Genomic DNA, 50,304 nt, shown 5'->3' with positions numbered 1-50,304 from the left:
GAACAAGGCTTAAAAGAATTTTCTAAATTAAGCGAGGAAAAAATCATTAGCGGCCGACAGGCCTTTAACTTATACCAGACTTACGGCTTTCCTTTTGAAATGACCGAGGAGCTGGCTTTGGAAAAAGGCCAAACCGTTGATCAGGCCGGCTTCGCCGATGAGTTAAAACAGCACCAAGACCTTTCGCGCACGGCTTCGGCCGGCATGTTTAAAGGCGGGTTGGCCGATTCAAGCGAAGCCACGATTAAATATCATACCACCGCCCACTTATTGCTCGCGGCTTTAAGAAAAGTTTTAGGCAACCAGGTTATCCAAAAAGGCAGTAATATCACCTCCGAACGCTTGCGCTTTGATTTTACGCATCAGGAAAAAATGACTGCTGAAGAAAAAGCCAAAGTTGAGGCCATGGTCAACCAAGCCATTAAGCAGGATTTAAAAGTAACTTGCGAAGAAATGACGCTTGATCAAGCTAGGGCCCAAGGCGCTCATGGAATATTTGACGCGAAATACGGCGAAAAAGTCAGAATTTATACGATCGGCGATGAAAAATTATATTTTTCCAAAGAAATCTGCGGCGGCCCGCATGTTAAGCAAACCGGAGGCTTAGGCAATTTTAAGATAAAAAAAGAAGAAAGCTCATCGGCCGGAGTAAGAAGAATTAAAGCTATTTTAGAATAAAATCATTTGCGTATTAAGAAATTCCGCCTGCTAGCGGAACTCCTCGCAATGACAGAAAATCGCTAATTTTAGAATAAAAATAGCAATTATTTAATAATATCGGCTTTTTCCGTATTTACTCTTGACAACTACTTAAATAAAACATATAATTATTTTACAGTAAATTATTAAGGTTTTGGCATCTCGCGTCAGGCGAGTAATTTTTTGCCAAACCTATTTTTGTTTTAAAATCGCAATTAATGCCAGAACAAAACACAACAATCAGCTCCAAGGATTTTATTGAAATGGTCGGCGAAGTCGTAGAATTGATGCCGGCCGCCAGCTTTAAGGTCATGTTGGAAAATGGCCATGAAATTTTAACGCATCTTTCCGGCAAAATGAGAATGAATAAAATCAGGCTCTTACCCGGAGATAAAGTCAGAATTCAAATCAGCCCTTACGATTTAACCAAGGGCAGAATAACTTACAGATTATAAAAAATAATGCGAATATTATTTTCGCATTTTTAAAACTTTAAAAACTTTTTTAGAAAAAGTTTTTAATATTTTCAAAAAATATAACGTATCAAGTAAAAATTTAATAGCGAGTAAAACTCTACGGCCATTAAATTTTTACTTGATGATAAAATATGAAAGTCAGAAGCAGCGTAAAAAAAATTTGCAAGGATTGTAAAATAATCAGGCGCAACGGCCGAGTTTGCGTTATTTGTAAAACTCCAAAACATAAGCAAAGGCAAGGCTAATTTAAAATTTTCAATTATCAATTTTCAATTTTCAAAAATTTATGGCTCTAAGAATCGCGGGCGTAAACATCCCGAATGAAAAAAGAATAGAAATCGCTTTAACCTATATTTACGGCATCGGTAAACCGAAATCCCAAGGCATTTTAAAGCTGGCTAAAATTGATCCCAGCATCAGAGTTAAAAATTTAACCGACGAGCAGGGCAATAAATTAAGAGATTTGATTGAAAAGCATAATAAAGTTGAAGGCGACTTAAAGCGCGATGTTTTCGCCAATATAAAAAGATTAAAAGAAATAGGCAGCTACCGCGGTTCCAGGCATGCCAAAGGCTTGCCCTGCCGCGGCCAGCGCACTAAAACCAATAACCGAACCGTCCGCGGCAACGTCAGAAAAACCGCGACCTCGGGCAAAAAGCCGTCGGCGCAAAAAACATAAACCTTTAAATTTTAGCTTGATAAAGCAATATGACAGAAGAAAAAAAACAAGATATAAAAGTTCCTGCCCCGGCCGCGGAGCCGGTAAAAGAAGAGGAAAAAATACAATCCATAACCGAGATGGATGAACCGGTCGCTCCAGCCGGCAATCCTTTGAATATGGTTGAAGAATTGCCCGAAGAAATCAGAAAAAAACTGGAAAAAAGCAAAGAAGACAGAAAAGTCCTTAAGAAAAAAGGGCGCAAAAAGAAAGTAGACAAAAAAGTTCCGGTCGGCGTCGCCCATGTTAAGGCGACTTACAATAACACCATCGTGGCTTTAACCGATTTAAGCGGCAACGTGATTTCCTGGGCTTCGGCCGGCATGGCCGGTTTTAAAGGGCCGAAAAAATCCACTCCTTACGCCGCCCAGATAATTACCAGGATCGCGGTGGAAAGAGCCAAAGAATTCGGCTTAACCGAAGTAAACGTCATAGTAAAAGGCGTGGGCACGGGCCGCGAATCGGCTATCAGAGCTTTAAACGCCAATGGCTTGATTATAACTTCAATTAAAGATATTACGCCTATACCGCATAACGGTTGCCGGCCTAAAAAACCAAGAAGAGTCTAAAATAAATAATTATGTCAAAATATCTAGGACCAAAATGCAAATTATGCCGCCGAGAAGGGGATAAATTAATGCTAAAAGGGGAGAGATGCTTTACGGCTAAATGCGCGATAGTTAAAAGAAACTATCCGCCGGGCCTGCATGGCCCGAAAGGCCGAGCCAGACAGAGCGGCTACAACATGCAGTTACGAGAAAAACAGAAAGCCAAAAGAATTTATAATTTGATGGAAAAACAATTCAAATTAAGTTTTTTAAGGGCCATTAAGCAAAAAGGCGAGGCTGGCGAAAATTTAATGAAAATATTGGAAACCAGGCTTGATAATGTTATTTACCGCTTAGGCTTCGCCCCGTCAAGGGCCCAGGCCAGAGTTCTAGCCAACCACGGCCATTTCCGAGTTAATGATAAAAAAGTTAATATTCCGTCATTTAACGTCAAAACCGGCGATATTATAAAGGTTAGGCAGTCAAGCCGAAAAAATAAGCACTTCGCTAATTTATCGGAAAAACTTAAAAAAATAGAAACCCCGAGCTGGCTTAATCTTGAGATTAAAGATTTAAGCGCCAAAGTTTTGCATCAGCCGGCTAAAGAAGATTTTGAATCAAAAATCAACAGCCAGATGATCGTTGAGTTCTATTCTAAATAACCCGCGAATTTACAAACAATTATTATAAATAAACAAGAATTATATGGAAAAAATAGCTTTGCCGCAAAAAATAGAATTTGTTAAAGGTTCAAGCGCGAACAACAAGCAAATTATCATTGAGCCATGCTACCCGGGCTATGGCGCTACTATCGGCAATGCTTTAAGAAGGGTATTATTGTCTTCTTTGCCCGGAGCCGCCCCTATCGGCGTAAAAATTAAAGGCGCTGACCATGAATTTATGTCTTTACCCCATGTTAAAGAAGATGTTTTAGAGCTTATTTTGAATTTAAAGAAACTGCGCTTAAAAGTTTTCACTGACGAGGTTGTGAAGCTTGAGCTTGATGCCCGCGGCGAGAAAGAAGTTAAAGCTTCTGATATAAAAAAGAACAGCTTGGTGGAAATAGCCAATCCTGACTTGGTTTTAGGCCATGTTACCGATATGGCAGGGAGCCTAAGCATGGAAATTTCCGTTTCTCGAGGGTCGGGTTATATAACGGTTGAAAGCCGTGAAAGCGCTAAAAATGAAATCGGCTACATTGAAATGGATTCTATTTTTTCTCCGGTAATGTCGGTCGGCGTCAACATTGAAAACGTCCGCATCGGCAAAATGACCAACTGGGATAAACTGATTTTGGATTTAACCACCGACGGCACGATAACTCCGGAAGACGCCTTTAATAAATCCGTGGATATTTTAATAAATCAATTTAACGCTTTAATCGGAAAAACCGTTAAAGAAGAGGCCGAAGAAATAAAAACTGAAGCCGCGGAAACTAAAGAAGCGGAAAAGAAAGAAGGAATACCGGAAGAAGCCGGCGAAGACAAAAAAACTAAAAAACGCGGCCGGCCGAAAAAAAGTTAAATAATATTTTTATATGAGACATAGAGTAAAAGGGAAAAAACTAGACAGAACCAAAGCGCCCAGGGTTGCGATGCTGAAAAATTTAGCGTCCAGCATTATTATTTATGAAAAAGTTAAGACTACCGAGGCTAAAGCCAAAACGGTAAAACCGCTTTTGGAAAAAATCATTACCGCGTCAATCAAGGGCGATTTGGCCAGCCGCCGGGAATTAATCAGATTATTGCCCCAGCCGATGGCCGTAAAAAAAGCCATGGAAATTTTAGCGGTTAAATACAAAGGCAGACAAGGCGGTTATTTAAGGATCATTAAGCTGGGCAAAAGAGCCGGCGATAGCGCGGAGATGGTGCAAATTGAATTGGTTTAAAAAAATATTTAAAAAAATATACTGCATTAAATAATATGGAAAGAAAAATTTATAAAATTGACGCTGAAGGCAAAGCGGCCGGCCGATTGGCTACGGAAATAGCCTTAATCTTGCGCGGTAAAAATAAGGCCGAATATCTGCCTCATTTAGATATGGGCGGCATAGTTCAGGTTATAAACATAGCCAAGCTTAAATTCAGCGGCAAAAAGATTGAACAAAAAAAATATTATAAATATTCCGGTTATCCGGGCGGCTTAAAAACCAAAAAAATAGCCGACTTGAAGCCGGCCGACATTTTAAAAAGGGCGGTTAGAGACATGCTGCCGCCGACCAAGCATAGAGTAAATATGCTAAAAAGATTAATTATAAATTAATATGACCGAAACAGAAGCTATAAAATTTAAAGGCAGATATACGGTCGGTTTAGGCCGCCGAAAAACTTCAACCGCCCGGGTTAGAGTCTATAAAGGTAGCGAGGGTTTATTTGTTATTAACGGCGTTGAGGCTAAAAAATATTTCCCGGAAGAAGAATTATTTTTAATTATCAGCCAGCCCCTGAAATTAGCCGGTTTGGCTAAAGATTTTAACATATCGGTTAATCTCGCCGGCGGCGGTAAAAAAGGCCAAGCCGAAGCCGTACGGCACGGCATCGCCCGCGCCCTACTCGCGATCAATCCGGAATTAAGGGCATCGTTTAAGGTAAAAGGCTGGATTATGCGCGACGCGCGCAAGAAAGAAAGAAAGAAACCGGGCCTAAAGAAAGCCAGGCGCGCTCCGCAATGGGCTAAACGTTAAGGCATGTCATTCCCGCGTAGGCGGGAATCCAGAATTTATAATATACAAATATCAAATATACAATAAAACCTTGTTTAAAAAACGGGGTTTTATTTTTATTAAAAATAAGCTATAATATTAACATATTTTATGGCCGAAAAAATTACTAATATCGCCAAGAATACGTCTTACTTCACCTTGGCTTTAATACTGCAAAAAATAATTTCTTTCACTTATTTTGTTTTAATCGCCCGCGCCATCGGCCCGGCCGATTTAGGCAAATATTACTTTGCCATTTCTTTCACTTCCATCTTCGGAATTTTTATTGATATCGGCCAATCCAGCGTCCTGACGCGCGAAGTGGCCAAGCGCCCGGACAATGCCGAGAAATTCTTCAGCTCGGTTTTTTTAATTAAGCTGCCTTTGGCTCTACTAGCTATGCTGGCGGCTTTCAGCCTAATAAATTTTTCGGCTTATCCCGAGATAACCCGCCAGCTGGTTTATCTTTCCATGTTTTGCATGGCCCTAGATTCTTTTACTTTAACCTTTTTCGCGGTTAGCCGCGGTTTCCATAACTTAAAATACGAAAGCATCTCTTCGGTTATCTTCCAGCTAATCGTTCTGGCCGTAATTTTAACCGTCTTAAAATTCAATCTGGGGCTTGTCTGGCTGATGATGTCCTTGGTTTTAGCCAGCCTGTATAATTTAATTTTTTCATTTTATATTTTAAAAACCAGATGGAAGCTTAAAATTAATTGGCGGCCGGATAAAATTTTAATTAAAAGCATCTTAATGATTTCCCTGCCTTTCGCGGTTTACGCTATTTTCCAGCGGCTTTACATGTATCTTGATTCGGTCATGCTCTCGCTTCTCTCGGGCGACCATCAAGTAGGCATCTACCAAATTCCTTTTAAAATTATTTTCGCTTTACAGTTTCTGCCCATGGCTTTCGTGGCTTCGCTTTTCCCCGCCTTAAGCCATTATTGGCATAATAACCGCGAACAGCTGGCCATTACTTTTGAGCGCGCCATGAATTATTTAATAATCATTTCTTTGCCGGTTTCCGTCGGCGGAATAATTTTAGCCGATAAAATAATGATAATTTTTAAAAGCGGCTTTAACGACGCGATTTTACCATTGCAAATTACCATGGGCGCGGTCGTTTTTATGTTTTTAAACTTTCCGGCCGGATCGCTTTTAAACGCCTGCGACCGGCAAAAAACCAATACTATCAATATGGGCATTGTCTTAACGGCGAGCGTTATTTTAAATTTAATTTTAATACCCCGCTTAGAGGCGGCCGGCGCCAGTTTAACCGCCTTGCTGACTAATTTACTGATGTTTATTTTGAGCATGTGGATAGTTCCGCGAATCACTAAATATGATTATAAAAAAATAATCGCCATATCAGTAAAGTCGCTTTTGGCCGTAGCGGTCATGGGCGCGGTCGGCTATTATTTAAAAAATCAAGTCAATCTTATTTTAACCGTTATCTTAGCCGGCTTAAGCTACTTTATCGCTTTATATATCTTTAAAGGCTTTAAAAAGGAAGACGTGATAAGCATTTATCAATCTTTCAGTAAAAAATCATAAAGACGTCCGACGTCCCGGGGACGTCGGACGTCCAGGCAATCTAAAATGAAAACTCTATTATTTACATTAGAATATCCGCCGTTTCATGGCGGCGTGGCCAATTATTACGGTAATCTGGTAAAATACTGGCCCTCCTTCGCTAAAGCTTCCACCGACGCTAAAGCTTTGGCGGACAAGTCGGAGGGCAAGCCCAAGCCGGACGAAATTTCCGTGCTTGATAACAAGGATGGGCGCTTGATTAATAATAAACTGCCGCTGTTAAAATGGCTGCCGGCTTATTTCGCTTTGCGGCGGGAAATAAAACAAGAAAAAATCGAGCATATTTTAGTCGGCCAAATTTTGCCCTTAGGCGCGGCCGCGTTGATTTGCGCCAAATTTTTTAAAATAAAATATTCGGTATTTTTACACGGCATGGATTTAACTTACGCCTTGAAGAAACCCAGAAAAAAATGGCTGGCTAAAAAAATTTTATCTAATACCCATAAAATAATTTGCTTAAACGGCTACACGGCGAATTTAACCAAACAATTTTTCCCGTTAAGCGCGGATAAAATAGCCGTCGTTAACCCGGCGATTGAGCCGGCGCGGCCGGCGGCGCCGGAAAAAATTTCTGCTTTAAAAAAACAATATAATTTAACCGATAAAATAATTTTATTATCGGTCGGCAGGCTGGTAAAACGCAAAGGTTTTGATAAAGTCATAGAAGCTCTGCCGGAAGCGCTAAGACAAGCGCCGAATTTAATTTATATTATTTTAGGCGGCGGAGCCGAATTAAAAAATTTAAAATTTCAAATTTCAAATTTGGGATTGGAAAAACAAGTTATAATAATAAATCAAGCTACGGACAAGGAGCGCGATAATTGGTATAATGCCAGCGACATCTTTATTATGCCTAGCCGAAATATTAACGGCGATTTTGAGGGCTTTGGCCTAGTTTATCTGGAAGCTAATCTGGCCGGCAAGCCGGTAATAGCCGGCAAAAGCGGCGGAGTCGGCGACGCCGTAATAGCCGGCTTAAACGGCCTCTTAGTTGATCCCGAAGATACGGAGCAAATCGCTTCGGCTATCATTAAATTAGCCCGGGATCCCGGACTGCGAAAAAAATTAGGCGAGCAGGGGAGAGAGCGAGCGATCAAAGAATTTAATTGGGAAAAACAGATTAAAAAAATATATAAAGCAATAACATTCTCTCACTGTCATTGCGAGAAGCGCAGCGACGAAGCAATCTCTGGTTAAATCCCACGTATGTGAGATTGCCGCGCTCCCTGCGGTCGCTCGCAATGACAAATAACAATATGATAAGCATTATTATCCCGGTTTATAATCAGGCCGAACATCTGGCTAATTGCTTAGCCGGCATTAAAAAACAAACTTACGGTAATTATGAAATTATCGTGGTTGACGACGGCTCAACGGATAATATAATTAAAGTGATTGAAAAATTCAAGCAAATTTTCGGCTTGAAATTATCTTACACCGAGCAGGAAAACAGGGGAGCGGCCGCGGCCAGGAATAAAGGCGCTAAATTAGCCGGCGGAGAATATATAATTTTTTGCGACGCCGACGCTGTCATGAAGCCGTTTATGCTTGAAGTGATGCTGAAAACTTTAAAAAATAACCTAAGCGCCAGCTTCTGCTATTCGTCTTTTATCTGGGGCCGTAAAAAATTCAAGCTTTGGCCGTTTGACGCCGAGAAGCTTAAAGAGATGCCTTACATCACTACAACTTCATTAATCAAGCGCGAGCATTTTCCCGGCTTTGACGAAGCTATAAAAAAATTCCAAGACTGGGATCTTTGGCTGACTATGCTGGAACAGGGCCATACGGGAGTTTTCGCCGACCAAATTCTTTTTAAGCTTGCCTTAGGCGGCACGCAGACTATGAGCGGCTGGCTGCCGTCCTGCGCTTATAAACTATTTCCCTGGCTGCCCCGGGTTAAAAAATACAATCAAGCCATGGCCATAATCAAGCAAAAGCATAACCTATAATAAAAAATCCTCCAATTTTTAAAATAAACCGGAGGATAAATAAACAATTTAAGAGCCATTTAAATTGGCTCGCCACAGTCAGCGCATACCATGATTTTCTGATTATTTTGTGGATCTTGAGAACAAAAAATATCAGTTATTAAGCATGATTCGCTAATAACATAGAAATTACAGCCGCATGCTGCGCAAGGCTCAGGCATAATTTTTTTTGAAGATCGCTCTGCCTGAGATTCAAATTCAGCCATGAGTTCTATCCGTCTTATGAAATTTTCACACGCAGTGTCAATAATCGATTCTATAATACTTTTTCTTTTTTCCATTAGCCCCTCCTTCTGTTTGGGTAAAAATTTTTAGATGAATTTAAATAAAATAAATTATATAATTAGCCTATTAGCCAAGAAATAATAACTACGATTGAAAAGAGCCGCCATATCCTCATAAATTACCCTCCTTATTTCCATCGGTTATTTAAAATAACTTTAACTAATATTAAACAGAATGTCAATAAATGGTATTTTAAATAAAAATTTACGGTTAATTTTTTTACTGATAATCTTAGCCGAAATATTATCATTTTTAGGCTATTATTATCCGGCGGTTAATTTTACCGCGTTTTTTATTATAATAGCTCTGGTTTTAATCTTATCATTATACCGGCTGGAATATGGCTTATATATATTATTAGCCGAACTGTTAATCAGCTCTTTCGGTTATTTATTCTATTTTGAAACCGGCGGTTTTAAAATTTCCATCCGCATCGCGCTCTGGCTGATTGTTATGTCGGTTTGGCTGGCCGGAACCGTAATTAAATCGGTAAAAACAAAAAAGCTGGAATTAAATTTTTTCCGTTCGCCTTATTTATTTTATTTTTCAGCTTTATTTATTTTCATCGCTCTAGGCGCAGTAAGCGGCTTTTTAAAAAATAATTCGTTAAACAATATCTTTTTTGATTTTAACAATTGGCTGTATTTTTTATTGGTTTTTCCGGTATTTTCCCTTTTGCGATCTGACGATAATTTAAACATTGTTAAGCAAATATTTTTAGCGTCCATAAGCTGGCTTAGCGTAAAAACGATTATTTTAGCTTATATTTTTTCCCATAGTTTTAATTTTTTTATTCCGGATCTTTACCTTTGGGTGCGCCGCAGCGGAGTCGGGGAGATAACCCAAGTCGTTCCCGGGTTCAACCGGATATTTATGCAATCGCATATTTTTGTTTTAATCGGCTTTTTTATTCTGCTGTTTTATTTATTGAAAAATTTAGCGGAAAAACATACCGCCTTAAATAAACAAAGTCTTAAATTAATCGGCTTGGCCTCTTTATTATTATCAATCATCATAGTCAGTTTTTCGCGAAGCTTTTGGCTGGGGCTAGCGGCCGGCGGCTTATCCGTTTGGCTGGCCATGATTTTTAAATTAAAAACCAAGTTAAAAGAATTTATCGTTTTTAACCTGCTGGCTCTAGCTGTTATAATTTTAAGCCTGGCCTTAACTTTTTTTATTATAAAATTTCCTTACCCGGCGCCGGCCGGAGATTTTAACGCCACGAATTTATTAAGCGACCGAGCCACGCAAATTACTGATGAGGCCGGCGCTTCTTCAAGGTGGCAGCTTTTGCCGCCGTTATGGCAGAAAATTAAAGCCGCGCCGATTTTAGGCCAAGGCTTTGGCGCCACGGTAACTTATATCAGCAGCGATCCCCGCGTTTTAAGCGCTAATTTAAAAGGTGAATACACGACTTATGCTTTTGAATGGGGCTGGCTTGATGTTTGGCTGAAATTGGGAATTTTCGGCTTATTGGCTTATTTAGCTTTATTTGCCAAGCTTATTTTTGACGGCTTTAAAATAGGCTCATATTATTCCTTGTCATTAGCCGCCGGCTTAATAGTCGTCTTGGCGGTTAATATCTTCAGCCCGTACGTTAACCATCCTTTAGGCATCGGCTGCCTAATCATCGCCGCGGTTATGCTGGAAAATTTAAAATTAAAAAATAATTTTTAGCGCGAACAACGCTCTTGCGCAAATTTTAAACTTCCTGTATATTGTAGATTATATAATTTTACTTCTAATTTAATAAACATTATGCCCGACCAAATCATTTCCCAAGAAGGCTATGATAAATTAAAGAAAGAGCTTGACGAAAGGCTTGGCCCTAAAAGGCTGGAAATCGCCGGCCGGATTGAAACGGCTAAAGAACTTGGAGATTTAAGCGAAAACGCCGAATATGCCGAAGCTAAAGATGAGCAAGCTTTTAACGACGGGCGGATCGGCGAGCTGATGGCTTTATTAAAAAACGTTACCATCGTGCAGAATAACGGCGATAAGCATAAGGTCGGCATGGGCTCAAAAGTAACCGCCTTAAGCGAAGGCAAAACCAAAGAGTTTGCTATCGTCAGCTTTAACGAAGCTAACCCAGGCGAAGGCAAAATTTCCAATGAATCGCCTTTGGGCGTAGCTTTGCTCGGAAAAAAGAAGGGTGAAAAAATAACGGTTAACACGCCTCGGGGCAATGTAATTTATGAAATTTTAAAAGTTGAATAAATATCAGCGGTATTCTAAAAATAAGCTTTGTGAGAAGCTTATTTTTTATTTGGCTTTTATTTTGACTTTTAGGTTAAATTAGGGTAAAATATCAACATTAATTTATAAGTTAATTCGTATGATAAAAACAAGCGAGCGCGAGGACCGGCTTAAAAAATTAGCGGAATTAAAAAAATTAGGCGTCAACCCTTACCCGGCCAAAGCGGAAAAGAATATCTTTGTGAATAACGTTCTGGCTGATTTTGAAAAATTGCAATCAGGCGAAGTTGAATTGAAATTAGCCGGCCGGCTAAGAAGCCTGCGCGCCCACGGCAATCTTACTTTCGCCCATCTGGAAGACGGTAGCGGTAAAATCCAGCTGGCTTTTTCTAAAAAAGAAATTGGCGACTCGAGCTATAAAATATTTTCAAAATACGTTGACATCGGCGATTTCGCGCAAATCTCCGGCACGGCCTTTTTAACCCATAACGGTGAAAAAAGCGTTATGGTTAAAGATTGGCGGCTCTTAGCCAAAGCCGTCCGGCCCCTGCCGGAAAAATGGCACGGTTTATCGGACGAAGAAGAGCTATTGAGAAAACGCTATTTGGATATTTTATTTAACAGCGAGGTAAAAGACATATTTATAAAACGCGCGAAATTTTGGCAGTCTATCCGGGATTTTTTAATTAAGAAAAATTTTTTGGAAGTTGAAACTCCGGTCCTGGAGAATACCGCCGGCGGCGCCGACGCCAGGCCTTTTTTAACTCATCATAACGCTTTGGATATGAATGTTTATCTGCGTATTTGCGCCGGCGAATTATGGCAAAAACGGCTGATGATCGCGGGTTTTGAAAAAACTTTTGAGATTGGGCGAGTTTTTCGCAATGAAGGCATGGACGCCGAGCATCTGCAGGATTACACGCATATGGAATTTTATTGGGCCTACGCCGATTATGAAGCCGGCATGAAACTGGTTGAAGAGCTGTTTAAATACGCGGCCGAGGAAACTTTCGGCGCGCTTAAATTTAAAATTAAAAATTTTGCAGTTGATTTGGGGAAAACCTGGGAGCGCTATGATTACCGCGAAACCGTAAAAAAATATACGGGCGTTGATATTTTAGCTACGGATATAAAACAGATTGAAAAAAAACTAAAAGAACTGGGCGTGGAATATGATAAAAAAGGCTTTAATAAAACTCGCGCCATTGATAATTTATGGAAATATTGCCGTAAGCAAATCACCGGCCCGGGCTTTTTAACCGGCGTGCCGATTGAAGTCTCGCCTTTGGCTAAGCGCGATGAGAAACATCCGGAATTAAGCCAGAGATTTCAGGTGATTATCGCCGGCTCGGAACTAGGCAACGGCTATAGCGAGCTTAATGATCCTTTAGACCAGGTTGAAAGATTTAAAGAGCAGGCTAAATTAAGGGAAGCAGGGGACGAAGAAGCCCAGATGTTTGATGCTGAATTTGTGGAAGCTTTAGAATACGGCATGCCGCCGGCTTGCGGCTTTGGCATGTCGGAGCGCGTCTTTGCTTTTTTAATGGACAGATCCATGAGAGAATGCCAAATTTTCCCGCTGATGCGGCCGAAATAATAATGTCATCCCGAATGCCGCTTCAGCGGCAGAGGGATCTCGGCAAAGCGCGATAAAATGATAATATAATTTAAAGATGAAAGAATATACTTACTATATTTATATTTTAACTAACATCAATAATAAACGATTTTATATCGGAGTTACCAATAATCTATTGAACCGCTGCTATGAACATAAAAATAAAAAATTTCCAAAAAGTTTTACCGCGAAGTACAATATCAATAAATTAGTTTATTATGAAATATTTAATGATATTAGCTACGCCATCTCCAGAGAAAAAGAATTAAAAGGCTGGCGCAGAGAAAAGAAAATAAACTTAATAAAAAGTAACAACTTAATATTTAAAGACTTAATAATAGATTTTTTATAATTTACATTATTGCATTTAACGAGATCCCTCGTCGCTCATCTGCCGATTGGCAGATGCGCTCACTCGGGATGACAATAAAAATGAAAATTGTTATGATTTTCGGCACATTTGATATTTTGCATCCCGGGCATATCAACTTTATAAAACAGGCTAAAAAATATGGCGATTGTCTAATCGTTGTTATTGCCCGCAACAGCACGGTTTTAAAGGTTAAAGGCAAATTGCCCGAGCATAGCGAAAAACAGCGCCTAGAGGCGATTAAAGGCCTAAAATTGGCGTCTAAAGCGGTATTAGGCAGTCTAACCGATAAATACAGCGCCATTAAAAAATACCGGCCGAATATAATCTGCCTGGGCTATGACCAAACTAATTTTGTTGACCGGCTTAAAAACGAATTAAAAAGATTAAAATTAAAAACTAAAATTGTAAGATTAAGGCCTTTTATGCCGCATAAATACAAAACATCTATTATTTTAAAAAACTAATATGAGAATAACTCTTTGCGGCAGCGTTAGCTTCGCGAAAAATTTCGTAATTCGTAATTATTAATTTTTAATTGATTTATATGCTAAACATAAAATTCATCAGGGAGAACGTTGATTTAATAAAAACCAACTGCAAAAACCGGCTAGCCAAAGTTGATATCGGCGAATTAATAAAAGCCGACGAGGAGCGCCGCGCCCTGGAAGCCGAGATTGACGAGCTTAGGGCGAAAAGAAATACGGTTTCCAAAACTAAGCCCACGGCCGAAGAAATATCCGCGATGAAAAAATTGGGCGAAACCGTAAAAAGCCTGGAAGAAAAATATAATTCAGTTTATGCCGGATATAAAAAATTGCTTTTTCAGGTTCCGAATTTAACCCATCCCGAGGTGCGGGTAAGCGCTAATGAAGACGACAATCCGATATTAAAAACTTACGGTAAGCCGCCTAAATTTAAATTCACGCCGCTTGACCATGTTCAGCTGGCGGAAAATCTGGATTTAATTGACTTTGACCGCGCGGCTAAAGTCAGCGCCGCGAAATTTTATTACCTAAAAAACCAGGCGGTTTTATTGGAATTCGCTTTAATCCAATACGCTTTAGAAACCGTTATCAAGCATAAATTCACGCCGTTTATAACTCCGGACATGGCCAAGCAAGAAGTTTTAGAAGGCTTGGGCTTTAATCCGAGAGGCGAAGCAACGCAAATATATAATATTGAGCAAACCGATCCCTCGGCTAAACTCGGGACAGGCCTTAGCTTAATCGGCACGGCGGAAATAACCATGGGCGGCTACCATATGAATGAAATTATTGACGAAAAAGATTTGCCGAAAAAATACGTGGCCGTCTCCCATTGTTTTCGCACCGAAGCCGGCAGCTATTCAAAATTTTCCAAAGGCATTTTCCGCGTCCACCAATTTACTAAAATAGAAATGTTCCAATATACTTTGCCGGAAAACAGCGAAGCGGCCCATCAGGAAATGCTGAATATTGAAATAGAAATATTTAAAGGCCTGGGCCTGCCGTTCAGGGTTATTGACCACTCAACGGCCGACTTGGGCGGGCCGTCATACCGGACTTACGATTTAGAAGCTTGGCTGCCGGGCAAACCCAATAAAAACGGCACGGCCGGCGATTGGGCAGAAATTACTTCAACCTCTAACTGCACGGATTACCAGGCCAGAGGCTTAAACATCAAATATAAAGACCTAGCCGGCGAAAAGCATTTCGTGCATATGCTTAACGGCACGGCCATAGCGGTCAGCCGCGCCTTAATCGCCATTATGGAAAATTATCAGCGAGCCGACGGCTCAATAGAAATTCCCAAAGTTCTGCGCAAGTATCTGCCGGGAAAAATTAAATTGATAAAAAGCAAAAAGGCGGCTTAACCAATAACCATGTTCAACCGAGTTAAAAATTTGCAATTAAGCGTTATTAAGCAGATGGAAATCCGGGCGGCTAAATACCCGGACGTTATTTCCTTAGCCCAAGGCATTCCCAGTTTTGATACTCCGGCCTGCATTAAACGGCGCGTGGAAAGAGCTTTGCGCGCCGGCGCCGTGGCTAAATATTCATTATCGCCCGGCCTGCCGGAACTTAGGGAAATGATAGAAATTTCTTTGGCTAAAGAAAACATGTTTTATGACTGGCAGAAAGAAATCATAGTAACGGCCGGATCAATTGAGGGCCTAACCGCGGCCGTTTTAGCCGTCAGCGACCCGGGCGACGAAATAATTCTGCCTACGCCGACTTATGTCTCGTACAAAGAAGTAATAAATTTAGCCGGCTGTACGCCGATTTTCGTGCCTTTAAACGAGGACCAAGGCTGGTCTTTTGAATTGGCTGAATTTGAGCAGGCCATCACGCCGAAAACCAAAGCCATCTTATTCTGCAACCCGAATAACCCGACCGGAACGATTTATGGCCGGGAGCAATTAACCGGTTTGGCCGAATTGGCGAAAAAACACAACCTTTTTATAATCAGCGACGAGGTTTATAAAGATTTTATTTATGGCGGTTCGGGAAAAATATTTTCCCTGGCCGAACTGCCGGAAATAAGAGAGCGCGTTATCAGGGTTTTCAGTTTTTCCAAATCCCACGCCATGACCGGCTGGCGCATCGGCTTTATCCATAGCGACGAATCGGTTATTAAAGAAATTTTAAAAGTGCATGACTGCCTGGTAACCTGCGCGCCGGTAATTTCCCAATACGCGGCCATGGGAGCTTTGGAAATGGGGGAGGGCGATGTAATTAATTTTAAAAAACAATATGACCGCCGCCGAGATTTAATTTGCTCAAGGCTTGATCGGCTTAATAAATACTTGCGCTACATAAAGCCTAACAGCGCTTATTTTGTTTTCCCTAAAATATTGAATAACAGCGATTCTCTGGCTTTGGCTTTAGAACTTTTGGATAAAGTCCAGGTCGCGGTTGTGCCCGGCATAGCCTTCGGGCCTAACGGCGAAGGGCATATCCGGTTAAGCTTCGGCCGGACCGAGGCGCATATCAATACGGCTTTTGACCGGCTGGAAAAATTTTTTAGCTTATGAACCCCGTTAGAAATTAATTTATATTAACGGGCCATAATTAATCTTACCTATATAACTCTATGAATGATATTTCTAACGGGGTGAAAATAATTTTCAAGCAAATCTTAAAATACTATTTGAAATTTATTACCAAAATAGTTTTATTGATTCATCGGCCGCTGATTATCAGCGTCACCGGCAGCACCAATGAATTTTTCGTTAAAAGCGAAATTAAGCGCCGACTGGAACAAGCCGGATATGACGTTAGATCAAATCCTAAAAATTTCAATACCGAAATCGGACTGCCGCTAGCCATTCTGAATTTATCCAGCGGCTATAATTCTTATAAAAATTGGCTGCCGATTATTTGGCGGGCTTTTATATCGTTATTTAAGCCAACTTTCCCTAAAATTTTAGTATTAGGCCTGGGCATAGACAAGCGCGGCGACATGAAATATTTAATGTCATTAGTTAAGCCGAAAATCGCCATTGTCACCGATATTACCCAGCGCTATATTGAAAGTTTTTCCGATATGGACGACCTAGTAGGGGAGTATAAGCATTTTGTTGAGTCAATTAACGAAAACGGTTATTTAATTTTAAATTACGACAACCGGCGGATTAAAAAACTTTCCGGATTTACAAAAGCCAAAGTTATTTTTTTCGGTTTAGAAAAAAACACGCCTAGCCTTAATAATCATTGGCTGGGCGAGATAACGGAAAAAACCTCAAGCGGGCAAACCGTAGCGGTTACCGACGGCAATGAAACAAAAAATTATTCAATAAACCGCTTCGGCGAGCACCACGCTTACGCCCTGCTGATCGGCTTAATAGTCAAAAAAATTATAATAAATTTAAAATAATTATGTTATTCAGGAGGAATAGCCTTAAAAAAATAAATCGGTTCGGCTCAAATAGAAGAAAATACGTTTATTCGGCCAAAGCTTATAAAAATCCTTTTTTTCAAAATAAAAGAACCGCGGATATAAAGCCGGGCTGGCTGAAAAATAAAAGCAAGCTGGCTATTTTCGCCGCCGCTATTATAATTTTAATCCTAGTTTGGCTGTTATTTTTTTCAACTCTGTTTAAAATCCAAAAAATAGAAGTCAACGGCGTTCGTGAAAGCCTAACCGGCGAGATAGAATCAATCGCTTGGGATCTCGCGCGGGACAGGTTGGCGGGAAAAAATAATCTATTGCTTTATAATAAAAGCGATTTGATAAAAATTTTAAACGAAAAATATTATTTAGACGATTTAACCGTTAAAAGAAAATTATTTCATACTTTAACCATAAATTTGCGCGAAAAACAACAAGCCGCGGTTTGGCGCGAAGATGAGCAATACTATTATCTGGACGGCGACGGCAACGTCATAAACCAAACCGATCCTTTAAATATTAACGACGGAAGCTACCCTTTAATAGAAAACCTGACCGCCGTTAAGATAGACGGGCGGCAAGCCAATATAAATAAAGAGGCGATAGGCTATATCCTGAATTTGTTTAATGAATTCAAGGAGAAAAAACATAATTTCGCGATTGAAAGATTTATTGTTGATAAAGACATTAACACCGTTAAAATGGCGATTTTATCCGGGCCAAAAGTTTATTTTAACATAAAAGCGCCCGTAGCCGAGCAAGCGGCCAAACTTGATTTAATCATTAGAGAAAAATTAAAAAACGATTTTAAAGCCGCTAGGGAGTATATTGATTTAAGATACGCCAATAATGTTTACCTGAAATAATATTTTGCGACACATAACTAATTACATAATATTAAAAAATGTTATATACTGGTAGCAAGCAGGCAGGCGAGATTATATAACAGCATAATTTCAGAAAAAATAACCCGGCTATTGAAAAAAATTAAATTTATGTTAATAAACCTATTAAAATTTAAACCTAAAAAGGTACATAGGTACCAGGCGGGCATTTAAATTTTAATGCGCCAATAAGCTTATGGAAGGAATTTTTAAAACATTGTTTATTTTAGGGGTAATAGTATTTTGTTTTTTGATTGTCGGCTTATTTTTACTTTTATTGAAATTCATATTATTATTTTACCCGCAAATCAGCCTGTTCGGCATGTTAATTCAATAGGCCGGGCATAAACTCAAGCAAATAGATTATATCAAAGGTTAGTCTGGCGTCGCATAAGTTATATTGTGCGACGCTATTATATTAGAAAAGTATAGCCGTTATAGTAATTCCCCCTTTAAATAACTACCGCTGTAAGCGACTAATTTTTTATTGTCATTCCCGCGCAGGTTTACCAGTCCGCTAGGCGGGCGGGAATCTAGGTTAAGCCCGTAGAAATTTAGATTTATTGAAATGACTATAAAGTAATACGCGCATACCGCTTTAAAAATAAATGCCTATATCCCCTATTCAAGGAAAAATACTCCCCCAGCGTTTTGTCTTTTTTCAACTTCTTAATATTTCTCGTTACCTGCCGATAAAATATCGGGTAATGAATTCTGGTTATTATCCGCCCCCTGAACCGCGAGCGGTAAGGCGGTTTTTGATGATGCGCGGCTTCATGGGCTAGCGTCCTTAAAATTGAAGAAATTTTTTTTGGCTTTCTGAACTTCGGCGTAAAAATATCAATCGTAATCAGGCCGGTTTTTAAATTCGTCCGGCCGATAACAAAACCACGCTTGGTATTAACGTGGTCGTCTTGGCGGCGCATGGGCCTGAATTTAAGCTTGGTAATGCCAATTATTTTTAAAGCGCAGTCGCAAGCTGTTTGGACTTTTTTATAATGTTCTATTAAATCCATATCAATTTTTACGGCAGATATTCCAAAGGATTAACCGGAATTCCGTTTAAGCGGACTTCAAAATGCAGATGCGGCCCGGTGGTTAACGAGCCGGCTCCGTTAGTGCCCGGCATGCCGCCCGAAAGGCCGATCGCCTGCCCCTGGACTACGTATTCATCGGCTTGGACATAGATTTTTGACACATGCCCGTAAACCGTAGCCAGCCCGTTGCCATGCACTATCATAATATAGCTATAGCCTTTACCCGCGTTTTTAGCTATGGCCACGTAGCCTGAAGCCGCGGCCCTTAAGGCGCTGCCTTGACCGGCCCTGATATCTATGGCCGGATGCTCAAAAATATAGCGGAACGGATAGTCCGGATCATGGAAAGTCGCCATAACCATATTTTTCGTCACCGGCCAGATAAAACCCGCGTCATTGAATTCCAAGGCTTGGCCGGAAATTTTAGATAATTTTGCCCTGACGGTTTTTTCCAGGCTGACGATATCGGACTCAGCCCGCTGTTGTTCTTGTTTAGCTAATGCCAATAACCTTTGGTATTCTCTTTCCGAAGATTTAGTCTGGTCTAAAACATACGCCTTGTTTTGCTGCTCCGTAGCCAGGCCGCTTTTTCTGTTTTCCAGCTCTACCTTCAAGCCGGATAATTCCCGCTTTTTTCCGTTCAAATCTTTCTGCTGGGCTTCCAAATCTTTTTTGTATTGCTTTAAAGTTTCCAAACTCTGGCCGATTTCTTTATTTATATCTTCCAAATATTTAACCTGGCTGACAAAATCATTCAAAGTGCCGTTCAGAAGCAATATTTCCAAAGTTGATTTATCGTCTTGCTTTTGCATCAATCTAACGACTGACGCGATATGCTCTTTTTGATTTAAAATCTGCTCATCTTTAGCCTTAATTTCCAGGTTGACTTTGTCTATCTCTAAATTCGTCCGGTCAATCTCGGTCTGCGCGCTTTCAATATCCAAAGCGGCTTTAGCCAAACGGTTTTCTAAAATCGCCAGCTGGTTATTCAGGCTGGCTTTTTCGCTCTGTTTTTTCTTAATCAGCGCTTCATAGACCGCCTGCTGATCCTGGATTTTTTTAATCCTGTCTTTTTTTTCCTGAATATCTTTGTTTATCTGCCTGACTTCTTCGTTTTGCCCGGCTTCAGCCTGGCCATAGCTAAAATCAGGCGCGGTTAAAAACAGGCCTAAAAATAATATAGGTATGATTAACTTAATAATTTTTTTTACCCTGTTAGAAGTTCCCATAGAAACTGCAATTATAATTTGCCCTGCCAGATATCTTGTTTATTTAAGACTTCTAACAGGGTGAATAATTTAATTATAACATTTTTTAAACAATAAAAAAAGGAGCCGGATTTTATCCAAGCCCCTTAACTACATAGATTATCTTATTTAAAAAACAATTGCTTTACAGTATAGCCCAACAGCAAGCCAGAATATGATATTACCATACTATCAAGTACCACTACGAATGGCCAGCGGCAATAAAAAGATGGCCAGTGGCAATAAAAAGAAAAGAAAGAAATAAATAACATTATTATTCCTGATGTCAATATTACAACGAAAAACATAAAAATCGCATATTCTCCTATCCGCCCCGGGTTATTAACATTTTTCCTTTCGGTTATCAGAATAAATACAAAAACTAACATTATAAAAATAAAAGCTTCCCATAAATTCATCATGTCCTCCTTTCGATTGTCTTTCCAAAGGCCCACGCTATTAACATTCCAGCTACCACCGCGAAAAATATATCCGCCGGCATGGTAGCCACTTTGCTTCCTGGCCCTAAAAATAATAAATTCATGAAGGCAAAAAAGAAAATAAATAATCCAAATATTGCACACGTTAGAGAGAGCGTTTCAGAAGAAAATCCTCTGCCCATCAAGTAAATGCCAAAAAAAATTGAAAATAAAAAGAACAAATACTCCTCGTAATTCATGTCATCCCCCTTCCCCTTTCGGGATTTTTTTATTTATTTTTATTAATTTTATCTAAACTTTCTTTTTTGCCTAGAATCGCGGCGATGGCGAAAGGCGGCGGGCTGAATTTTTGGCCGGAAAGCGCTACGCGCAAAGGCCAGAGATAATCGCCGTTTTTAGCGCCTTTGTCTTTAATGTAATCAAGCAGAGTTTTTTCAATCGTTTCTTTCAACCAGTCGGCTTCGGGAATTTTTTCAAGCAAAGCGGCCAGCTCTTTAAGGTTCGCTTTCGCCTGCTTAAGAGTTAAATTTTTCCAGATCAGCATTTCTTCCGGATATTCAAGATTATCCAAAAAAAAGAACTTTGTCAACTCCCCTATCTCGGATAATTTCTTAAGCCTTTCCTGCTCCAGCCCGATAACTTTTTCCATAAAATCATTGGCTTGTTTTCTTGTATCGCGAGTTAATTTCAAATTTTCGCCCATAAACGGCAGGCATAATTTAGTTAATTTTTCCAATGACATCCGCCTGATATAATAACCGTTGAAATAGTCTAATTTTTCTATGTCAAAAACCGCCGGGCTGATCCCCATATCTTTGTAATCAAAATATTCAATCATTTCATCCAAATTTAAAATTTCATCGGTTTTTTCTTTTGGCGCTTTAGCCGACGCCGAAGGATGCCAGCCCTGCAAGACGCAAAAATTCAATAGAGCTTCGGGCAGATAGCCTTTAGAGCGGTAATCCTCAACCGCTACGTCGCCCTGGCGCTTGCTTAATTTACCGCCTTCTTTATTTAAAGTTAAGGTTAGGTGAATAAATTTCGGCGCTGGCCAGCCGAAGGCGTTATATAATAAAATATTTTTGGGGAAACTGGAAAGCCATTCATCGCCTCTTAAGACATGGCTGATGGCCATAAGATGATCATCAACTACACTAGCGAATTGATAAGTCGGCATGCCGTCTGATTTTATTAAAACTTGGTCTTCCAGATCGCGGGCCGCGAATTTTATATCGCCGCGCAGTTCATCATGGACAATAATTTCTCCGCCCACAGGCATTTTTTGCCTGATAACGAATTTTTCTCCGGCTTTAATTTTTTTCTCAACTTCTTCTTTGGCGAGCTCGCGGCAGGCGCGGTCATAGCGCGGCGGTTTTTTTTCCGCCTGCTGGCGCTCGCGCATCTCGGTTAATCTTTCAGAAGTGCAAAAACAATAATAAGCCTCGCCCTTTTTTAAAAGCGCTTCAATATGCTCTTTATAAATTTCCAGCCTTTGCGATTGGGTATATGGCCCGAATCCGCCGCCAACATGCGGCCCTTCGTCAAATTTTATGCCCACCCAGTCTAAAATATCAATTAAGCCTTTAACCGCGCCTTGAACTTCCCTTTTTTGGTCCGTGTCCTCAATCCTTAAAATCAATTCACCGTTTAAAGTTTTCGCTATCAGATAATTAAACAAAACCGGCCTTAAGCTGCCGATATGCAGGAAACCGGTCGGCGATGGAGCGAAACGAACTCTGATATTGCTCATAAATATTATTATCATCTCTAGCCTGACCTTTTTGTCATCTCGACGACCACAGGGAGGAGAGATCTATAATAGGTTAATACTTAAACTAATATATCAATTATTTTTTAAACTACCTACATAATCTTTAATTTCTTTTTCGGAAATATCATATTCTGAAAATAACTTATCGCTTAAATCATTCATCATTTTATTTTTTGATTTTATCAAATTAATCTTTTTTTCGCGACGCCATTTTTTTATTTCTTTTTCTCTGGAAATGGCATCGTTAACATATTGGTGTTGTTCGTAATAAAGTAAATCTGTTAACTTGTATAATTTAGTAAACTTAGAGCCTAGGCCGTTTTTATGTTCAATCATTCTCCTTATTATATTATTAGTAAAACCTACATATAAAGTTGTTCTTTCGTAATTGCTTAAAATATAAACAAAAAATTGGTATTCTTTTCGCATAATAAAGCGCTTTCCTTGTATTATAGATTTCTCCCTTCGGTCGAAATGACAAAGATAAGATGAACTTTTTATTTTATCATTTCCGCGAAAATACTTTTTATTTTTTGGTCATGCGACCAGCCGATAATTCTTTTTAAAAGCACTTCGCGGCCGTTACGATAATTTTTATTGATTTCTTTGCCAATTCTAATAATTGATTTTTCCAGAGTTTTATCTTTGCTCTTGGCTTGATTATATAAGTTTGACAAAAAATAGCAACGGTTGGCGCTAATGAGCGGCCGGCCTTTAGCGTTAACTTTATAGCCTGCCCAAGCTTTAATATTTTTTTGATTTTTAGTTAAGGCTAGTAAAACGCGCCTCATGCCGTCAAAAACTCGGTAACTATCCCCTGTTTTATAAACTAAAATCGGGAAATAATCCCTTTCTTTATGGGCGCAAAATCCGGTTTTAATAATTTCCTCCCGCATAGCCTTGTTTATCTTCCAGGCTTTGGCAAAAGCCGCCGGATTGCGGTTGAATTTTTTTATAACATACTTATCAATTATCGGCGACATGCCGGTTAAATAAATTTTTTCCAACGGGATATTTTTCAGCTTCCATTGATATTTATCATCCGACATAACGGCGAAAACCTGCTTTAGCTTCCAGCCTTCGGAAATCGCGGCTAATAAATTCCAAAACGACGCCTCCCCTTCCCTGGCGTTAAAATTATCAATTGATTTATCAATTCTTTTATAAAATTTATCATCTTTAATATCGGCAAAAATTTTCCTGAATTCTTGCTTTAAATATTGCTTAGCGATGATTAACGCGTTTTTTGACGGCGTATATTTTAACATATGTTTAAAATTTATTTTTAAATTTTTCTTTTAATCAACCAAATTAAAAATTTAACCGGGAAAACTATGACCGCGTTATAAATCCTTTTCCATCTGGCCGGCTGTTTAATCAATCGCCAGAGCCATTCTAAGCCTATTTTTCTAAGCCAAAAAGGCGCGCGTGGCAGCTTGCCGGTTAAAAAATCAAACGCTCCGCCAACGCCCAGCCCGATTTTAACGGACGGCAGCTTGGCCAAATTATGAAAAATAAATTTTTCCTGATAAGGCGCGCCTAAAGTTAAAAAAATTATTCCCGGCTTGAATTCGCGCACTGGCGCTAGTATGCCCTCCGACACATCAGTTTGCCGATCCAAGTCAATGGCTATGGCTTGCAATTTTGGATAGTAAACGGCCAACGCCTGCGATATATCTTGATAGCTTGATAGCCCGCCTCGCCAGTTAAAAACCGCCACTCGCCTGCCCTGCGCCTCCGCTATCGCCAAAATATCTTTCAATAAATCAGCTCCGGTAATTCTCTGAAAATTAACGCCCATCAGCCAAGCCGTGATTTTTAAGCCAACGCCGTCAGGCAAAGACAAATCAGCTTTATTCAATATATCAAAAAATTCCTTATCTTCGCCGGCCGCTAGAATAATCTCCGGGTTGGGCGTAATAATAAAATGCCGCCGGCCGTCAATTAAAAACTCCTGGATTTTAGCCAGAGCCTGTTTCTTGCTGAAGGTGTTAATATTTACGCCTAATATATTGATTAAACCCATAACTGAATTATACTAAAAAAAGCTAGCTTTAGCAAACGCATTCCGCATGACAAAAAGGAAATTTTATGCTAATATACAGGCGTAAGAAATAAATATGCACGAAGCCGAATTCTACAAAAAATCAGATAATCTAACCGCGGCTTGCCTGCTTTGCCATCAGGCTTGCTTGATAAAAAATAATTCGGCCGGAGTATGCGGAGTTAGAAAAAATATCAACGGCCAGCTCTTCTCTTTGACCTACGGCTATCCGGCGGCCTTAAACGTTGACCCGATTGAAAAAAAACCCTTATTTCATTTTCTACCCGGCAGTTTAAGTTATTCTCTCGGCACGCTGGGCTGTAATTTTAAATGCCTGAACTGCCAAAATTGGCATATCAGCCAAGCCGCTGATATTGAGAAAAAAATTAAAAATATTGATTTTATAGAGCCGGAAAAAATCGTCAGCGGTGCGCTGGACAACGCCTGCTCGTCAATTTCTTATACCTATAATGAGCCGACCATCTTTACCGAATACGCCCTAGAGATTATGAAGCTGGCCAGGCAGAATGATTTAAAAAATATCTGGGTTTCTAACGGCTACATGAGCGGCTTATGCCTGGAAGCAATTTCCCCCTACCTTGACGCCATCAACGTTGATTTAAAATCCATGGATAGCGAATTTTATAAAACAAACTGCGCGGCCAAGCTTGAACCGGTATTAGATAATTTAATCGCCATAAAAAAAGCCGGCCTGCACCTGGAAATAACCACTTTGATTATTCCGGAATTATCCGACGATTACGAGATGCTTAAAAAAACCGCCGAATTCATCACCGAAGAATTAGGCGCCGACACGCCTTGGCATGTTTCCAAATTTTCCCCGGACGTTGCCTGGAAATTAAAAAATACTCCGGCCACGCCGGAAAAAATAATTTTAGGAGCTTATGAAATCGGCAAATCAGCCGGCCTTAAATATGTTTATACCGGCAACATCCCGGGCGATGAAAGGGAAAATACTTATTGCCCGGTCTGCGGCCAGCTAGCCATTCGCCGCTTTGGCTACGAGATTGAACGCCTGGACCATCACGGCCGCTGCCTTTATTGCGATAAGAGTTTAGATATTTTGGAATGAGAAAGGCGCTATTTTAGATAGCGCCTTTAATCAAAATAACCTTCGGCTATTTTTCTTTGTAGAGAAAAATAGACAGATTCGGAAAAACATTGTTTAGGCGAATTTTCCATAAAGGCAACGCAATCCTTGCCTTCGTTTTTACAATTTTCAATCAGATGTCTAAATATTTGGCAAAAACACGCTTGTCTAAATGCGCAGTTAAAACAATTTTTCTCCATCATGGTCCCCTCCTTTATTTTTTGAGATTTCTGCTTATCCACATTATAGCATATTTAAAATAATCTTTTAACCCGAGAAACTATTGACAAGGCTAAACGGCTATACTATATTGAAATTAGCACTCAACGCTAAAGAGTGCTAAAAAGTGTATTGTCATTCCGGCCTACGAGCCGGAATCCATGTTTAATCGCAATTAACAAGTTTCTGGATTGCGGGTCAAGCCCGCAATGACAGAAAAATTTTAAACATATGTTTGATAAATTCACCCATAAATCCCAAGAAGCCATTATCAACGCGCAAATTATCGCCCAGGACAACGGCCAGCAGCAAATTGAAGCTTTGCATTTACTCGCTTCCCTACTCGCTCAAAGCGAGAGCTTAATTAAGCCGATCCTTGAAAAATTAGGCATTAATTTTCGCCAAATAGAAAAACAAACCAAGGAAATTATAGAAAAACTGCCGAAAATTTTAATTTCCGCCAGCGTCGGCACGGTCCAAGGCACGGCCGAAGTGGCCATGATTTTAGAGCGCGCTAAAAAAGAAGCGGATAAAATCGGCGATGAATACATTTCCACCGAGCATTTGTTTTTATCTTTAATCGGCATAAAATCAAGAGCCCAGGAAATATTGATTAGCGCCGGGGTTGAATATATGGAAGTTCTAAAAATACTGGGCAAGCTAAGGGGGGCGCAAACTATCACCGATCCGGAGCCGGAGTCAAAATTCAGAGTTTTGGAAAAATACGCCATTAACTTAACCGAGCTGGCGCGAAATGAAAAGCTTGACCCGGTCATCGGCCGCGACGAAGAAATCAGGCGCATTATGCAAGTCTTGTCCCGGCGCACTAAAAATAACCCGGTCTTAATCGGCGAAGCCGGCACGGGCAAAACCGCTATCATTGAAGGCCTGGCGCAAAGAATTGTTTCCGGTGATGTGCCGGAAACCTTAAAAGGCAAAGAATTGATTTCGCTGGACCTCGGCGCTTTAGTGGCCGGCTCAAAATTCAGAGGCGAATTTGAAGACCGCCTAAAAGCCGTTTTAAAAGAGATTAAGGCCCAGGGCGGCAACATTATCCTCTTTATAGACGAACTGCACACCTTGGTGGGCGCCGGGGCCTCTGAAGGCTCTATGGACGCCTCTAACATGCTAAAACCGGCTTTGGCGCGGGGAGAATTAAAAGCCGTGGGCGCTACTACTACCCGCGAATACCAAAAATATATTGAAAAGGACGCGGCTTTAGAAAGGCGCTTTCAGCCGATTTATGTCAGCGAACCTTCAATTGAAGATACCATCGCTATTCTGCGCGGCATTAAAGAAAAATATGAAGTGCACCATGGCGTGCGGATTACCGACGATGCTTTAATCGCCGCGGCCAAATTATCTTCCCGCTATATTACCGATCGGTTTCTGCCGGATAAAGCCGTGGATTTGGTTGACGAAGCCACTTCGGCTTTGCGCATGGAAATAGATTCTTCGCCGGACGAATTGGACGCTTTAAAGCGGGAAATAAAACGGCTGGAGATTGAAAAGGCCGGCTTAATGAAAGAAAACAAGCAAACCGCCAAATTAAAAGAAATAAACAAAAAATTAGCGGCTCTCAAAGAAAAAGCCAATCAGCTGGAACTGCATTGGCTTAATGAAAAAAATATCATCGCTAAAATCAGGCTGTCTAAAAAACAAATTGACGAACTGAAAATTCAAGCCGAGATTATTGAGCGGCGCGGCGACGATTTAACCAAAGTGGCGGAAATATTATATTCAAAAATTCCCGCGCTTATGGAAGAAGTAAAAAAACAAGAAGCCGAACTCGTAAAAATCCAATCGGCGGGCCAAAGAATTTTAAAAGAAGAGGTTGACGAAGAAGATATTGCTAAAGTCGTGGCGCGCTGGACCGGCATCCCGGTTTCTAAAATGCTGGAATCGGAAATAAAAAAATTAGCCAAAGCCGAAGAGGTTTTAAATAAAAGAGTTATCGGCCAAGACGAGGCCATTAAATCCGTGGCTAACGCCATCAGGCGCTCGCGAGCCGGCATTAATGAAGAAAAAAAACCTATCGGCTCTTTTATGTTTGTCGGCCCGACCGGCGTGGGTAAAACCGAACTGGCTAAAGCTTTAGCCGAATTCATGTTTAACGATGAAAACGCTTTAGTTAGATTGGATATGAGCGAATTTATGGAAAAACATTCGGTAGCTAAAATAATCGGCGCGCCGCCCGGCTATGTCGGCCATGACGAAGGCGGGCAATTAACCGATAAAATCAGGCGCCGGCCGTATAGCGTGGTGCTGTTTGACGAAATTGAAAAAGCTCATCCCGAAGTCTTTAATATACTCCTGCAAATTTTAGACGACGGCCGCCTGACCGATTCTAAAGGGCGGGCGGTTAACTTTAAAAATGCCATCATTATCATGACCTCAAATCTAGGCAATGAAGTGATTAAAGAATATTCCATCGGTTTCGCCGATACTACGGACGTAAAAACCGCGGCCAGCCTGCGCTCGGATGAAATGAAGGAAAAAATTGACAACATCTTAAAAGACCATTTTAAGCTGGAATTCTTAAACCGCATTGATGAAATCGTCATATTCAAAAGCCTGAACAAAGAAGTTTTATCTAAAATCGTTGACTTGGAACTGGCTAAAGTTGAGACCAGGCTGAAAAATAAAGAAATTAATATTAAAATCGGGCTTAAGGTTAAAAAGATGCTGGCGGAAAAAGGCTTTGATACGACTTACGGCGCCCGGCCGCTTAAGCGGGTCATCCAAAATATGATTTTAGACGAACTGGCTTTGGAAATAATTGAAGGTAAAATCAAGCAAGGCAACAAAGTGGAAATTGATTTGGGCGTAAAAGATAAAATTTTGATGACCGTAAAATAAAAAATAACAGATAAAAGAAGAAGGACCGCCTGATTTAATCGGCGGTCCTTTTTTAATTCATTTTATTCTATCTGCCGTATAGTTTTTCTACAACGGCATTTGCAGGGTCTTCTTTTCGCGTTTGATTTACTATGCAAACGCAAAACTTTTGGTTTAGGATGGCTTTGGCGCGTCGCGCCATGAAATTTTGGGCAACCGATTTTCTCCAGCTTTATTTTTTTTCTTTTCTTAACGGCTGGCGCTTTGTCAATAAACAGCCAGGGGTACATAAAACGATAATATGCTTTTATCTTTTCCGGCGTATCAAGCCTATCCTCATAATCATCTTCGTTAATAGGCTGGCAGGGATAAGCGCCGCCGATTTTTCTTTCTTCAGCAAATTCATAGCCGCAAATAGTACAAACCTTTTCCTCATTTCCTGTAAGACAATCTTGAAGCTGACAGAATGAGATATTAGAACATCCGCTGACGACCTCTCCAAAAGACGCGACAGCAGTACCGTCAATTGTACAAAATAATCTTTCTCCAATCGGCACCTGTTTTCTGTCGTTTAACCTTTCCAGATCATCGCGCACATCCCTCGACCAATTGTCAATTCCAAGAGCGACATGATCCGCCATTAATTTTTCCCCTCGAACTCGTTTTTTCATTTTCCCCTCCATAATTAAATTTTGAAAAAACTATCCCCTTCCCCCTATCCACACTAAATATTTAAATTATATCTTAACACAATTCACTAAAAAAATCAACTAATAATAAATATATTGGCTAATTTTAGTAAACAGACTAGTATAATTTGCCCTATTACCCCTCGTATACTATAATGTATAGTATAACTAATTAAAAATTTAAAGATCAAAGTTTAAAATGACAATTCAAAATGTAAAATTGCCTAATTTTATAATTTTCCCCGACCCCGTAAGCGAGGCGGGACAAGTAACTTTACATTGTCATTTTTCATTTTGAAATTTACATTTTACATTTTTTCATGACAAACCTAAAATATTTATTAATTTTTATAATTATACCATTAAGTTTGGCATTCGGTCTTACCGCCAGCGCCGAAGGCTTTGATCCTAATAATATTATTAGCGACTTGGAAATCATGGATTATACTTCCATGGATTTAGCCGATATTCAAAAATTTTTAGAAAATAAAAATAGCTATTTGGCTAATTACTCCTGCCCGGATTATTACGGCGTAACTAGAAAAGCTTCGGAAATAATTTATAACGCGGCCGCAAAAAATTATGACTGCAGTAGCGCTATTTTAAGCGATAACCCGACCGAAGAAGAAAGAAAATTAAAATGCCGGAAAATTACCATCAGCCCAAAATTCCTTTTAGTGCTTCTGCAGAAAGAGCAAAGTCTGATTGAAAATTCTTCGCCCGGCCAACGTAATCTTGATTGGGCCACCGGTTACGGTTGTCCGGATTCAGGCGGCTGCAATACCCGCTGGCAAGGTTTTGGCAAACAGGTTAATTCCGCGGCTTTGCAGTTCAGAGACTATATGGATAATCCCCAATTTTATACTTACCGTGCCGGCAATACTTATACTTTCACCAACCCTTACGGAACTATCAGCACCGATCCGATAACCGTAACGCCGGTTAACCAGGCTACGGCCGCGCTGTATAATTACACGCCGCACGTCTATAACGGCAATTTTAATTTTTATAAAATCTGGCAGCGCTGGTTCACTAAAATCTATCCGGACGGCTCTCTCCTGCAAGCCCAAGGCGAACCCGGAGTCTGGCTTCTGCAAAACGGCTTAAAACGGCCGTTCTTATCCATGGCCGCCTTGGCTACGCGCTTTGACGCCAATAAAATCATAAAAATAAACAAATCCGACTTGGATAAATATGAGAAAGGCGCGCCGATTAAATTCCCCCAATATTCCCTAATCAAATCGCCGCGCGGCACGATTTTCTTATTGGTTGACGATAAAAAGCGCGGCTTTACATCCATGGAAGCTTTCCGCAAAATGGGCTTTAACCCGGACGAAGTCGTTAACGCCAGCTGGGAAGACATAAATTATTACGCCGATGGGGCCAATATCACCGCCACTTCGACTTATCCGACCGGAGCGCTCTTGCAGAATAACAAAACCGGCGGCGTTTATTACGTGATTGACGGCACTAAAGCGCCGCTGATTGATAAAATTTTCTTAACCGCGAAATTCAGCAGTAAAAAAATCATAAAAGTCGCGCCGGAGGAGCTTGACCAATACCTAACCTTAAAACCTTATTTATTCGGCGACGGAGAACTTCTAAAAACCAAAGACTCCCCTTACGCCTACGTAATTTCCGGCGGCAAAAAAATCCTCATAGCTTCAGACAAAGTCTTCAGCGGCCTAGGCTATAAAGCGGAAAATATCATCATCGTGCCGTCAAGCGTCTTATATTTATACGAAGCCGGCGCGCCAATAACCGAAGTGCTAGCGGAAAATGCGCAAGAATAAATATTTTAATCATTAACTATATGTCTATTGTCTTTTCCGCTATTGTCCCTCACCCGCCCATTCTTATACCGACCATCGGCAAAGAAAATATCAATCAGCTTAAAGCCACTTCTGATTCATATTTGGAATTAGAGCAAGATTTATATGCTTCGCAGGCGGAAACTATCATTATCATTTCTCCGCACGGCCATCTGCAGGAAGAAGCTTTCACTATTAACTTAAGCCCTGAATTCACGGGTGATTTTAAAGACTTCGGCGATTTAACGACTAAATTTAATCTAAACGGCGATATCGGCTTAGCCCATAAAATCAGAGAAAAATTAGAGACTAAGGCCCCGCTCCAGCTTATTAGCGAAACCAAGCTTGACCACGGCGCCTCAATCCCCCTCTATCATTTAACCCGGCACTTGCCAAAAATAAAAATAATCCCGCTTTATTATTCGGGATTGAGTTTAGCCGCTCATTATAATTTCGGCCAGATATTAAAAAATGAACTATTAAGCTCAAGCACCCGTATCGCCCTAATCGCTTCCGGCGACCTTTCGCATAGGTTAAGCAAAAACGCCCCGGCCGGCTTTAGCCCTAAAGGAAAAAAATTTGATAAAAAGCTAATTGATTGTTTGCTTAAAAAACAAACCAATGAAATAATAAAATTCAAACCGGAATTAATCGCTGACGCGGGCGAATGCGGCTTAAAATCAATCGTTATCTTGCTTGGCATTATAGAGGTTATAAAATATGAACCCCAGCTTTTATCATACGAAGCGCCTTTCGGCGTCGGTTATTTAACGATGAATTTTAAATTATAACTTTTTACTTTTAGCTCCGCCGGCCGCGACTTTAAAAAAATATTTCCACTTCTCGCCGGTATGGCATAATTCTTTAGTGTCATTTAAACATTTTTCAATATAAACTCTTGGCTTTAGTTTACATACTCTAAAAACCGCGCTTCTTTTAAAATCCGGAATGTTTAATTCTTTAATTACCTCTAAAGCCAAATCCTGCCAAGCATAAGCCGGCGCTTTAGGCCGCAAGCGCTGGTTTTTTGACCCTTCCATAAATAAATCGCCTAATTTTTCCATGCCTTTGTTTGTTTGCATATATTAAGTATAACAAACTATTGCTAAAATTTCATCTATTTGTTAATATCAACTATTATTGTCATTGCGAGCGACTGAAAGGAATGCAGGTCCCTTGCTATCGCTCGGGATAAACTTCACAATCTCACGTACTCTGAACTTAACCAGAGATTGCTTCGTCGACTTGATTACAAGTCTCCTCGCAATGACAGAAAGAGTATTAATAATTTATCATTTATAACATGCCAATACTAAAAATAATAACTCAGCCCAACCAGATTTTAAGGAAAAAATCAATTGAAATAAGCCCGGAAGCTATAAAAAGCCGCGAATTTAAAAACCTTATTTCCGCCATGGATAAAACCATGCTTAAAACCGACGGCGTTGGCTTGGCCGCTCCGCAAATTGGGAAGAATATCAGATTGGCCGTCATTAATTCCAAAGACGGAGTTTTCTGCTTGATAAACCCCAAATTCACTAAAAAATCCTGGGCGCGCGAAATAGGGCAAGAAGGCTGCTTATCCATACCCGGAGTTTTCGGCAAAGTTAAAAGGCACAAAAAAATCAGCTTAACTTATACGGATAAAGACGGCAAAAAAACCAAACTTACCGCCGTCGGCATGATGGCTCGGGTGATACAGCATGAGATTGATCATCTTGACGGAATACTTTTTATTGACAAGGCGGTAGAGATAGAAAATGAAAAATTAAAAAACAAAAATGAATAAAACTAAAACAATCTTCATCGGCACTGCCGAATTCGGTTTACCCGGGTTTGAGGCTTTAATAAAAGACAACGACTTTGAAATAGTCTTAGCAATTACCCAGCCGGACAGGCCAACGGGCAGAAAACAAATAATAACGTCTTCGCCCATAAAAATCGCGGCCGAGAAAAAAAATATTACGGTTTTACAGCCGGAGCATATTATAGATATCAGAGATAAAATTCTTTTGCTAAAACCCGATTTAATTATCGTAGCGGCTTACGCGCAGCTTATACCTGAAGAAATTTTGAATCTGCCGAAATACGGCTGCCTAAATCTGCATGCTTCGCTTCTGCCTAAATACCGGGGCGCGGCCATAATTCAGGCCGCTATCTTAAACGGCGACGTAGAGACCGGTTTAACCATAATAAAAATGGATAAAGGCTTAGATACCGGAGCGATTTTAGCGCAAACCGCGATTAACATTAGCGATGAAGATACGGCCGGAACATTATATGACAAATTATCGGAAGTAAGCGCGGATTTTCTGATTGCCGCGATCAAAAAATATTTAGCCGGAAAAATCACGCCGAAAGCGCAAGATTCCAGCCAGGCCAGCTACGCCAAAGCCTTAACTAAGGGCGACGGTTTAATCAATTGGTCAAAACCGGCAGCGCATCTGGAAAAATTTATTAGAGCCATGAATCCCTGGCCCATGGCCTGGACTTGGTGGGACGGCAAACAAATTAAAATAATTTCCGCGCAAAATCAGCCTATAGAAATAAATTCTTATAAGCCGGGCAAAACTTTTAAATACAACAGCGGCTTGGCCGTGCAATGCGGCCGGGACGCTTTAATTATAAAAAGTTTGCAGCTTGAAGGAAAAAACGCGCTAGCCAGCGAAGAATTCTTGCGAGGCCATAAAGATTTTATTGGCAATATATTGGGATAATAAAACGGCTAGCTTATAAAATAATTTTATAAGCTAGCCGTTTAATCCTATAAAACAAAGCGCCAGCACATTATGCATATGCAGGCGCTTCAATCCCCATGCGTTGCCGTTTTTCGTATATGAATACTTATGACGGCAGGCATTGTTAAAATGCAGACTGATCCGCACTCTAACTCTAATTTCAGTTTAGGCGCGCTTAGTTAAATCAGTCAAGAGGAAAAACTATTGATAACTGGCTGATTTTATGTGTATAATGTGTTAATAATAAGTTAACTCCGTTAAATAAACGCTTAATCTAAGGCAAATTAAATTTTTAATTTTATTGATATATTTAACGAAGTAAATATGCCGCTATCGTCTAACGGTTAGGACGCCAGGTTCTCATCCTGGTAATCGGGGTTCGATTCCCCGTAGCGGTACTAAAAAACACCTCCGAGTTTCTTCGGAGGTGTTTTTATAATATTAATTTTAAAAAACACGCCATGCTATTTATTCTCCCATTCTTCACCTTGCCTGACTAATAATTCTTTCGCTCTCAACGGTTCGGCCATAATTTCTTTCACTACTTTTTCCATGCGAGCGCCCTGCGAGCCTTTGACTAAAATCAGATCACCGGTTTTAATCCTTTCCTGGATAAATTTACCGGCTTCATCGGTGGCGGCAAAATGAAAAATATCATCTTGGCTCATGCCTGAATTTAAAGCGCCGCGGGCGATATCGCGCGATCTCTCCCCCACGACGATTAATTTATCAATTTTATTTTTTACCACCGCTCGGCCGACTTCTTGGTGCTTGGCTTTAGTGAATTCACCTAACTCCAGCATATCGCCTAAAACCGCGTATTTATTTTCCCCACCTTTTTTAGGGATGACGGCCAAAGTTTCAATGGCTAAAATAGAAGCGGCCGGAGAAGCATTATAAGTATCGTCAATTATATAAGTGCCTTTTACGCCTAAAAGCAATTTCATTCTGCCGTTCGGCGGTGAATATTTATTCAGCGCTTGGCTGATTTCTACCAAATTCAGGCCTTTAGCCACGCCAACGGCCGCGGCAGCCAGCGCGGCATAGACTCCGGCCTTGCTGATTACATTGGGCAAAAAGACCGGCGCGAAAGAACCGTTATTAAGCAATTTAAAATTCATACCTAATTTGTCTTTTTCGCTAAGCGAAGGAACGAACACTAATCTTATTTCCTTGCCGGAAAAGTCAGCTTGATTATCTATGGCATAAGTTAAAACTTTTGCCTTAGCCTCTTTAACAAGAGGCGCGATCCGCTGATCATCAATATTCAAAACCGCCCAGCCTTGGCGGTCAATCGTTTTAATTAAAACAGATTTTTCTTGCTTAATTCTTTCCTGGCTGCCAAAATTTTCAATATGAGAATCGCCGATTGAAGTTAAAACTCCGATATTCGGCTTAACCATACCGGTTAAATAGCTCATATCGCCGGGCTTATCCGCGGCCATTTCTAAAATTAATATTTTAGGATAATTTTCATCCGGCTTTATTAATAGCTTAATTGCCAAGAAAAAAACTTGCATCCAGCCGAAAATTGATTTAGCCGGCGAGGCCGCGCCGATAATAGTAAGCGGCACGCCGATTTCGTTATTATAATTTTTTAAACTGCGGCGCACATTAAACTTAGCATTGAGCACTACATAGATCGCTTCTTTAGCTCCGGTCTTGCCGACACTGCCGGTAATGCCGATAATTTCCGGCCGGTATTTTTTTAAAATCAATCCGGCCAATATTTTTAAAATTTTTTGCGTTAATGATTTCATATGTATTTGCATTTTATTTGAAAATTGGTAATTGGTAATTGAAAATTTGGGAATGTAATTTTTATTTTTATTCTTTAAAATCTCAAGATTATTCATTATTTTAATTGATGTTTCTTTCCTTAGGCACCTGCCAATAATTTAGCATATATTCAGCCAATTCGCCAAATAAAGGCGCGGCCGAGCTTTCCGCCCATTCAACGTCTCGCGGCTGGTCAATTCTGACCAGCATGACGAATTTCGGATTATCGACCGGAGCATAACCGGCGAAAGAGCCGATATGGGCGCCGGCCTGATAGCCGCCGTTTTTCGCCGGAACCTGGGCCGTACCGGTTTTCCCGGCGACGTAATAGCCTTTAACGCCGGCCAATTTACCATGGCCCTTTTCTACCACATTAACCATCATGCCGCCTAAAATAACAGTGGCCTTTTCCGAAACTACCCGGCCGACTATTTTAGGCTTGGTTTCAATTTTAGCGCCGTCAGGCTTGATTATTTCTTTAACAATATAAGGCTGCATCATTATGCCATTATTAGCTAAAGCTAAAAAGGCCGCAGCTATTTGTATTGGCGTAACCGCCATGCCTTGGCCGAAGGAAGCTGTAGCCGCGTAAAGCTCGCCCACGGGTTTTTTTATTAAATTTTTTATATCGCCTTTGCTTTCGCCTTCAAGCTCAATGCCGGTTTTTTCGCCAAAACCGAATTTTTTCACGTATTCGGAAAATAAATCAGGCCCGATGGCTCTCATAGCGAAAATAGCGCCGGTATTTAAAGATTTTTCCAGCACCTCGGACATAGTTTGCACGCCGTTGGCCTTATGGTCGGAATTTTCTATTTTATATTTGGAAATTATAACCTGCCCGGTGTCGTCGTAGGTAGTTTGCGGGGTTATCTTTTCCCGGTCTAAAGCCATAGCCATGGTGATGACTTTAAAAATTGAGCCGGGCTCGTATTGGGAGAAAATCGCCGGATTGGTAAAATCCTTAATATCTTTGGTTTCTTGAAAATTATTGCCGTCATAATCAGGGCTTGAGCACATGGCCAAAACCGCTCCGGTATCAGGCTCTAAAATTATGACGCTGCCGCCGTCGGCGCCATGCCTCTTAACCGCTTCATTTAATTTTTGGCAAGCCATAAACTGGATAGACCGGTTAATGGTTAAAATTAAATCGCTGCCGTCGTCCGCCTTATTGTATTCGCGGTCATTAATAATTATCGGGTAGCCTTTGGCGTCGCGCTCAATCTTTATTGAGCCCGGAGAGCCGGTAAGCTCTTGATCAAAAAATCCTTCAAGGCCATACCGGCCCTCTAGCTTATCGCCCGCGTAGCCGACAAAGCCTAAGATGTTAGAGCCGATATTGCCTTCGGGGTAAAAACGAAATGAACTTTCGGAAAAACCAATGCCGTCTATTTTTAATTCTTTTTCTGCTTCATGGTTTAAAATAACCATCGTATTGCCGTCAACTTCCAAATCTTCAATCTTTACATCATCAACCGGCCGGCCGGCGGCCAGATAGAAATTTTTTAAAACCGCCTCGTCAACTTTTTGCTCAAGCGGTTCATAAATATCGCCCGGCTTATCAAGCTTTTTTAAATAGGCGCCGATAATTTCTTTTTTCCTCAAATTAATTTCCGCTTCCCGCCTAACTTGCCTTATATCTTGAAATGATTTATCGGATTGGATGGCTTGATGCCGAGCGATTATTTCCGCTTCTTTAATCTTGCCGGCTTCGTCTTTTATATCGCCTAAAGCTTTAAGCTGGGCGCTTAGATTATCAGCGTCTTCTTTTATGAAAATCTCCTCAACTTCTTGCTCAATTTTCTCTTTTTTGAAAATCACATAAAGCTGTTCGCTGATCCTCTCGGCTTCTTTTACGCCTTTTATGTCTTTGGGCACGGCGAAAAGCAAGGCGAAATTTTTATTGGTGGCGATGGGATAAAGCCGGTTATCGGCGCTCTTAACGTCATTTTGAATAAAAATCCGGCCGCGAGTCGGACTTAAAAGATTATAGATTTGATGCTGATCCGAGGCTAAGCTGTAATATAAATCATAATTTAATATCTGCAGATCAATTAATCTGTAAATAATAACTCCGGCCAATAAAAAAACAATCGCAATTATTAAATTAATGCGACTATTATTTATTTTACCACCGCTGTTTTGTCTTTTTTTCCAAAACGACATAAATCGCTAAATTACAATCTCTCTTATTTTTTCGCCACCACCTCGGCTCCGGCGGTTATATAGCTTACTTCTCCGACCGCCACCATTTTTAAATCGCTGATTTTTTCTTTAATATTTGAATATGAGCTTGAAGTTAAGGCCTTAAGCTCAAGCTTGTTGTTAGCTTCAACTAATTTATTTTTTTGCTGTTTTAATTCGCTTAAAGCAAAGCCTTTTATGGATAAATCATTAACGCCGGCGATGTAATAAAGCGACAAAACAATCATAGCAAAAAATATGGCTTTGTTAAAATTTTTCAAATTGAATATTTTTTTTCCGATTTTGTTATTTGTTTTTTCCATATTTATTTTTTATTTTTATATTTTACTATCAGCTTGGACTAAATTCAGGAAATTTTCTATATCTTTATTATCGCTCTTAGCTTAGCGCTTCTGGCTTTAGGATTTTTTAAGACCTCCTCCCCGGTCGGCCTTAAAATCGGATGAGTTAATATTTTTAAACTGGCTTTATGGCCGCATTGGCAGATCGGCGCCACCGGCGGACAGAGGCAATCTTTTGACTCTTGCCTGAAATATTGTTTAACGATCCTATCCTCTAAGCTATGGTAAGAAATAACTATTAATTTCCCGCCCGGCTTTAATAAACTGACTGCCTGAGGCAAAACCGCTCGCAAATTTTCTAGTTCCCGGTTAACGGCGATGCGCAAGGCTTGAAAAATTTTTGTGGCCGGATGTATTTTTGATTGAAACCTTTTTGGTATGGCGCTTAAAATAATTTTAACCAGCTGATCTGTCGTTGTGATTCTCCCCGTCCGGCGCTCTTCGGCTATGGCTAAGGCGACTTTATAAGCGAACTTTTCCTCGCCGTAATCTTTGAATATTTTAGCTAAATCTTCCGCGCTCCGGCTATTAATGATATTTTCAGCCGTCTCCCCTGTTTGGCCGAAGTTCATGCTTAGCGGCGCGCCAGCCAAGCTGAAAGAAAATCCTCTAGCCCTATCTTCGAGTTGAGCTGATGATAGCCCCAAATCAAATACAATGCCATTAAATTTGGCGCCTGCTTCAAAGTATTCTTCAACAATTTTCTGTAAATTTTTAAAATTGTCATGGGCGATTATTATATTATTAAATCTTGGGCCAAGGTCAGGCGTCTGCCAATTTTTTATAGCCATTTCGTCCAAGTCTATGGCTAAAACTTTGCCTCCGGGCGCTACGGCTTTGGCTATGGCGAAAGTATAGCCGCCGCCGCCGAGCGTGCAATCAATAAAATTCCCGCCCGGCCTGGGCCGCAAATATTCTAAAACTTCTTTTAACATTACTGGAGTATGTCGGTATGGCATTTAAGTACTGCTAATTTTAATAAGGTGGCGGCTGCTCGCGCCGCCCGTTTCTTTAAAGAACAACCGCTCGGGCGCGATAAAACATAACGTTGCGCAAATCGTTCCCGTCTACGAGCGGCGCTCTTATGATTTTTACCCTCACCTTTTCCGCTTCGGCATTCGCGCCGGCCGCGTTTTTTAAAAACGGCACCGACACTTTTATTTTTTTCACCATATTTTTATTTTTATTTAACGCTTAATTTCACGAAATCCGCCTCGGTTATGCCGACGCCTAAAAAGCGCATGATGCTAAAAGCGTCCGCCGGACGGCCTAAGAAATATCTTTTTTCATCTTTAGTATTAATATACCAAGCTTCTCCGTTGTCCTGGATTTGGAGAAAAATTTTGCCTTTTTGCTTTTTGGCGAAGCCGGCTTCCACTTGCATTCTCGCGCCGCCGCCTTTAGCCGGGTCATACCCGCCGGCTATTTCCGACTTATCGTCAAAGCCGTCATTATCAGTATCGTTTTTATTCTTATCCGTCTTAACCGCGTCTTCCATCAAATCCGACAAGCCGTCTCCGTCGGCATCCGGACCTGACGACTGGCTTAAGCCGATAGGAATTTTTTTAAGATCGCTGGTCGCGATGCCCACGCCTTCTTTTTTCATTACTCCCAAAGCGTCGTCGGGCCGGCCGAGAAAATGCAGGCTCTTTTTCACCGGATTGACATAATAAGCTTCGCCGTTTTTTTGGACTCGCAAAACTATATTGCCTAGAATCCGGCCGCATAAAGTATTGGCGGCGCAACCGCCGACGATTAGCGTTCCCTCGCTGTTATTAATCAGCACGCTGTTATTTTTCCCGTCAACGACTATGGTTTCGTTGCCGTTGGTAACGACGACTTCTTCGCTGTCAGGGTCAACGATAACTCCGCCTTCTTCGTCGCCGACGACCGTCGCGCCGGTTTCCATATTAACATACGGCACATTATTTTCCGTGGCCATGGCCTGGCCTAATAAGACGGCGGCGGATAATACCACCGCGAGACCCGCGATTACTTTTTTCATTTTTTTATTTTAATTTTAAAATTATTTAACCAGGCGGTTTACACGCCTAATCCCCCTAAAGCTTCGGCGATATCCACGCTCTTTTTTTCCGTGCCTTGCTTATATTTATTCCAAGCGGTTTGGTCCCAAATTTCCAATCGGCTGTAAAGGCCGGCGATCACCAGCTTTTTCTTTAAGCCGGCGAACTTCCTTAAATACTCGGGTAGCATAATGCGCCCCTGATTATCAAAATCCACATCCATGGCGCCGGCCAGCATCAAACGCGCGAAAGCGCGGGTGTTGGCTTGGCCGATCGGCAATTTAGACAGCTTAACGGCCAGTTCCCGCCATTCATTTTTTGTATACAAAAAAAGGCAGTTGTCCAATCCCTTGGTAACGACTGCTCCGCCTTTTAGCATAAAGCGGAATTTAACCGGCACGGCCACTCGGCCTTTATCGTCTAAATTATGGTTGTATTCGCCGATGAACATGTGAAAAATTAAGAAGTTAGAACTAAGGCTAACGAGAAGTCCGACCAGCGGCAAGCCGCTGATAAGACCCCTTCTTTGCCTTAATTAAAATTTGTTTCGTTAGGCACGAAACAGGCCTTGTTTGGCCGGCGTTATTGTCTTGGCCGGCTTGTCCGCCATAGCTTTAGCGAGGCGGGCTTGTTTTTTGTTTTTATTTTAAATAACTTGAAGATAGTTTCGCGGATGAATCGCCACAATTCCCCACCATTCACCATAATACTATAATTATATACCACAATTTGCCATTTGTCAATGATAAGCCGCCACTAAAATTTAAGCTAAAGTTAAATTAAAAATAATAAAAAACATCCGTCATTTATCGGCGGATGTTTTATTTGAAATATTATACAATTTTTCTCAGGCAGTTATCAACAAGTTTATCCACAAATCTCATAACTCGTAACCCATAACTCGTAGCTCCCGATTTTAAGTTTTGAGTTGCGGGTTACGAGCTACGGGATTTCTTCTTGGTAATCTCCGGCTCCCTGTCGTATATCGGCTCGGCGGCGGCTAGCTTTTTGCTTCTTTTTTCCGGCTGTTTGCCGCCAGATATCGGAATACCGAGCGCGTAAGCCAAAGCGTTGGCCGTCACTACGCCGATGCGCAGCGAAGTAAACGAGCCTCCCCTATTCTCCACTTCTATCTTTTTAAGATCGCTTAATTTTAATTTATTGGCTTTAAGCAGTCTGCCTATGGCCGGCAAAAGCTTTTCCGCCTGGGTGCGGTGCGACTTGAATTTTTTAACGGCGATAAGCTTATCTTTATCTTTTAAGCCGATCACGATCAAATCTTTTTGCGTGGTGTCGATTAATAGGGTCATACTAGAATTATAGCATAAACATAGTTGCTATTCTCCTGGCTAACTTTAATTTAAAAAAATATTTCGGCTGCTTATTCTTTTCGGCTGAAGATTGACGATAGATTTTTATTATGGAAAAAACTATCTTAGACCAATTAAAATTTCCGCTGACTCTTGCTCTGGCTGATTGGCCGCACTTATCCGCCAACTTAGGCTGTTTCAGCAAATACGATAATTTCAGTCGCAAGCTTTTTATATTTTTATTTTTAAAAATAAACCCGCAATCCGCGACCACATATTTATTTTCTATAATATCGCTGACTAGCGCGCAATTTTTATAGGCCATAGCTTCAAGCAGAGCGATAGATAAACCTTCCGACTCGGAAGGCTGGACGAAAAGATAAGCGTTAGAAAATAACTCTGCCAGCTCCGGGCCGGTTTGATTGCCGGTAAAAATTATATTTTTGTTGCCTTGAGCCGCCGCTTTTAATTCTTTAACATAATTATCCGTATAAGCGCCGTCGCCCACTATGACTAATTTCTTTTTAGTCTTCAAATTTTTATAAGCGCCGATTAAATACTGCACGCCCTTATGGCCGACTAATCTAGTGACCGTTAAAATATAATTGCCTTCTCTCAACCCCCATTTTTTTATTTTATCAGCTTTAACTATTCTAGGCAGGCTGACTCCATTAGGAGCGTAAGCCGCGCTAACTTTATATTTAGCCAAGGTGTATTCGGCCAGCGACGGCGAAATCACTATTACCTTATCCGCTAAATGGCAGGCGATTGCCTCGCCTATTTTTAAGCACGCCTTAGCTAATGCCCCCCATTTCTTATGCTCATAGCATTTTGTATGAAAGGTAAAAATAACCGGCACGCCCGGCTTTAATAATTTAGCCAGCCAAATTAAAGATGACGGGCCGATGGAATGAAAATGAATAATATCTGCCTCGCGCCTTGTTAAATCCAAGCAAGCGCGGAAAGTATGAGTAATGGCGTCCAGATGTTTAGTCGCGATAGCAGGCAAACTGATTAAATTAACTCCCCGATATTTTTTCAAATTTTTATCGGTATAGTTGGGCCGAGTATAAACGAAAACTTCATGCCCGGCCTTAACCAGGCGCGAGGACAGCTCTTCCACGTGCTTTTCCACTCCGCCGAATTTTGACGGTATGCCTTTTTGACCGATAAAATATATTTTCATAATTAATTAATTACAAAACTGATGCTATAAGTTCGGCCGGAATTAACTCCATTCACTGTTATTTGCACATTGCCAGGTAAAACTGACGGCGCTTTAATTATTTCCTTAAATTTTCCATTTTTGTTACTCGTGGCATTAATTTCGGTTCCGGCAAATATTATCTGCAACGGCTCATTCAGCCCATATCCGCCGCCGGATAAAGCAATATATTCCCCTGGCGAACTGCTTTTTTTATCATAATTCAAATATAAAGATTCAATTGGCTTGCTGCTATCTCCACTCGCCAAATAATAATCCACTAACTTTAGATCCTCATCTAAAACTAATATGCTTGACTCGTTAAAAACAAAAACTTTTTCTCCGTCTTTATCCATGGCTACATCCAGGCCCATGGCCCAGCCGTTTTCAATCTCCAGTTTTGTAGTAAAAATCCAATCAACCGGTTTTAAATCGCTCTTTTTCGCCTTAACGATTCCGACGCCATCGGAAAAGTATAAATATTTGCTATTATCTAAAGCGGCGACATCATACCCTAGTTTAGATATATGCTTAAATTCTTTCTTTAGAACACCGCCTAAATCATAAGCCCTTAACGCTTGGTCATCAACCATATAAACTAAGCCTGCCTTTTCGTCATTATATAATTTTCTGACATGCTCTTCGTTTAAAAAAAACTTTATCTCTTTTAACAAATCTCTTTTTTCTGATGAATAGATCTGCAATTTATCGCCGTCAATATTATAAATATATTTCATTGTCTCCGATAATCTCAAATTATCCGAATAACCACTATTGATTATATTATACGCGTTAATAATATCTAAATTGCTGTTCCAAGCTTTAATACCCTTAGTGCCCTTGGAAATTATATAGTTTCCCGCCTTGCTTAAACTAGTAAACCAGTCCCAGGAATTATCTTTAACCCTTGTTTCTAGCTTAGGCGAAAAAGGATCGGTAATATCATATTTATATAAATATGCCCCGTTAACCAAATAAGCATACAGCCTATCGGCCTCCTGTTTCATTACTTGGCTATCAAAAGCTTTATTTCCCGAGTCATATCCGTAAGCGTTAGAAATAGAAGCGGTTTTAATTATTTTGTTATTATCTAAAACGAATAATTCAAACTCTCCTGTGTTCACAGTGGCGAATACTATTTTATTCTGAAAACGAATGGCTTGGCCGGAATAATATGGCCGAGCTTTGCCAAGAGAAAGATTAGCATAAAATAATATCGCGGCTATGGATATTATTATAATGACCGTTGTTGATGTAATTTTTAGCTTATTTATGTTCATATTTGTGTTCATAATATTAAATAATTGTTTATTCACTTGTTGCGATACATTATAGACCGCTGGCAGAAATTATTTCTATTTTTTCTATGATTTCTTAATTTATTGACTAATATTCAACAATAAAATGTATTTTTATATAAGTTAATGTTTCATGCTTTTAACTAAGGAACTTACCATAATAAAATTAATCTGTCAATGGTCTGCTAATAACCTTGCTCTTGCCTGACGCCAATTTATCCATAACCAAATCAGTGGTAATATCGCTCAAAGAGCCAGAAATTTTTTTATTGCAGAATTTATCATATGCGCTATATTCAATATTTTCCAATAAAGTTGATATTTTCCCGATATCATTGGATTTTGGTATTATCCCGATTTTAAAACCGGCCTTTTTATTACTCTCGTTTTTACCAAAAGTGTTGATATTCCAAACAATCCTGCCTGATTCTTGCCCAAAATATAATTCCCCGGCCAAGAGACTTTTATCATCACCCCAGATTACATCCTTGCCGAGCTGGGCAACAATATTAATATCTTCAAGGTCATTGCCAAAATTACCGATATCAAAGAAAATCCAATAATTTGTCAGCATATCTACGGTAGGCGGTAAAGGGCCTACCCCCAGCTGGTCCCCCTCCCGGCTATAATAATAACCCGCCGCGGAAACATTAAGATTTGATAAAATTTTAACTTTAGGAGAATAAATAACTTTTTTTAATTTTTCTCCGTTAATTTCATAACTTACTACCGCTGATAAATATACTTCCTGATTAAAATCCCTTTTATAATTTATAAAGCTAGCGCTTAACTCAATCCGTTCACTTTCCCCGGGAGATAATTCAGTTTTACTGGCCGTAAATTTTTCGGCTGTTATATCGCAACTCCCGGGATAGGTAATATTAAAATTACCTAGGCGATAATTATTATTACCGGAAACAAAATAAAAATTTACATTGCTAATCTTTTCCGTTTCATCATTTATAAAACTTACTACGTAATTTACCGCCTCTTTGTCTTTGATAATCTCCTGATCAGTATTAATTGAAACTATAAATTTTGATTTTTGAATATCTCTTTTTTCTTTAATTAAACTCTGCTTTAAATTCTTATTATTAAATAAAGCGCTGGCCGTTAATTCAAAATCCTGCGGGCCTCCCCGATTAGCCATAGCTTTAAAACTTATTTGTTTTTTTTCTCCGGGCTTTATTTCATTGATTAAAATATCATTATCTTTTTTTACCGCTTCTCCCGAGATAATTTCTAAATTATCACTAAATTCTAACTTAATTTCCTCAAAATTTATATCTGAATTAAGGGACAAATCTATGTTCCCGAAGAATTCGACGCCCTGAAAAATTCTATTAGGCAAAATCAGCTTAACGTCTAAGGCAGAATCTTCAATATTATAAATTAACGAATTTATCACGTTTTCCTGACTGCCTTTATAATAATAATTAAAAATATACGCTAAAGTCTGTTGGCTGCCAAGGTCGCCCAAAATTATACCCTTAATTTTTACTTTGCCGTTCCCGCCTGCCGTTAAATTACCGAGATGGAAAGTATTTGTATTATTATCAAATACATTTTCCGGCGACACAGAATCTAAAATAAAATTTTCCGGCATAATAACGGCCAAAGAAGTGTTTTGATACTCTTCTTGGGATTTATTAATATATTTAATTTCGAAAGTTTCCATCTGGCCGCTGGTGATCTTGTCGCTTAAATACTTAGACTCTAAAAGCATCTTCTGCCCCGGCTCAAAAAATACCAACCAGCACAAAATGCCAATCAAACCAAAAATTATCAATGCTAAAATTATATCCGCTACCAAATGAAAAGTACTTTCTTTATAATATTTAGCATGCCTTTTTTTAAATGGGCACGTAAAAACATTAAGGGTGCCGATAATTATATTGCCGCTCCTTTTAACGCCAGGAGCGCAGTTATCTACGGCGATAGCATTATTGTTTTTATTAATCTTTACTATCTCTAAGTTGCCTTCTTCTTGGCTATATTCTTTTTTGTTATTATCATTGTTTGGCATATTCATATATTTAAAATTTATATAATTAATTCCCTCTTAAACTTACCAAAATTTCATCCACCTTATCACTATTGATATCATTAGACATTACCATTATACCATTTTTATCGTTGTGGTTATAAGCCATAAAAGCGCTTGATAATTTACCGTCTTTGCTAAAAATTTTTACTTCAGGCGCGCCTCCCGGCCCGGCTCCGGCAATAATCTCTTTGGTGCCGTCGCCATCAAGATCACCGACTGCCAAATCTACTCCGCCGCGGAAATTTTTATCATAAGCGAAAAATCCGCCGTTTAGAGGCCGGCCGTCCTTTGAAAATACCCGCACCTGAGGACCGCCGCCCGGTCCGGCTCCGGTGATAATCTCTTTGGTGCCGTCGCCGTTAAGATCTATAACCGCCACATTCACTCCGCCGCGGAAATTTTTATCATAGGCGAAAAATCCGCCGGTTAGAGGCCGGCCGTCCTTTGAAAATATCCGCACCTGAGGGCCGCCGCCCGGTCCGGCTCCGGTGATAATCTCTTTGGTGCCGTCGCCGTTAAGATCGCCGACGGCGAATGAAACATCCCCATTAAATTTTCTATCATAAACGCAAAAATTTGAAACTGCTTTCCCGTCTTTGTATATTGTAATCACGCCTTGGCCGTTGACCAGGGTCTCAATTCTGCCGTCATTATCAATATCGCTATTTAAAACAGTAACGCTGCCGGAATAACTATCAAGATATGAAAAAAAACCGTTTCTTGTCTGATCTCCGGCTTGGTTAAAAACACGGACAAAACTGCCGTTGTTGAAGCTGTTTTCCTTAATCATATTATCAATTTTCAATAATACAACGCCGTCTTTAGGCTCTAGGTCTATATAATTAACTTTAGTTCCATTATTTACTCTTCTGTCCTGGGCGCCGTTAATTTTCTCAAATTCCTCTTTTAAAAAAATATACCTTTGCTTCTCGCTGGTTGAATTTACTATTGAAACACCGAATTCAAAATCCCTGCGCCATAGCCCAAGTTTCACGGCCTGGCTGCTTCTGTTCAGCAGGTTGTAGGGGTTCGACATCGATATGCCTAAATTTACATCATACTCATCGTACCACCAATTTTGAGAATGATCCTGATCGCCGTAATCAAAAGAATAATAACCGCCGCCGAGCAGAGTGCTGGTTAAACCGAAGCGCATGGCGGAAAAATCGCTCATCACTTCGGCATTATTCAAATTTGAATTAATAATATAAATATTCGGAAATTGATTAATCAAAGGCAGATTATTTACATATTGATCAGTTAATATCGACCAGCCGTTTTTACCCAGCCAAGCAGCCGGAAAATTTTCCATCATCGTGCCGTTAAGCAACCCGGCATACTTATCGACTATATCAACATTCGCCAAAAGCAATTTGCCGCCGATCTTATCTTTGGTTTTTTTAAGCAAATCATTCATCTGCTTTTGCCAATACTGATTCACCAAGCTTATATCATCCTTCTTACCGTCCTGATTTATATCTATATCTCCATTATTCAGCCATCCCAAATTAGCAAACATCATGTCATAAAAAATTCCATCCCAGTAAGTGTTGTCGGATAATTCATTTTTCGCGGCCGTGGATAAATAATCAGCCCAGCCTTTGCCCGGATCAACAAACTTAATATTCGGCCAAATATTTGAAAAATTAATTATATCGCCCCGGCTGTCTTTTAACCACCAATCATTGTCTTTAATTATTTTATATTCTTCTCTTCTTAGTTTTGCCCATGAATTTAAGTCCTCGGTATTAACTCCCTGGGCAGGAATATAAGCAAGTATTATAGCTTTTGGGTTTTTCTTTTTTATACCGGGAATAAGCTCCGGATTTACCGTATCAACGTCCGCGTCAAGAATAATTAAATCGTATTTATATAATTCGTCCGCGTCTTCAGCCGGCATCCATGGCTGAAGATAATAATTGGCGATTTTGGGATAATCACTTTTAATTTCCGCCGATGCCGTATCGCTAAACAAACCAAGGTTTAATAATAAACTAAGAAAAAAAATTAATATTTTTTTATGATTGTTAATTATCATAAACGCGCCTGCCTTTCCGCTCCTTGATAAATACGCAAAAGACTTTCGCAGTATTCGTCTTTTTTATTGCGACTGGCTGATTCTCTCGCCATTTCACCGATTTTCTCTAGATTGCAATTACCCAAATTGTTCATAATCGAGGCTAATTCTTTTTCGCCACCCGCCCTGAATAAAAATCCGTTGGCCTTATCATTTATAACCTCTGCCATGCCGCCGATCCGTGAAGCGATAACTACTTTTCCCATAGCCATAGCTTCCAAAAGGCTATATGGCATATTCTCCGGCCAAACTGACGGCATAATAATGGCTTTAGCCTGTTTAACGATTCCAATAAGCTCATCATCATATTTAGGCCCGCATAACTCAACTTTTTCCGAGAGTCGGCTATCCAAAATTTTTAATTTATACTTTTCATAATCCGGGCCGGCGCCGACAATTTTTAATCTCTGCCCGCTATTAGTTTCCCGCATGGCCCTAAATAAAATATCAACTCCTTTTTCATCAGATAAGCGGCCGAAATACAATAGATAATCTCCGACCTCGCTATTAATACTAAAATATTTATCATCTACAAAATGTCTTAATATTTTAATTTTTTCTTCCTTGATTCCTGATTCAACGCATTTATCTTTCATAAACTGGCTGGGAGCGATAAATAAATCAACCAAAGCATATGTTCTTAACCATTTATATAAATACGCTTCGAGCATAGCCAAAAAACTTTTTAAGTAAGAATTTTTCACGCACTCGCCCAAAAAGCAATTATAATATTTTCCGTTTAAACATTTCAGGCAAGCCTTATTTTTATTAAATAGCTTATAATTGGGGCAAATTAATTTATAATCATGCAAAGTCTGGACAACGGGTATTTTATGCTTTTTTAAAACATATATAATCGCCGGGCTAAACTGGTGCGCGATATTATGCAAGTGGGCGATATCGGGCTTCTCATTTCTAATTAATATTTCCAGCTTTCTAACCGCGTCGTAATTCCAAAAAAACTTTACAATATTTTTCAGGCTGAATTTATTCAAATCTACTTCGCTTATAAAATATTTATCGTATTCAGAGGTTTTATTTCTCGGATCTTGCATTGAAAAAGGTATTACGGCATGGCCTTTTTGTTCTAATATTTGAGTTATATCAAACATATGCCGCTCGCTGCCGCCTTTTAAATAATAAAATTTATTTATTTGTAGAATTTTTAATACTCTTGACATATTACTCAATATATGATATAAATTAAGATTGCAATTCGCAATAATATTCATTGCTTTTTTAAAATTCATATTTAACCTATTCTAGGGAGGAAAAACCATGTTTAAGAAAATCCGTAACGTAAGTATTTTTTTGGCGATTGTTCTCTTTGTAAGTGTTGTGTGCTCAATTTCCTACGCTTCAGAAGAGATAAAAAAAGTTAACAAGGGCGCCAGTACCTCAGAAATGCTTTCTTATTTCCCTAAACCAGACTATTATGTCGTTGTTTGTGGAGTAGCCTGCGACCAGGAACCTGCTGAGTGGAAAACAGACAGTATGCAAAAATATCATGACATCGAATATACTATAGTTCGCTACCAGGGCCAGCAGACAGAGGAAATTGAATTTGTAGATATAGCAGATATAGTAGATGCTATATACTACACACACTATTCGCCACGACCGGAGAATAAATGGCAAGGCTACAAAGTAACAGATGCTATCGTGATCCTCAGGGGAGAAGAAGGCGGCAAAAATTATTTACTTAATAAGAAACTGCAATCTCCCCAAAACTATAAAGTTTGTACTGATCCTACTGGTTTTTTAAACGAATAAACCAACAAGTAGGCACTCAATTGCGGATACACAAGAAAAATTCTTGTCCCTGTCCGCTTTTTTTATTTTATTAATTTAAAGAACTGCTTGCTTCCGTGTCTGATTAAATCTATAAGACTTGGCTTAAACATACAACCAAGCAAACAACCTTCACCGCATTGCAGGCTGGCCTTAACGATATCTTTTCTTTTTTTGCTATATATATAATCCTTTAAGCTGGTGTCACGCAAATTAACAATTTTTCCGAATTTACATAATATCACATTGCCGAAAGGATCTATAGTTACTTGGTCTATGGCGGCATAGCACTTGGCTGAATAATTGCTATCGGTAAAATAACTATAAAAAACTTTCA

The 50,304-nt window shown here is 40.0% G+C and carries 53 protein-coding genes and 1 tRNA gene (1 of these 54 running past the window's edge); 30 read left to right on the top strand and 24 right to left on the bottom strand.

Annotated elements, in window-relative coordinates:
* The 13 genes from WC639_01295 to WC639_01235 form a co-directional block, all read left to right on the top strand.
* On the top strand, nt 1-678 hold a 678-nt coding region (locus WC639_01295; protein ID MFA6306430.1), incomplete at its 5' end, for an alanine--tRNA ligase-related protein.
* A 260-nt stretch (nt 679-938) separates the two neighbouring features.
* The gene (infA, locus tag WC639_01290) at nt 939-1,154 is read left to right on the top strand and encodes a translation initiation factor IF-1 (GenBank protein ID MFA6306429.1); all 216 of its coding nucleotides are present in this window, start codon (nt 939-941) and stop codon (nt 1,152-1,154) included.
* Nucleotides 1,155-1,306: 152 nt separating this feature from the next.
* On the top strand, nt 1,307-1,420 hold the full coding sequence (gene rpmJ, locus WC639_01285) for a 50S ribosomal protein L36 (protein MFA6306428.1): 114 nt from the start codon (nt 1,307-1,309) through the stop codon (nt 1,418-1,420).
* A gap of 41 nt (nt 1,421-1,461) precedes the next feature.
* Nucleotides 1,462-1,854 (top strand): 30S ribosomal protein S13, encoded by a 393-nt coding sequence (gene rpsM / locus WC639_01280; protein MFA6306427.1) that lies wholly within the window; start codon nt 1,462-1,464, stop codon nt 1,852-1,854.
* A gap of 158 nt (nt 1,855-2,012) precedes the next feature.
* Nucleotides 2,013-2,462, top strand: a complete 450-nt coding sequence (gene rpsK / locus WC639_01275; protein MFA6306426.1) for a 30S ribosomal protein S11 — start codon at nt 2,013-2,015, stop codon at nt 2,460-2,462.
* Between the two features lie 11 nt (nt 2,463-2,473).
* Nucleotides 2,474-3,103, top strand: coding sequence for a 30S ribosomal protein S4 (gene rpsD / locus WC639_01270; protein MFA6306425.1), 630 nt, complete (start codon nt 2,474-2,476; stop codon nt 3,101-3,103).
* Between the two features lie 43 nt (nt 3,104-3,146).
* Complete coding sequence (rpoA, locus tag WC639_01265; GenBank protein MFA6306424.1) at nt 3,147-3,965, top strand: DNA-directed RNA polymerase subunit alpha; 819 nt, start codon at nt 3,147-3,149, stop codon at nt 3,963-3,965.
* A gap of 13 nt (nt 3,966-3,978) precedes the next feature.
* Nucleotides 3,979-4,329, top strand: a complete 351-nt coding sequence (rplQ, locus tag WC639_01260) for a 50S ribosomal protein L17 (protein MFA6306423.1) — start codon at nt 3,979-3,981, stop codon at nt 4,327-4,329.
* A 35-nt stretch (nt 4,330-4,364) separates the two neighbouring features.
* Complete coding sequence (gene rplM / locus WC639_01255; GenBank protein MFA6306422.1) at nt 4,365-4,703, top strand: 50S ribosomal protein L13; 339 nt, start codon at nt 4,365-4,367, stop codon at nt 4,701-4,703.
* A gap of 1 nt (nt 4,704) precedes the next feature.
* Nucleotides 4,705-5,124 carry a 30S ribosomal protein S9 gene (gene rpsI, locus WC639_01250; GenBank protein MFA6306421.1) on the top strand — a complete coding sequence of 140 codons (420 nt, stop codon included), beginning with the start codon at nt 4,705-4,707 and terminating at the stop codon, nt 5,122-5,124.
* Nucleotides 5,125-5,253: 129 nt separating this feature from the next.
* A complete protein-coding gene (locus WC639_01245) occupies nt 5,254-6,696 on the top strand; it encodes a flippase (protein MFA6306420.1) in 1,443 nt (480 codons plus the stop codon).
* A gap of 45 nt (nt 6,697-6,741) precedes the next feature.
* Nucleotides 6,742-7,932: a glycosyltransferase family 4 protein gene (locus tag WC639_01240; protein ID MFA6306419.1), complete on the top strand. Its 1,191-nt coding sequence runs from the start codon at nt 6,742-6,744 to the stop codon at nt 7,930-7,932.
* A 59-nt stretch (nt 7,933-7,991) separates the two neighbouring features.
* Nucleotides 7,992-8,684, top strand: a complete 693-nt coding sequence (locus WC639_01235) for a glycosyltransferase family A protein (protein MFA6306418.1) — start codon at nt 7,992-7,994, stop codon at nt 8,682-8,684.
* Nucleotides 8,685-8,743: 59 nt separating this feature from the next.
* On the opposite strand, the gene WC639_01230 is transcribed toward WC639_01235, so the two are convergent.
* Nucleotides 8,744-9,004 (bottom strand): hypothetical protein, encoded by a 261-nt coding sequence (locus WC639_01230; protein ID MFA6306417.1) that lies wholly within the window; start codon nt 9,002-9,004, stop codon nt 8,744-8,746.
* Between the two features lie 178 nt (nt 9,005-9,182).
* On the opposite strand from WC639_01230, the gene WC639_01225 reads away from it, so the two are divergent.
* The 9 genes from WC639_01225 to WC639_01185 all read left to right on the top strand — a co-directional run bounded on the left by WC639_01225 (nt 9,183) and on the right by WC639_01185 (nt 17,931).
* A complete protein-coding gene (locus WC639_01225) occupies nt 9,183-10,685 on the top strand; it encodes an O-antigen ligase family protein (GenBank protein MFA6306416.1) in 1,503 nt (500 codons plus the stop codon).
* Nucleotides 10,686-10,766: 81 nt separating this feature from the next.
* Complete coding sequence (greA, locus tag WC639_01220; protein MFA6306415.1) at nt 10,767-11,225, top strand: transcription elongation factor GreA; 459 nt, start codon at nt 10,767-10,769, stop codon at nt 11,223-11,225.
* Between the two features lie 118 nt (nt 11,226-11,343).
* A complete protein-coding gene (lysS, locus tag WC639_01215) occupies nt 11,344-12,801 on the top strand; it encodes a lysine--tRNA ligase (protein MFA6306414.1) in 1,458 nt (485 codons plus the stop codon).
* Between the two features lie 76 nt (nt 12,802-12,877).
* Nucleotides 12,878-13,174, top strand: coding sequence for a GIY-YIG nuclease family protein (locus WC639_01210; GenBank protein MFA6306413.1), 297 nt, complete (start codon nt 12,878-12,880; stop codon nt 13,172-13,174).
* A 68-nt stretch (nt 13,175-13,242) separates the two neighbouring features.
* A complete protein-coding gene (locus WC639_01205; protein ID MFA6306412.1) occupies nt 13,243-13,659 on the top strand; it encodes an adenylyltransferase/cytidyltransferase family protein in 417 nt (138 codons plus the stop codon).
* An 80-nt stretch (nt 13,660-13,739) separates the two neighbouring features.
* Nucleotides 13,740-15,047, top strand: a complete 1,308-nt coding sequence (gene serS / locus WC639_01200) for a serine--tRNA ligase (protein MFA6306411.1) — start codon at nt 13,740-13,742, stop codon at nt 15,045-15,047.
* 9 nt (nt 15,048-15,056) lie between these two features.
* On the top strand, nt 15,057-16,208 hold the full coding sequence (locus WC639_01195; GenBank protein ID MFA6306410.1) for an aminotransferase class I/II-fold pyridoxal phosphate-dependent enzyme: 1,152 nt from the start codon (nt 15,057-15,059) through the stop codon (nt 16,206-16,208).
* 59 nt (nt 16,209-16,267) lie between these two features.
* Entirely contained in the window at nt 16,268-17,050 is a 783-nt protein-coding gene (locus tag WC639_01190) for a Mur ligase family protein (protein ID MFA6306409.1), read from the top strand.
* Between the two features lie 2 nt (nt 17,051-17,052).
* Nucleotides 17,053-17,931 (top strand): cell division protein FtsQ/DivIB, encoded by an 879-nt coding sequence (locus tag WC639_01185; protein MFA6306408.1) that lies wholly within the window; start codon nt 17,053-17,055, stop codon nt 17,929-17,931.
* A 590-nt stretch (nt 17,932-18,521) separates the two neighbouring features.
* Here WC639_01185 and WC639_01180 read toward each other — a convergent pair.
* From WC639_01180 to WC639_01150, 7 genes are all read right to left on the bottom strand, one after another.
* Nucleotides 18,522-18,965: a hypothetical protein gene (locus WC639_01180; protein ID MFA6306407.1), complete on the bottom strand. Its 444-nt coding sequence runs from the start codon at nt 18,963-18,965 to the stop codon at nt 18,522-18,524.
* 8 nt (nt 18,966-18,973) lie between these two features.
* Nucleotides 18,974-20,215, bottom strand: coding sequence for a peptidoglycan DD-metalloendopeptidase family protein (locus tag WC639_01175; protein MFA6306406.1), 1,242 nt, complete (start codon nt 20,213-20,215; stop codon nt 18,974-18,976).
* 436 nt (nt 20,216-20,651) lie between these two features.
* Nucleotides 20,652-20,912 carry a hypothetical protein gene (locus WC639_01170; GenBank protein MFA6306405.1) on the bottom strand — a complete coding sequence of 87 codons (261 nt, stop codon included), beginning with the start codon at nt 20,910-20,912 and terminating at the stop codon, nt 20,652-20,654.
* Nucleotides 20,913-20,941: 29 nt separating this feature from the next.
* Nucleotides 20,942-22,423: a glutamate--tRNA ligase gene (gene gltX / locus WC639_01165; GenBank protein ID MFA6306404.1), complete on the bottom strand. Its 1,482-nt coding sequence runs from the start codon at nt 22,421-22,423 to the stop codon at nt 20,942-20,944.
* 93 nt (nt 22,424-22,516) lie between these two features.
* Nucleotides 22,517-22,873 carry a GIY-YIG nuclease family protein gene (locus WC639_01160; GenBank protein MFA6306403.1) on the bottom strand — a complete coding sequence of 119 codons (357 nt, stop codon included), beginning with the start codon at nt 22,871-22,873 and terminating at the stop codon, nt 22,517-22,519.
* Between the two features lie 68 nt (nt 22,874-22,941).
* Nucleotides 22,942-23,712 (bottom strand): hypothetical protein, encoded by a 771-nt coding sequence (locus tag WC639_01155; GenBank protein MFA6306402.1) that lies wholly within the window; start codon nt 23,710-23,712, stop codon nt 22,942-22,944.
* Nucleotides 23,713-23,729: 17 nt separating this feature from the next.
* On the bottom strand, nt 23,730-24,470 hold the full coding sequence (locus WC639_01150; protein ID MFA6306401.1) for a WecB/TagA/CpsF family glycosyltransferase: 741 nt from the start codon (nt 24,468-24,470) through the stop codon (nt 23,730-23,732).
* 94 nt (nt 24,471-24,564) lie between these two features.
* Here WC639_01150 and amrS point away from each other — a divergent pair, with 94 nt between their 5' ends.
* Both amrS and WC639_01140 read left to right on the top strand, forming a co-directional pair.
* Entirely contained in the window at nt 24,565-25,581 is a 1,017-nt protein-coding gene (gene amrS / locus WC639_01145) for an AmmeMemoRadiSam system radical SAM enzyme (protein MFA6306400.1), read from the top strand.
* 468 nt (nt 25,582-26,049) lie between these two features.
* Nucleotides 26,050-28,677, top strand: coding sequence for an AAA family ATPase (locus WC639_01140; protein MFA6306399.1), 2,628 nt, complete (start codon nt 26,050-26,052; stop codon nt 28,675-28,677).
* Between the two features lie 62 nt (nt 28,678-28,739).
* Here WC639_01140 and WC639_01135 read toward each other — a convergent pair whose 3' ends face one another.
* Nucleotides 28,740-29,327, bottom strand: coding sequence for a hypothetical protein (locus WC639_01135; GenBank protein ID MFA6306398.1), 588 nt, complete (start codon nt 29,325-29,327; stop codon nt 28,740-28,742).
* A 338-nt stretch (nt 29,328-29,665) separates the two neighbouring features.
* Between WC639_01135 and WC639_01130 the strand changes: the two genes are divergently transcribed.
* Together WC639_01130 and amrB are read left to right on the top strand one after the other, a co-directional pair.
* Entirely contained in the window at nt 29,666-31,138 is a 1,473-nt protein-coding gene (locus WC639_01130) for a hypothetical protein (GenBank protein MFA6306397.1), read from the top strand.
* Between the two features lie 20 nt (nt 31,139-31,158).
* Nucleotides 31,159-31,947 carry an AmmeMemoRadiSam system protein B gene (amrB, locus tag WC639_01125; GenBank protein ID MFA6306396.1) on the top strand — a complete coding sequence of 263 codons (789 nt, stop codon included), beginning with the start codon at nt 31,159-31,161 and terminating at the stop codon, nt 31,945-31,947.
* On the opposite strand, the gene WC639_01120 is transcribed toward amrB, so the two are convergent.
* On the bottom strand, nt 31,942-32,238 hold the full coding sequence (locus WC639_01120) for a hypothetical protein (GenBank protein MFA6306395.1): 297 nt from the start codon (nt 32,236-32,238) through the stop codon (nt 31,942-31,944). The two genes, amrB and WC639_01120, sit on opposite strands and share 6 nt — an antisense overlap.
* A 221-nt stretch (nt 32,239-32,459) precedes the next feature.
* Here WC639_01120 and def point away from each other — a divergent pair, with 221 nt between their 5' ends.
* From def to WC639_01105, 3 genes are all read left to right on the top strand, one after another.
* Complete coding sequence (def, locus tag WC639_01115) at nt 32,460-32,945, top strand: peptide deformylase (protein MFA6306394.1); 486 nt, start codon at nt 32,460-32,462, stop codon at nt 32,943-32,945.
* On the top strand, nt 32,938-33,873 hold the full coding sequence (fmt, locus tag WC639_01110; GenBank protein ID MFA6306393.1) for a methionyl-tRNA formyltransferase: 936 nt from the start codon (nt 32,938-32,940) through the stop codon (nt 33,871-33,873). Before def ends, fmt begins: the two co-directional genes overlap by 8 nt.
* Before the next feature lie 347 nt (nt 33,874-34,220).
* Nucleotides 34,221-34,292, top strand: a tRNA-Glu gene (locus WC639_01105).
* A gap of 66 nt (nt 34,293-34,358) precedes the next feature.
* Here the strand turns inward: WC639_01105 and murF are convergent.
* From murF to WC639_01040, 13 genes are all read right to left on the bottom strand, one after another.
* Nucleotides 34,359-35,654 carry a UDP-N-acetylmuramoyl-tripeptide--D-alanyl-D-alanine ligase gene (murF, locus tag WC639_01100; GenBank protein MFA6306392.1) on the bottom strand — a complete coding sequence of 432 codons (1,296 nt, stop codon included), beginning with the start codon at nt 35,652-35,654 and terminating at the stop codon, nt 34,359-34,361.
* 100 nt (nt 35,655-35,754) lie between these two features.
* Nucleotides 35,755-37,836, bottom strand: coding sequence for a penicillin-binding protein 2 (locus WC639_01095; protein ID MFA6306391.1), 2,082 nt, complete (start codon nt 37,834-37,836; stop codon nt 35,755-35,757).
* 23 nt (nt 37,837-37,859) lie between these two features.
* Nucleotides 37,860-38,177: a hypothetical protein gene (locus WC639_01090; GenBank protein MFA6306390.1), complete on the bottom strand. Its 318-nt coding sequence runs from the start codon at nt 38,175-38,177 to the stop codon at nt 37,860-37,862.
* Nucleotides 38,178-38,233: 56 nt separating this feature from the next.
* The gene (gene rsmH, locus WC639_01085) at nt 38,234-39,175 is read right to left on the bottom strand and encodes a 16S rRNA (cytosine(1402)-N(4))-methyltransferase RsmH (GenBank protein ID MFA6306389.1); all 942 of its coding nucleotides are present in this window, start codon (nt 39,173-39,175) and stop codon (nt 38,234-38,236) included.
* Between the two features lie 52 nt (nt 39,176-39,227).
* Nucleotides 39,228-39,389 (bottom strand): hypothetical protein, encoded by a 162-nt coding sequence (locus WC639_01080; GenBank protein MFA6306388.1) that lies wholly within the window; start codon nt 39,387-39,389, stop codon nt 39,228-39,230.
* A 10-nt stretch (nt 39,390-39,399) separates the two neighbouring features.
* A complete protein-coding gene (locus tag WC639_01075; protein ID MFA6306387.1) occupies nt 39,400-40,221 on the bottom strand; it encodes a hypothetical protein in 822 nt (273 codons plus the stop codon).
* Between the two features lie 38 nt (nt 40,222-40,259).
* Nucleotides 40,260-40,691, bottom strand: a complete 432-nt coding sequence (gene mraZ / locus WC639_01070; protein ID MFA6306386.1) for a division/cell wall cluster transcriptional repressor MraZ — start codon at nt 40,689-40,691, stop codon at nt 40,260-40,262.
* Between the two features lie 484 nt (nt 40,692-41,175).
* Nucleotides 41,176-41,550 carry a tRNA (adenosine(37)-N6)-threonylcarbamoyltransferase complex dimerization subunit type 1 TsaB gene (gene tsaB / locus WC639_01065; GenBank protein ID MFA6306385.1) on the bottom strand — a complete coding sequence of 125 codons (375 nt, stop codon included), beginning with the start codon at nt 41,548-41,550 and terminating at the stop codon, nt 41,176-41,178.
* A gap of 7 nt (nt 41,551-41,557) precedes the next feature.
* Nucleotides 41,558-42,736, bottom strand: a complete 1,179-nt coding sequence (locus WC639_01060; GenBank protein MFA6306384.1) for a glycosyltransferase family 4 protein — start codon at nt 42,734-42,736, stop codon at nt 41,558-41,560.
* 2 nt (nt 42,737-42,738) lie between these two features.
* Nucleotides 42,739-44,046: a hypothetical protein gene (locus WC639_01055; GenBank protein MFA6306383.1), complete on the bottom strand. Its 1,308-nt coding sequence runs from the start codon at nt 44,044-44,046 to the stop codon at nt 42,739-42,741.
* A gap of 172 nt (nt 44,047-44,218) precedes the next feature.
* Nucleotides 44,219-46,084: a hypothetical protein gene (locus tag WC639_01050; GenBank protein ID MFA6306382.1), complete on the bottom strand. Its 1,866-nt coding sequence runs from the start codon at nt 46,082-46,084 to the stop codon at nt 44,219-44,221.
* 19 nt (nt 46,085-46,103) lie between these two features.
* Entirely contained in the window at nt 46,104-48,137 is a 2,034-nt protein-coding gene (locus WC639_01045) for a putative glycoside hydrolase (GenBank protein ID MFA6306381.1), read from the bottom strand.
* Complete coding sequence (locus WC639_01040; protein ID MFA6306380.1) at nt 48,134-49,357, bottom strand: glycosyltransferase family 4 protein; 1,224 nt, start codon at nt 49,355-49,357, stop codon at nt 48,134-48,136. The genes WC639_01045 and WC639_01040 overlap by 4 nt, the downstream gene beginning before the upstream one ends.
* A 97-nt stretch (nt 49,358-49,454) precedes the next feature.
* Here WC639_01040 and WC639_01035 point away from each other — a divergent pair, with 97 nt between their 5' ends.
* A complete protein-coding gene (locus tag WC639_01035; GenBank protein ID MFA6306379.1) occupies nt 49,455-49,949 on the top strand; it encodes a hypothetical protein in 495 nt (164 codons plus the stop codon).
* Nucleotides 49,950-50,011: 62 nt separating this feature from the next.
* On the opposite strand, the gene WC639_01030 is transcribed toward WC639_01035, so the two are convergent.
* A protein-coding gene (locus tag WC639_01030; protein ID MFA6306378.1) for a radical SAM protein crosses the window boundary here: on the bottom strand, nt 50,012-50,304 show its 3' portion. 811 nt of this gene lie beyond the right edge of the window; 293 of the gene's 1,104 nt are visible here — the last part of the coding sequence; its start codon lies off the right edge, out of view; the stop codon is at nt 50,012-50,014.

This window comes from Patescibacteria group bacterium (genome assembly GCA_041662965.1).
Lineage (GTDB): Bacteria > Patescibacteriota > Patescibacteriia > Patescibacteriales > GWC2-42-12 > JACPHD01.
This window is presented reverse-complemented; position numbering and strand designations above follow the sequence as displayed.

Bases quoted from the DNA above. Each gene is read 5' to 3' on its own strand.
- rpsI (MFA6306421.1), top strand. From the start codon at position 4,705: ATGACCGAAACAGAAGCTATAAAATTTAAAGGCAGATATACGGTCGGT.
- rsmH (MFA6306389.1), bottom strand. From the start codon at position 39,175: ATGCCATACCGACATACTCCAGTAATGTTAAAAGAAGTTTTAGAATAT.
- WC639_01175 (MFA6306406.1), bottom strand. From the start codon at position 20,215: ATGGGAACTTCTAACAGGGTAAAAAAAATTATTAAGTTAATCATACCT.
- WC639_01155 (MFA6306402.1), bottom strand. From the start codon at position 23,712: ATGTTAAAATATACGCCGTCAAAAAACGCGTTAATCATCGCTAAGCAA.
- WC639_01180 (MFA6306407.1), bottom strand. From the start codon at position 18,965: ATGGATTTAATAGAACATTATAAAAAAGTCCAAACAGCTTGCGACTGC.
- rpsK (MFA6306426.1), top strand. From the start codon at position 2,013: ATGGTTGAAGAATTGCCCGAAGAAATCAGAAAAAAACTGGAAAAAAGC.
- WC639_01055 (MFA6306383.1), bottom strand. From the start codon at position 44,046: ATGAACACAAATATGAACATAAATAAGCTAAAAATTACATCAACAACG.
- WC639_01190 (MFA6306409.1), top strand. From the start codon at position 16,268: ATGAATGATATTTCTAACGGGGTGAAAATAATTTTCAAGCAAATCTTA.
- WC639_01075 (MFA6306387.1), bottom strand. From the start codon at position 40,221: ATGAAAAAAGTAATCGCGGGTCTCGCGGTGGTATTATCCGCCGCCGTC.
- WC639_01245 (MFA6306420.1), top strand. From the start codon at position 5,254: ATGGCCGAAAAAATTACTAATATCGCCAAGAATACGTCTTACTTCACC.
- gltX (MFA6306404.1), bottom strand. From the start codon at position 22,423: ATGAGCAATATCAGAGTTCGTTTCGCTCCATCGCCGACCGGTTTCCTG.
- WC639_01150 (MFA6306401.1), bottom strand. From the start codon at position 24,470: ATGGGTTTAATCAATATATTAGGCGTAAATATTAACACCTTCAGCAAG.
- rpoA (MFA6306424.1), top strand. From the start codon at position 3,147: ATGGAAAAAATAGCTTTGCCGCAAAAAATAGAATTTGTTAAAGGTTCA.
- WC639_01120 (MFA6306395.1), bottom strand. From the start codon at position 32,238: ATGCAAACAAACAAAGGCATGGAAAAATTAGGCGATTTATTTATGGAA.
- WC639_01050 (MFA6306382.1), bottom strand. From the start codon at position 46,084: ATGAATATGCCAAACAATGATAATAACAAAAAAGAATATAGCCAAGAA.
- fmt (MFA6306393.1), top strand. From the start codon at position 32,938: ATGAATAAAACTAAAACAATCTTCATCGGCACTGCCGAATTCGGTTTA.
- WC639_01035 (MFA6306379.1), top strand. From the start codon at position 49,455: ATGTTTAAGAAAATCCGTAACGTAAGTATTTTTTTGGCGATTGTTCTC.
- WC639_01095 (MFA6306391.1), bottom strand. From the start codon at position 37,836: ATGTCGTTTTGGAAAAAAAGACAAAACAGCGGTGGTAAAATAAATAAT.
- serS (MFA6306411.1), top strand. From the start codon at position 13,740: ATGCTAAACATAAAATTCATCAGGGAGAACGTTGATTTAATAAAAACC.
- WC639_01045 (MFA6306381.1), bottom strand. From the start codon at position 48,137: ATGATAATTAACAATCATAAAAAAATATTAATTTTTTTTCTTAGTTTA.
- WC639_01240 (MFA6306419.1), top strand. From the start codon at position 6,742: ATGAAAACTCTATTATTTACATTAGAATATCCGCCGTTTCATGGCGGC.
- rplQ (MFA6306423.1), top strand. From the start codon at position 3,979: ATGAGACATAGAGTAAAAGGGAAAAAACTAGACAGAACCAAAGCGCCC.
- WC639_01230 (MFA6306417.1), bottom strand. From the start codon at position 9,004: ATGGAAAAAAGAAAAAGTATTATAGAATCGATTATTGACACTGCGTGT.
- WC639_01140 (MFA6306399.1), top strand. From the start codon at position 26,050: ATGTTTGATAAATTCACCCATAAATCCCAAGAAGCCATTATCAACGCG.
- mraZ (MFA6306386.1), bottom strand. From the start codon at position 40,691: ATGTTCATCGGCGAATACAACCATAATTTAGACGATAAAGGCCGAGTG.
- amrS (MFA6306400.1), top strand. From the start codon at position 24,565: ATGCACGAAGCCGAATTCTACAAAAAATCAGATAATCTAACCGCGGCT.
- def (MFA6306394.1), top strand. From the start codon at position 32,460: ATGCCAATACTAAAAATAATAACTCAGCCCAACCAGATTTTAAGGAAA.
- WC639_01235 (MFA6306418.1), top strand. From the start codon at position 7,992: ATGATAAGCATTATTATCCCGGTTTATAATCAGGCCGAACATCTGGCT.
- WC639_01195 (MFA6306410.1), top strand. From the start codon at position 15,057: ATGTTCAACCGAGTTAAAAATTTGCAATTAAGCGTTATTAAGCAGATG.
- WC639_01130 (MFA6306397.1), top strand. From the start codon at position 29,666: ATGACAAACCTAAAATATTTATTAATTTTTATAATTATACCATTAAGT.
- WC639_01205 (MFA6306412.1), top strand. From the start codon at position 13,243: ATGACAATAAAAATGAAAATTGTTATGATTTTCGGCACATTTGATATT.
- WC639_01210 (MFA6306413.1), top strand. From the start codon at position 12,878: ATGAAAGAATATACTTACTATATTTATATTTTAACTAACATCAATAAT.
- rpsM (MFA6306427.1), top strand. From the start codon at position 1,462: ATGGCTCTAAGAATCGCGGGCGTAAACATCCCGAATGAAAAAAGAATA.
- WC639_01225 (MFA6306416.1), top strand. From the start codon at position 9,183: ATGTCAATAAATGGTATTTTAAATAAAAATTTACGGTTAATTTTTTTA.
- WC639_01185 (MFA6306408.1), top strand. From the start codon at position 17,053: ATGTTATTCAGGAGGAATAGCCTTAAAAAAATAAATCGGTTCGGCTCA.
- WC639_01170 (MFA6306405.1), bottom strand. From the start codon at position 20,912: ATGAATTACGAGGAGTATTTGTTCTTTTTATTTTCAATTTTTTTTGGC.
- WC639_01080 (MFA6306388.1), bottom strand. From the start codon at position 39,389: ATGGTGAAAAAAATAAAAGTGTCGGTGCCGTTTTTAAAAAACGCGGCC.
- rplM (MFA6306422.1), top strand. From the start codon at position 4,365: ATGGAAAGAAAAATTTATAAAATTGACGCTGAAGGCAAAGCGGCCGGC.
- WC639_01135 (MFA6306398.1), bottom strand. From the start codon at position 29,327: ATGAAAAAACGAGTTCGAGGGGAAAAATTAATGGCGGATCATGTCGCT.
- WC639_01060 (MFA6306384.1), bottom strand. From the start codon at position 42,736: ATGAAAATATATTTTATCGGTCAAAAAGGCATACCGTCAAAATTCGGC.
- WC639_01160 (MFA6306403.1), bottom strand. From the start codon at position 22,873: ATGCGAAAAGAATACCAATTTTTTGTTTATATTTTAAGCAATTACGAA.
- murF (MFA6306392.1), bottom strand. From the start codon at position 35,654: ATGAAATCATTAACGCAAAAAATTTTAAAAATATTGGCCGGATTGATT.
- tsaB (MFA6306385.1), bottom strand. From the start codon at position 41,550: ATGACCCTATTAATCGACACCACGCAAAAAGATTTGATCGTGATCGGC.
- greA (MFA6306415.1), top strand. From the start codon at position 10,767: ATGCCCGACCAAATCATTTCCCAAGAAGGCTATGATAAATTAAAGAAA.
- amrB (MFA6306396.1), top strand. From the start codon at position 31,159: ATGTCTATTGTCTTTTCCGCTATTGTCCCTCACCCGCCCATTCTTATA.
- rpmJ (MFA6306428.1), top strand. From the start codon at position 1,307: ATGAAAGTCAGAAGCAGCGTAAAAAAAATTTGCAAGGATTGTAAAATA.
- WC639_01040 (MFA6306380.1), bottom strand. From the start codon at position 49,357: ATGTCAAGAGTATTAAAAATTCTACAAATAAATAAATTTTATTATTTA.
- rpsD (MFA6306425.1), top strand. From the start codon at position 2,474: ATGTCAAAATATCTAGGACCAAAATGCAAATTATGCCGCCGAGAAGGG.
- lysS (MFA6306414.1), top strand. From the start codon at position 11,344: ATGATAAAAACAAGCGAGCGCGAGGACCGGCTTAAAAAATTAGCGGAA.
- WC639_01090 (MFA6306390.1), bottom strand. From the start codon at position 38,177: ATGGAAAAAACAAATAACAAAATCGGAAAAAAAATATTCAATTTGAAA.